Annotated in this window: 39 protein-coding genes and 2 tRNA genes (1 of these 41 cut by a window edge); 18 read left to right on the top strand and 23 right to left on the bottom strand. The window is 62.8% G+C overall.

The features are described from left to right. From AB7E35_RS00900 to AB7E35_RS00865, 8 genes are all read left to right on the top strand, one after another. A partial coding sequence (locus AB7E35_RS00900) for a conjugative transfer ATPase (protein ID WP_428166900.1) occupies window positions 1-1,581 on the top strand: 1,581 nt, incomplete at its 5' end. A 13-nt stretch (window positions 1,582-1,594) separates the two neighbouring features. Then, on the top strand, window positions 1,595-2,377 hold the full coding sequence (locus AB7E35_RS00895; protein ID WP_072294563.1) for a DsbA family protein: 783 nt from the start codon (window positions 1,595-1,597) through the stop codon (window positions 2,375-2,377). Between the two features lie 181 nt (window positions 2,378-2,558). Further along, window positions 2,559-3,053 (top strand): RadC family protein, encoded by a 495-nt coding sequence (radC, locus tag AB7E35_RS00890; protein ID WP_428166899.1) that lies wholly within the window; start codon window positions 2,559-2,561, stop codon window positions 3,051-3,053. Between the two features lie 149 nt (window positions 3,054-3,202). Then, a complete protein-coding gene (locus AB7E35_RS00885) occupies window positions 3,203-3,667 on the top strand; it encodes a TIGR03757 family integrating conjugative element protein (RefSeq protein WP_428166898.1) in 465 nt (154 codons plus the stop codon). Next, window positions 3,667-4,593, top strand: a complete 927-nt coding sequence (locus AB7E35_RS00880; protein WP_218184871.1) for a TIGR03756 family integrating conjugative element protein — start codon at window positions 3,667-3,669, stop codon at window positions 4,591-4,593. The genes AB7E35_RS00885 and AB7E35_RS00880 overlap by 1 nt, the downstream gene beginning before the upstream one ends. A 9-nt stretch (window positions 4,594-4,602) precedes the next feature. Continuing rightward, window positions 4,603-6,000 carry an integrating conjugative element protein gene (locus AB7E35_RS00875; protein ID WP_072294941.1) on the top strand — a complete coding sequence of 466 codons (1,398 nt, stop codon included), beginning with the start codon at window positions 4,603-4,605 and terminating at the stop codon, window positions 5,998-6,000. Then, entirely contained in the window at window positions 5,997-6,368 is a 372-nt protein-coding gene (locus AB7E35_RS00870) for a hypothetical protein (RefSeq protein ID WP_072294940.1), read from the top strand. The genes AB7E35_RS00875 and AB7E35_RS00870 overlap by 4 nt, the downstream gene beginning before the upstream one ends. A gap of 15 nt (window positions 6,369-6,383) precedes the next feature. Beyond that, window positions 6,384-7,904, top strand: coding sequence for a conjugal transfer protein TraG N-terminal domain-containing protein (locus AB7E35_RS00865; protein WP_072294939.1), 1,521 nt, complete (start codon window positions 6,384-6,386; stop codon window positions 7,902-7,904). An 11-nt stretch (window positions 7,905-7,915) separates the two neighbouring features. On the opposite strand, the gene AB7E35_RS00860 is transcribed toward AB7E35_RS00865, so the two are convergent. From AB7E35_RS00860 to AB7E35_RS00850, 3 genes are all read right to left on the bottom strand, one after another. Further along, a complete protein-coding gene (locus AB7E35_RS00860; RefSeq protein WP_428166897.1) occupies window positions 7,916-8,281 on the bottom strand; it encodes a DUF3742 family protein in 366 nt (121 codons plus the stop codon). A gap of 63 nt (window positions 8,282-8,344) precedes the next feature. Beyond that, window positions 8,345-8,977 (bottom strand): RES family NAD+ phosphorylase, encoded by a 633-nt coding sequence (locus AB7E35_RS00855; RefSeq protein WP_072294937.1) that lies wholly within the window; start codon window positions 8,975-8,977, stop codon window positions 8,345-8,347. Window positions 8,978-8,989: 12 nt separating this feature from the next. Beyond that, window positions 8,990-9,616, bottom strand: a complete 627-nt coding sequence (locus tag AB7E35_RS00850) for an integrase (RefSeq protein WP_072294936.1) — start codon at window positions 9,614-9,616, stop codon at window positions 8,990-8,992. Between the two features lie 315 nt (window positions 9,617-9,931). On the opposite strand from AB7E35_RS00850, the gene mobH reads away from it, so the two are divergent. The 3 genes from mobH (at window position 9,932) to AB7E35_RS00835 (ending at window position 13,899) form a co-directional block, all read left to right on the top strand. Further along, window positions 9,932-11,788, top strand: coding sequence for a MobH family relaxase (gene mobH, locus AB7E35_RS00845; protein ID WP_072294935.1), 1,857 nt, complete (start codon window positions 9,932-9,934; stop codon window positions 11,786-11,788). Between the two features lie 315 nt (window positions 11,789-12,103). Next, a complete protein-coding gene (locus AB7E35_RS00840) occupies window positions 12,104-13,552 on the top strand; it encodes an alpha,alpha-trehalose-phosphate synthase (UDP-forming) (RefSeq protein WP_072294934.1) in 1,449 nt (482 codons plus the stop codon). 152 nt (window positions 13,553-13,704) lie between these two features. Then, the gene (locus tag AB7E35_RS00835) at window positions 13,705-13,899 is read left to right on the top strand and encodes a hypothetical protein (protein ID WP_428166896.1); all 195 of its coding nucleotides are present in this window, start codon (window positions 13,705-13,707) and stop codon (window positions 13,897-13,899) included. 9 nt (window positions 13,900-13,908) lie between these two features. On the opposite strand, the gene AB7E35_RS00830 is transcribed toward AB7E35_RS00835, so the two are convergent. The 8 genes from AB7E35_RS00830 to AB7E35_RS00795 form a co-directional block, all read right to left on the bottom strand. Then, window positions 13,909-14,292, bottom strand: a complete 384-nt coding sequence (locus AB7E35_RS00830) for a GNAT family N-acetyltransferase (RefSeq protein WP_193753905.1) — start codon at window positions 14,290-14,292, stop codon at window positions 13,909-13,911. A 106-nt stretch (window positions 14,293-14,398) separates the two neighbouring features. Further along, window positions 14,399-15,115 carry a response regulator gene (locus AB7E35_RS00825; protein WP_072294932.1) on the bottom strand — a complete coding sequence of 239 codons (717 nt, stop codon included), beginning with the start codon at window positions 15,113-15,115 and terminating at the stop codon, window positions 14,399-14,401. A gap of 4 nt (window positions 15,116-15,119) precedes the next feature. Continuing rightward, the gene (locus tag AB7E35_RS00820) at window positions 15,120-17,837 is read right to left on the bottom strand and encodes a sensor histidine kinase KdpD (protein ID WP_320378035.1); all 2,718 of its coding nucleotides are present in this window, start codon (window positions 17,835-17,837) and stop codon (window positions 15,120-15,122) included. Between the two features lie 417 nt (window positions 17,838-18,254). Next, a complete protein-coding gene (locus AB7E35_RS00815) occupies window positions 18,255-18,710 on the bottom strand; it encodes a PTS sugar transporter subunit IIA (RefSeq protein ID WP_072294998.1) in 456 nt (151 codons plus the stop codon). Window positions 18,711-18,723: 13 nt separating this feature from the next. Next, window positions 18,724-19,410 (bottom strand): potassium-transporting ATPase subunit KdpC, encoded by a 687-nt coding sequence (gene kdpC / locus AB7E35_RS00810; RefSeq protein ID WP_083566462.1) that lies wholly within the window; start codon window positions 19,408-19,410, stop codon window positions 18,724-18,726. Window positions 19,411-19,420: 10 nt separating this feature from the next. Next, window positions 19,421-21,445: a potassium-transporting ATPase subunit KdpB gene (gene kdpB / locus AB7E35_RS00805; RefSeq protein ID WP_072294997.1), complete on the bottom strand. Its 2,025-nt coding sequence runs from the start codon at window positions 21,443-21,445 to the stop codon at window positions 19,421-19,423. Between the two features lie 13 nt (window positions 21,446-21,458). Further along, on the bottom strand, window positions 21,459-23,189 hold the full coding sequence (gene kdpA / locus AB7E35_RS00800; RefSeq protein WP_072294996.1) for a potassium-transporting ATPase subunit KdpA: 1,731 nt from the start codon (window positions 23,187-23,189) through the stop codon (window positions 21,459-21,461). 55 nt (window positions 23,190-23,244) lie between these two features. Further along, the gene (locus tag AB7E35_RS00795) at window positions 23,245-23,952 is read right to left on the bottom strand and encodes a TorF family putative porin (protein WP_320378036.1); all 708 of its coding nucleotides are present in this window, start codon (window positions 23,950-23,952) and stop codon (window positions 23,245-23,247) included. Window positions 23,953-24,459: 507 nt separating this feature from the next. Here AB7E35_RS00795 and AB7E35_RS00790 point away from each other — a divergent pair. From AB7E35_RS00790 to AB7E35_RS00780, 3 genes are all read left to right on the top strand, one after another. Then, complete coding sequence (locus tag AB7E35_RS00790; protein WP_072293018.1) at window positions 24,460-24,990, top strand: GNAT family N-acetyltransferase; 531 nt, start codon at window positions 24,460-24,462, stop codon at window positions 24,988-24,990. A gap of 78 nt (window positions 24,991-25,068) precedes the next feature. Next, on the top strand, window positions 25,069-26,703 hold the full coding sequence (locus AB7E35_RS00785; RefSeq protein ID WP_083566149.1) for a RimK family protein: 1,635 nt from the start codon (window positions 25,069-25,071) through the stop codon (window positions 26,701-26,703). A gap of 235 nt (window positions 26,704-26,938) precedes the next feature. Further along, window positions 26,939-27,835 (top strand): LysR family transcriptional regulator, encoded by an 897-nt coding sequence (locus AB7E35_RS00780; protein WP_072293020.1) that lies wholly within the window; start codon window positions 26,939-26,941, stop codon window positions 27,833-27,835. Between the two features lie 5 nt (window positions 27,836-27,840). Here AB7E35_RS00780 and AB7E35_RS00775 read toward each other — a convergent pair whose 3' ends face one another. Further along, on the bottom strand, window positions 27,841-28,134 hold the full coding sequence (locus AB7E35_RS00775) for a helix-turn-helix domain-containing protein (RefSeq protein ID WP_072293021.1): 294 nt from the start codon (window positions 28,132-28,134) through the stop codon (window positions 27,841-27,843). A 124-nt stretch (window positions 28,135-28,258) separates the two neighbouring features. Here AB7E35_RS00775 and AB7E35_RS00770 point away from each other — a divergent pair, with 124 nt between their 5' ends. Then, the gene (locus tag AB7E35_RS00770; protein ID WP_072293022.1) at window positions 28,259-28,900 is read left to right on the top strand and encodes a substrate-binding domain-containing protein; all 642 of its coding nucleotides are present in this window, start codon (window positions 28,259-28,261) and stop codon (window positions 28,898-28,900) included. 49 nt (window positions 28,901-28,949) lie between these two features. Here the strand turns inward: AB7E35_RS00770 and AB7E35_RS00765 are convergent, their stop codons facing one another. The 9 genes from AB7E35_RS00765 to AB7E35_RS00725 all read right to left on the bottom strand — a co-directional run bounded on the left by AB7E35_RS00765 (window position 28,950) and on the right by AB7E35_RS00725 (window position 41,994). Then, window positions 28,950-30,902: a tyrosine-type recombinase/integrase gene (locus AB7E35_RS00765; protein WP_428166895.1), complete on the bottom strand. Its 1,953-nt coding sequence runs from the start codon at window positions 30,900-30,902 to the stop codon at window positions 28,950-28,952. A 225-nt stretch (window positions 30,903-31,127) separates the two neighbouring features. After that, window positions 31,128-31,203 (bottom strand) — tRNA-Gly (locus tag AB7E35_RS00760). 97 nt (window positions 31,204-31,300) lie between these two features. Next, on the bottom strand, window positions 31,301-33,721 hold the full coding sequence (gene lon, locus AB7E35_RS00755; protein WP_428161816.1) for an endopeptidase La: 2,421 nt from the start codon (window positions 33,719-33,721) through the stop codon (window positions 31,301-31,303). A gap of 132 nt (window positions 33,722-33,853) precedes the next feature. After that, entirely contained in the window at window positions 33,854-35,119 is a 1,266-nt protein-coding gene (gene clpX / locus AB7E35_RS00750) for an ATP-dependent Clp protease ATP-binding subunit ClpX (RefSeq protein WP_428161817.1), read from the bottom strand. 98 nt (window positions 35,120-35,217) lie between these two features. Continuing rightward, window positions 35,218-35,826 carry an ATP-dependent Clp endopeptidase proteolytic subunit ClpP gene (gene clpP, locus AB7E35_RS00745; protein ID WP_428161818.1) on the bottom strand — a complete coding sequence of 203 codons (609 nt, stop codon included), beginning with the start codon at window positions 35,824-35,826 and terminating at the stop codon, window positions 35,218-35,220. Between the two features lie 129 nt (window positions 35,827-35,955). Next, window positions 35,956-37,266, bottom strand: a complete 1,311-nt coding sequence (gene tig / locus AB7E35_RS00740; protein ID WP_428161819.1) for a trigger factor — start codon at window positions 37,264-37,266, stop codon at window positions 35,956-35,958. Between the two features lie 78 nt (window positions 37,267-37,344). Continuing rightward, a tRNA-Leu gene (locus tag AB7E35_RS00735) sits at window positions 37,345-37,431 on the bottom strand. 89 nt (window positions 37,432-37,520) lie between these two features. Then, window positions 37,521-40,679 (bottom strand): efflux RND transporter permease subunit, encoded by a 3,159-nt coding sequence (locus AB7E35_RS00730; RefSeq protein ID WP_428166894.1) that lies wholly within the window; start codon window positions 40,677-40,679, stop codon window positions 37,521-37,523. A gap of 10 nt (window positions 40,680-40,689) precedes the next feature. Continuing rightward, window positions 40,690-41,994, bottom strand: a complete 1,305-nt coding sequence (locus tag AB7E35_RS00725; protein ID WP_428166893.1) for an efflux RND transporter periplasmic adaptor subunit — start codon at window positions 41,992-41,994, stop codon at window positions 40,690-40,692. An 87-nt stretch (window positions 41,995-42,081) separates the two neighbouring features. Between AB7E35_RS00725 and hpnC the strand changes: the two genes are divergently transcribed. Continuing rightward, window positions 42,082-42,975 (top strand): squalene synthase HpnC, encoded by an 894-nt coding sequence (gene hpnC, locus AB7E35_RS00720; protein ID WP_428166892.1) that lies wholly within the window; start codon window positions 42,082-42,084, stop codon window positions 42,973-42,975. Window positions 42,976-43,063: 88 nt separating this feature from the next. On the opposite strand, the gene AB7E35_RS00715 is transcribed toward hpnC, so the two are convergent. Further along, entirely contained in the window at window positions 43,064-44,236 is a 1,173-nt protein-coding gene (locus tag AB7E35_RS00715; protein ID WP_428161823.1) for a glycosyltransferase, read from the bottom strand. Window positions 44,237-44,241: 5 nt separating this feature from the next. Then, window positions 44,242-45,132: a UDP-2,3-diacylglucosamine diphosphatase gene (locus AB7E35_RS00710; RefSeq protein ID WP_428161824.1), complete on the bottom strand. Its 891-nt coding sequence runs from the start codon at window positions 45,130-45,132 to the stop codon at window positions 44,242-44,244. Window positions 45,133-45,279: 147 nt separating this feature from the next. Between AB7E35_RS00710 and hpnD the strand changes: the two genes are divergently transcribed. After that, window positions 45,280-46,119 carry a presqualene diphosphate synthase HpnD gene (gene hpnD / locus AB7E35_RS00705; protein ID WP_428166891.1) on the top strand — a complete coding sequence of 280 codons (840 nt, stop codon included), beginning with the start codon at window positions 45,280-45,282 and terminating at the stop codon, window positions 46,117-46,119. Further along, on the top strand, window positions 46,116-46,453 hold the beginning of the coding sequence (gene hpnE, locus AB7E35_RS00700) for a hydroxysqualene dehydroxylase HpnE (RefSeq protein WP_428161826.1). 967 nt of this gene lie beyond the right edge of the window; only the first 338 of its 1,305 coding nucleotides appear in the window; its start codon is at window positions 46,116-46,118; the stop codon falls past the right edge of the window. Before hpnD ends, hpnE begins: the two co-directional genes overlap by 4 nt.

Genomic DNA, 46,453 nt, shown 5'->3' with positions numbered 1-46,453 from the left:
CTGGACCGGCGCGGCCTGGACCTGGCGAACGTCATGCTCAACGCCGGCTTGCAGCCGGTGCGCGAGGATGACGAGGTGGCACCGCTCAACAGCTACCTGCGCTGGCTGCCGTGCTGCTACAACCCCGACCAGGATCGGCGCAAGTGGTACACCCAATTGATGTTCGCCCAGCACGCGGCGAACCTGTCTCCGGTGTGGGGCCGCGCTCAGGGTACGGGGCACCCCGGCATCACGATGTTCAACCGCGGCGGCGGCCCCATCACCTTCGACCCGCTCAACCGCCTGGACCGGCAGATGAACGCCCACCTGTTCCTGTTCGGCCCCACCGGCTCCGGCAAGAGCGCCACGCTCAACAACCTCTTGAACCAGGTCACGGCCATCTACCGGCCGCGGCTGTTCATCGTGGAAGCCGGCAACAGCTTCGGCCTGTTCAGCGATTTCGCCAAACGTCTGGGCCTGACCGTGAACCGGGTCAAGCTGGCCCCCGGCTCGGGTATCAGCCTCGCGCCATTCGCAGACGCGCGCCGGCTGATCGAGACGCCCAGCGACGTGCAAACGCTCGACGCCGATGCGCTGGACGAAGACCTGTCGCCGGACACCTCGGCGATGGAAGCCGACGAGCAGCGCGACGTGCTGGGCGAACTGGAGATCACGGCCCGGCTGATGATCACCGGCGGCGAGGACAAGGAGGAAGCCCGGATGACACGGGCCGACCGCTCGCTGATCCGCCAGTGCATCCTCGACGCCGCCGAGCATTGCGTGGCCGAGAAGCGCACGGTGCTTACGCGCGACGTGCGCAACGCACTGCGCACCCGCGGCCAGGACTCGACGCTGCCCGAGATGCGCCGCGTTCGGTTGCTGGAGATGGCGGACGCGATGGACATGTTCTGCCAAGGCACGGACGGCGAGATGTTCGACCGCGATGGCACGCCGTGGCCCGAGGCCGACATCACCCTGGTCGATCTGGCTACATACGCCCGCGAGGGCTACAACGCCCAGCTCTCCATCGCCTACATCAGCCTGATCAGCACGGTGAACAACATCGCCGAGCGCGACCAATACCTGGGACGCCCGATCATCAACGTCACTGACGAAGGGCACATCATCACGAAAAACCCACTGCTCGCGCCCTACATAGTCAAGATCACGAAGATGTGGCGCAAGCTCGGTGCATGGTTCTGGCTCGCGACACAGAACATCGACGATCTGCCACGCGCCGCAGAGCCGATGCTCAACATGATCGAGTGGTGGATCTGCCTGTCGATGCCGCCGGACGAGGTGGAGAAGATCGCCAGGTTCCGCGAACTCTCGCCCGCACAGAAAGCGCTGATGCTGTCGGCGCGCAAAGAAGCGGGCAAGTTCACCGAGGGCGTCATCCTCTCCAAAAGCATGGAAGTGCTGTTCCGTGCCGTGCCGCCGAGTCTGTACCTCGCACTCGCGCAGACCGAGCCCGAGGAGAAGGCCGAGCGCTACCAGCTCATGCAGCAGTACGGCTGCACCGAACTGGAAGCGGCCTTCAAGGTGGCCGAGAAGATCGACCAGGCGCGCGGCATCGATTCGCCAGCCCTGGAACTGCCGTAAGCCGGAGAACGCCATGGAACCGAAACGTCCTTCCATTCCGATGCAGGTTCAGGCGTTCCGCCGCCGCAATCGGCGGCTGCGCTGGCCCTGGGTGTTGGCTGCTGTGCTGGTCGGTCTGCTGATCTGGCTAGTGTTCCGGCCGCCCGGCGAATCCCCGCCGCAGTCGCCCGCTCCGGTCAGCATGACGCAGCCTTCGGGGCCGCCCTGGCAGATGGGCAACCCCGAGGGCCGATTCACGCTGACGTTCTATGCCGACCTGGAATGCCCGTTCTGCCGGGAGTACTTCCCGCAGCTCAAGCGGTGGGTCGGCAACAACACCGACGTCGCACTGCAATGGCATCACCAGCCGCTGGCCGCGCATGAGCCTGCCGCGTCGGCTGAGGCACGTCTGGCCGAATGCGTCGCCGAAGCGGGCGGACATGCCGCGTTCTGGCAAGCCGTCGAATGGGTCTATGCCCATACGCGCAGTGACGGCCAAGGCTTGCCCGATGGGTTGCGCTACCCCGAATCCACGCCAGCCATCGAGCAGTGCATGGCGAGCGAGCGTGCCGACGTGCTCATCCGCGCCCAGGCTGCGGAAGCCACCAAGAGCGGCGTGACCGCCACGCCATCGCTGCGACTGCTCAATCACCAGACAGGCCAGGCCATCCTGCTACAGGGGCCGATCGAGGGCGATGCCTTGCTGTCGGCCATGGACATGCTGGCGGCCGAAGATACGGCCAGCGACGCGGCGGCTTCGCCCGCCACCCCCACATCCGAAATGCCTGCCGACGTTGTCGGCGACATGCCCAGGTAGCCCTCGGTCTTGGAGGCTACGGCGCAGCTTGCCGCGCTGACCGCTACCCGTTGGCTTCGCATCCTGGCTGCGAACAATCACCTCTGCGCGGTGGTGGATGCACCTTGTTCCGCTGTTTCCATCCCCAGGAGGGCTTGCCCTCCCAGGGTGGCGTCCTCCGTTCACATTCTGGAGGTTCGCCATGTCTCTCATCGTCAACGACTCCTGCGTGGAGCCACGTTTTGCTCCAGCGTCCCAATCTGATGATTGGATTATCCGGCAAGCCATCGCGTTGCTGGAGCAACGTGTTTTCAAGGCCGGGCCGATTCTTGACCGGCCACAGGCCGTGAAGGACTACCTGCGCCTGAAACTCGTCGCAGAAGCGAACGAAGTGTTCGCCATCGTGTTCATGAACACTCAGAACCGGGTGTTGGCCTACGAGCCGATGTTCAAAGGCACGCTCGATTCGACAGCGGTTTATCCGCGTGTTGTCGTGCAGCGGGCATTGGAGCTGAATGCCGGCGCGGTGATTTTTTCGCACCAGCATCCCTCGGGATGCACTGAGCCGTCGAGCGCGGATCGCGTTTTGACCGACCGACTGAAGGCTGCGTTGGCGCTCATCGACGTGCGAGTGTTGGACCACATCATCGTCGGCCAAGGCACGCCGTACTCGTTCGCGGAATCCGGTCTGCTGTAGCGACGACATCGGCTTCTTGATCCACCCTCCGCTTTTTCATGGGCGCGAGACAAGCAAGTATGCGGGCAGTGCGCGATGCGCATTGTTTGTTGGGGCCGCATCGGCTTCGCGTTTGACTACTGCCCTGATCAACTTCAAGGGCACGCGACATGCCAGCATCTCTTTCCAGGTTCGCGTCGGGCTGGCGAACCCTCGGCCTGGCCGTTGCGCTGCCGGCAGCCCTGGCCGTTTTCAGCCCGGCCACCTTCGCCGCCGACGTGGTGGTCGTCACCGACAGCCGCCACCCGGTCAAGACCATGGGTGGAGAGCGGCTGATCGAGCTGGACGAAGCCCACAGGATTGAAGCGGAGCTTTCAGCGGCACTGCCCACCAACCCCGAACAGGCCACGGCCATCGTCAAGCACCGGCTCTCCAGCGGCGGTGCCGACATCCAACGCCGCATCGCCTCCGCCTACCAGGGCGTCACAGACGCATGGAGCCTGGGCATCACCAGCCTCCCGGCCGTCGTGGTGGACCAGCGCTACGTGGTCTATGGCGAGCCGGATGTGGCTCGCGCTGTCGCGCGCATCGAGCAGCACCGGAGGACCCAGCCGTTACCCGACCATTCGACCTGATGCGCCGTCTGCGTGCTGGCGTGGCTTCGTTGCTGCTGCTCAGCGCCACGGGCAGCTACGCCCTCAACACTGCCACCATCGTCGGCTCGGTAGCGTCACCCGACTGCCTCGAATACCGCGTCGTTGGCATCTGCTACTGGCTCTACTGCACATGGACCGGCTGTACGGTTCGCACATCGATCAAGGTGCGCCACTACATCCCCGATGCGGTGGTGTCGTCGTACTCGAATACCGGCGAAAACCCCTGGGTCGAAGTCCGGGCAATGAGCACGCCCAACCCGTCCGCCCAAGCGGGCGGCGACGGGACGACGAACGAGGACCACGAAAACAACCTCGCCAAGTTCAAAAACTCGGACGTTATCGGCCACCCCGGCGTCGAGGTGTTCAACCAGTTCGTCTCGTCGTCGGGTTACTTCTGCGAGGGCGCGGGCACGGCGTTCATGCCGTACTTGCTCAGCACCTTGGACACGCTGGCCTGGCGCTACAACTTGCCCGAGATGGCCTACCCGGAAGCGCTGATTCCGGGCCGGCGTGAGGTCGGCGCACGCACCACGATGAACCTGTGGGGCAACGTGTATCCCCGCGGCGGCTTCCTGCACCAGACCGACGACTTCAAGGCCGGTGCAGTGGTGGCCCAGCGTGCGGGCGATGTCGTCACGCGCCGCGGGCAGATCCACGTCTATCAGCCGTTGCTTGCCAACTCCCGCGACGGCTACTGGCCGGCCGGCGCGCTGATGGAGGGCGATGCCTCCACCGGCAAGTGGCAAGAACTCACACCCGTCCTGTCGTCGTCCTGCACGGTCTTTCCGCGCAGCGGCTTCCTTACCCAGGCGCAGCAAGGCGACTACGCATGGGCGCTGTGGCGGCCGTATGCCTGCTGCGAACGCCGGGGCCAGGTGTTCCTGGGCAGCGTCGATTTCCTCTGAGGTAGTGCCATGAAGTTCCGTCCTGCATTCAATCCGTTCTCCCGCCGGGCACGTCGCACGGAGATCGTCCTGGCGCTGGCCGGCGCCCTCGCGCTGGGCAGCGGCGTGGCCTGGGGTCAACTGGGATACCAGACAAGCGGCAGCGTCATCGGCGATGACGTCATGTACTCGATCGGTGGCGGCAACGCCGTGTCGATGGGACGTGCGGCTGGCATGCGCTCCCTCGGTGTTGGCGTGGGCTGGAACAGCAACTTGATCTGCGGTGACATGAGCATCCAGACCACCTTGAGGAACCAACTCAACGGCATCACCAACGGTTTCCAGCAAATCATGTCGTCGGTGATCCAGAGCGCCACCAGTGCGGTGGCATCGTTGCCCGCGCTGATCATCCAGCGGGCCGATCCCGGCCTGTACAACCTGCTCACCAATGGCGTGCTGCAGGCCCGGCTGGATTTCGACCGCTCCAAGCTGACGTGCCGTGCCATGGCAGAGAAGATGGCCGAAACGGCGGGCGGCCAGCTCGGCTGGAGTCAGATGGCCGAAGGCCTGGCGCTGCGCGACGCCGTGTCGAGCACGGATGCGGTCTCGGCCATCGAGCAAGCCGAGACGCGCCGCGGCAATGACGGCGTGCCGTGGGTCGGGGGCAGCAACGCGGGGGGCTCCGGCCAGCCCGCGATCAGGGTCGTCGGCGATGTCACCCGCGCCGGCTACAACCTGGTCAACGGCCGCGGCGTGACTGACACGTCTTCGATCGCCCCGGCCAGTTGTGCCAGCCTTTCGTGCCAGACCTGGACCTCGCCGCAGGCCGCCGTCGAGTGGGCTACGCGCGTGCTCGGCGAGAAGGAGCAGCGCACGTGCGATACCTGCACAAAGACCGAAACGACACCCGGCGTCGGGCTCACGCCGCTGATCCAAGAAGAGTACGACGCCAAACTCCAAGCGCTCCAGGATCTCGTCTCCAAGGCGAGGAATACGACGCCGGAGAACCTGCGCGAGGCTGGCAGTGCGTCGCTGCCGATCACACGCGGCGTGATCGAGGCGCTGCGCGACGAGCCTGACCAGCACCTGCTGTCGCAGCGCCTGGCGTCTGAGGTCGCGCTGGCATCCGTGCTGGAGAAGGCGCTGCTGCTGCAGCGCACGCTGCTCACGGGGAAGAAGGAGCCCAACGTCGCGGCCAACGAGCTTGCCGTGGAGGCCGTGAACCACGAGAGCGACACGCTCGACCGCGAGATTCGCAACCTCAAGACCGAACTGGAACTGCGGCGCGAGCTGGCGAACAACTCGCCCATGGCAATCATCCAGCGCCACGGCACGCGCGCGGCCGGCTCGCGCGGCATCTACGAGGGCGATCCGGTGCCGGATCGTCTCGACCAGCTCCAGAAGGGCAATCCGGGGAGTCGGCCATGAGCCCAGCGCGCATGGCCTGGCGGCCGCTGCGCTGGTTGTTCAGCCGGCGCGCGGCGAAGACGCTGCTGTGGCTGGTGCTGATCGTTGCCGCTGCCGTGGGAGCGAACGTCGCGGGCATCTATCTGGTCGGCAGCGTTGCAGGCTGGGAACGGTGGCTGGCGGCCTCCGCAGGGTATTTCTTCATCTGGCGGCTGTGCGTGTACGCGGCAACGGTCTATGGATGGTTCTGGATGCGCCGCCGAGTGCTGGCCCGCGAAGACCAAAGCGGGACAGATGGGCAGGCGCGGCGCCGGCTGATCCGCACCGAGGTCGCCGGCGTCGTCGCCATCGTCGCGCTGGAAACCAGCCTGTTGATGCAGGCCGCTTGAGGGGAGATCGGGGCCATGACGCTCTTCACGACCGACTATCTGGAGTACTACCTCACCCTCGTGTCCTGGATCGTCAACAACGGCATTGGGGCCGTGCTGGTGTCCAGCGGGGTGTTTGCGCTGCCTTTCGTCGCCATCGTCGTGCAGGAGTGGCTGAAGGCCCGTGCGGAAGGCGCTGACGAGGGCAACAAAGGCGTCCTGAGCGCCGCCCGTATCGAGAACCGGGTGTTCGTCGCGATCGTGGTGGTGATGTTCGCGGGCATTCCGTTCATCGACGTGGACCTCAGCACCATCCAGTACGACAGCTCGCGCTCGGCACAATGCCAAGTCAGCGTGCCGCAGCCCACGGAAACCGGCTGGTCGCAGTCTTTCAGCACCATCAACAACCAGTCGGCGAAGGTGCCGGTCTGGTGGGCCTTCATGCACGCGCTCTCGCGCGCCGTCACGAGCGCCTCGGTGGCTGCGATCCCGTGCGGTACGGACCTGCGGCAGATGAGGATGGAGATCGACGCGACGCGCATTGACGACCCGGTACTGGCTCAGGAGGTCGCGGACTTCTCGCGGGATTGCTATGGGCCTGCGCGGGCCAAATTGTTCATGCAGCGCCCGGATCTCGATGAGCAGCAGATGCACGACGTGACCTGGATCGGCTCGCGCTTTTTCACGGACACGGGTGGCTACTACGATAGCTATCGCTCCAGTACGGCGCGCGAGGCCTGGCCCTACGACGACACCCGCGATGCTGGCCTCGCGCAGGTTGCCAATGGTGGCGGCTATCCGACTTGCAGGCAGTGGTGGTCGGACGGCAGCAACGGCCTGCGGGCACGCCTGCTGGGTCAGGTGGACCCGAGCCTGCTGAATCGCCTGGCGGGCTGGGCCGGGTTCCTGAGCCGGGCCGAGGTGGACGATTCGGTGATCCGCGCCATCGCGTCACCGCGGCAGCAGAAACTGAACCAGGGCAGCGTCTATACGGACTACGGCGGCCAGATCGACAAGACCCTGCCGAACATCGTGACGCGGGCCACAGGCGACGTCGGGATGGCAGTCGGCGCGATTGCTGCGTTTCCCGCCATGGATGTCGTGCGCCAATCCCTGCCCATGATCCTCGCCTTGCTGAAGATGGCGCTGGTCATCTGCATCCCGCTCGTGCTGGTTGTGGGCACCTATGACCTGAAGACGGTCGTCACCGTCAGCGTCGTGCAGTTCGCGCTGTTCTTCACGGATTTCTGGTTCCAGCTCGCACGCTGGATCGATTCGACGATTCTGGACGCGCTTTATGGCTGGGGCTTTGGCTGGAATCGGCCGCACACCAACTTTGACCCGCTGGTGGGGTTGAACAACGCCTTCGGCGACATGCTCCTGATGTTCGTCATGGGCACGATGTTCCTGGTTCTGCCGGGATTCTGGCTGGCGAGCCTTACCTGGGTTGGGATTCGGGCCGGGCACGTCATCCAGGGGCTTTCCGATGGCAGCAAGAGCGCCGGCCAAGCTGGCGGCAAGGGTGCCGGGGCGCTCACGGGAGGAAAGCTGAAATAGCGCGAGGCCGGTCAGTCGTCGGTGTACAACTCGTGCGACGTGTCGTTGTACAGGTTGGGATCGTAGCCCGGCGTCTTGCGCAGCTCGGTGAGGTCGGTGAAAGGCCACTCGTCTTCATCCGAAGTATTGGCAGCAGCAGCCCATCCCGCCGCCGCAACGCCCAGCAGCACGAGTGCGAACCAAAACGCAACGTAGAGCAGCACCCCCAGTACAGCCAGCTTGGCTACCCGCACGAGCGCGGTAGCGCCAGCTCGCGGCATGCCCTTGGACACCAACCAGTTCGACGCCCGCCGTTCGCCGCGCGCATAGGCACGCCATCCGCGGCCAAAGGCGCGGCCGAAGCGTTCTGCGGTGCTGGTGCGGGTCGTTGTGTTCATGGTCGTCTCCTGCTGCTGAGGAATGCCTATTCCGGTTTGCTCCACTTCATTCGGTTTGCTGCTTCAGGGTACTTCGTCATCCGGCACCACCGGGCCGGGGTCGGGTTCGACGCCGATACGGTAGGTGGCAACGAAACGCGGCCAGTCCACATGGTCAACCAGGTCGATGTCCTCGATGACGCTGATCCTCGTTCCGGCCCGCTCGAACAGGGCGATGCTCGCGGCGGGATAGTTGTTGCGCGAGGGGTAGAGCACCCCATCGAACAACGGCTGGCCGTCGTTTCCGAGCATCGCATGCACCTGTGCGGACACCTGCTGCGTGTGCGTGTAGTCGCGGCTGGCCAACTGCTCCAGGTTCAGGCCGAAGTAGCCCGCCATGACGCCCGGCGCCGTGAGATCGGCCAGAAGCACATCGTCCATCACGCCTACTGCGCGCACCATCCTGGCCCGGACTTCTTTCAGCGCGATCGAGCGTTGCGTGTCCGCAAGCCACTGGTGCTTGTGAAACACCGACTCCATCAGCGCCGTGGGCAGGTCACGTCCCAGGTAGAGCACGCCGTAGGCCCGCGCCGGATCATCGTAGCGATTCGTGCCGCTGCGGCCATAGTACAGCGGGCTGCCCCGATAGACGACGCGGCTCACATGCTGGAGCAGTTCACCGGCATCGATCAGCAACGGAGGCAGCTCGTGGCTCATGGCGATCTTGCTTCAATGCACCTGGACGCCCAGCACGTTGAACACGACCTCGGCCACGTCATCGATCGTGCCATGCGTCACCGCATCCACCGGCGAGCGGCCGCCCAAGCCTTCGAGCGGTTCGGACAGCGCGCGGTAGATCGTCCAGTGGTCGATGCCCTCGACCTCCTGGAGCACGGTTTGGGTCAACTGCTGCTTCACCGGGTCGAGCTGCCAGTCGGGCAGCTTCTGGCCGCGCGGCCCCACGTTCAGCGCCAGCAGCCGACGGGCGAGGATGTCCTTGTAGATTTGCTGGCGCGACTTGTCCGCCAGCTTGGCGAACTCGGCAGGCGGCAGGTTGTCCGGCTGGTTGAAGGCTTCCAACAGCACGGCGCGGCCTCGCTGGACATCGGTTTCATTCGGTGCCCAGCGCGTGTCGGAGCGCAACGCGGCCGCCTTGCGCTGCAAGGCCTGCACCACCGTTTCACCTTCCAGGTTGGCAGGCAGCGTCACCGCCTCGACGCGCTCGTGGATGAACGCCTGCAACTCGGCCGCGAAAGCCGGGGCATCCCGGATTTCGACGGTATCGGCGAAGCGTCGCACATCCTCCACCGTGACGCGCGGCAGCCGGTCGGCAATGAATTCGATCGCAGTGGGCATGGTCAGCTCCCAGGTAGGTTTGAGACAGGGTTCACTATAGTCTCCTTTGTCGCGTTTGTCAACTTAGTCGCCCGAGTGGGAGCCTACCTGGCGGTGTAGCGTCCCGGCAGCATAGGCCGAGGCCAGCGCCAGGTCGCCGTCCAATCCATTCGTGCGGGTTCCACATTGACGCTGGAGCCGCAGCCCAGGCCCCGCTATACCGAAACGGTTAAAAGCCAAAGGGTCGAAACGGCAAGGGAATGGGGTGCAAGGGGAAAGGCCCTACCTCGAAAAGGCAAAAAGGCCTCCCGCCCGGCCCGCGATCAGGACACCGACATGCTCTCCCTGTTCCAGCGAAAACGCCCTCCAGTCGCTGCAGCACCGTTGCCGGCCCCCGCCACTAACCTCCCGAAAGGGCTGATGTGGCCGGAGTCGGCCGCATCGCTGCTGGGCACCCCGCGCCGGCAGAAGCTGATGGAACACATCTGGCAGCGCACCTCGCTTTCGCGCCAGCAGTTCGCCACTCTCTACCGTGCTCCCCTGGAGCGCTACGCCGAGCTGGTGCAGACCTTTCCTGCTTCCGAAGCACATCACCACGCATACCTGGGCGGCATGCTCGACCATGGTCTGGAAATCGTCGCCTACAGCCTGAAACTGCGGCAGTCCCATCTGCTGCCCATCGGCGCCAGTCCCGAAGACCAGGCCGCGCAGTCCGAAGCCTGGACTGCGGCCGTCGCCTATGCCGCGTTGTTCCACGACATCGGCAAGGTGGCGGTCGATCTGCACGTCGAGCTGGCCGACGGCGGCACCTGGCACCCGTGGCACGGCCCCCTGCGTCAGCCGTACCGCTTTCGCTACCGCGACGATCGCGAGTACCGGCTCCACAGCGCCGCGACAGGCTTGCTCTACCGGCAACTGCTCGATCGCGATCTGCTGGACTGGCTCAGCGGCTATCCGTCCCTGTGGGCGCCGCTGCTCTACGTCCTGGCCGGGCAGTACGAGCACGCCGGGGTGCTGGGCGAGCTGGTCGTGCAGGCCGACCGCGCCTCCGTCGCCCAGGAGCTGGGCGGCGATCCCGCGCGCGCCATGGCCGCGCCCAAGCACTCGCTCCAACGCAAGCTGGTCGACGGGCTGCGCTACCTGCTGAAGGAAGAGCTGAAGCTGAACCAGCCCGAAGCCTCCGATGGCTGGCTCACCGAGGACGCGCTGTGGCTGGTGAGCAAGACGGTATCGGACAAGCTGCGCGCGCACCTGCTGTCCCAGGGTGTCGATGGCATCCCTGCGAACAACACCGCGGTGTTCAATGTGCTCCAGGACCACGGCATGTTGCAGCCGACGCTCGACGGCAAGGCCATCTGGCGCGCGACCGTAACCAGTTCGACCGGCTGGTCCCACTCGTTCACCCTGTTGCGGCTGTCACCTGCGCTGATTTGGGAGCCTGGCGAGCGGCCGGTGCCGTTCGCCGGGACGGTGGCGATCGACACGGCTTCTGCGGACAAAGCGGCCGATACGTCGCTCCCACCCCCCACGGCTGATGCGAAGGCCGCCTCGGCAAGCCAAGAGGCGCTGCCATGGGAAGAAGCTGGAAGCACCGCTTCTATTCATCCGCCCAAGCCTCAGGTCATGTCCGACGTCGTCGAGGACATGCTGGCGATGGTGGGAATGGCCTCTGCGCAGGATGTGGAAACTGCCTCACACGATGCGCCCGACATGCGCCCCGACGTGCCCGAGTCAGCCTCGGTAGCGGCGCTGCCTTCGTCACAAACGCCAGCGCCCGCGCTTTCGGCGACGAAGCCTTCGGGCGAGCACTTCATGGCGTGGCTGCGAAAGGGCATCGCTTCGCGGCGCCTCATCATCAACGACGCGAAGGCGCTGGTGCATTCGGTGAGCGATACCGCGTACTTGGTCAGTCCCGGCGTGTTCCAACGGTATGCGCAGGAACATCCACAGGTAAGTGCGCTGGCCAAACAGGAGGAGCAGTCGGATTGGCAATGGGTGCAAAAGCGATTCGAACGATTGCAACTGCATCGCAAGCAACCCAATGGCCTGAACATCTGGATCTGTGATGTGGCTGGACCAAGGAAGGCGCGCCGCCTCCATGGCTACCTTCTAACAGACCCTCTGCAACTGTTCCAGAACCCGCCGCCGAACAATCCGTATCTTTCTCTTGTTCAAGCGAACCACGACCAGTGAAAGTGGATTCGCCCGGTGCAGCCGCCAACGTTGCTCAGCTCAACTGGGCACACCCGCATGCAACCAGCGCGGAATCTGGAGCGGACTTAGCCTCGGCCCAGACGGCGCAACACCAACAAGATACCGGGGTTGCTCGGCGCCTTGTCTCAGCGTCGAACGTTCCGATCCTGCTCCATGTTTACCGCCTAAACAAGGCGGCTCAGGGAATTTATCGCCAAATTTACGGAGCGCGCTCGTCCTCCAACGTAGCATTTCCACCTGTTGCCTAGTTTTTTTGTGCAGTTCCATCGCTGCAGTTGGGAGCAGAGAGGTCGTATGAGCGGCAGGTTGATTGTGCTTTCAAACCGTCTGGCGGATCTACACACTCCAGATGCAGGTGGACTTTCCGTAGCCTTGGGCAAGCTTCTTCGAGAGCATGGTGGATTATGGCTCGGATGGAGCGGGCTGATCACAGCGGAGACAAATGGAGAAAACCGAGTTGAGCGCTCCATTGATGGGAATGTTGAATATCTCTGCGTCAACTTCAGCCAAAAAGAACACGATGGCTACTACAAAAACTATGCCAATGGTCAGCTGTGGCCGTTGCTGCATCAGCGCGTTGATTTGGCAGAATTCGATGGATCAGGCGAGTTGATTTATCGAGCGGTCAATAAGCGATTCGCCAATACACTTACTTCCATCCTTGACGACGACGATATCGTCTGGGTTCATGACTATTATTTCATCACGTTGGCGGAGGAACTGCGCGCGGCCGGAGTCATGAATCGTATCGGCTTTTTTTTCCATACCCCACTACCGCCCTCTGCAACGCTGGCAGCACTGCCGAATCACGAATCGCTTTTTAGCGCGCTGTTTGCCTATGATTTGGTCGGATTTCAGTCGCACGAAGACAAGGAAAACTTTTTATCCTACGTTCGGACCTATTTTGGAGACCAGGCTGTTGAGGGCTCCGTGGTCACACGGCGCGGGAGAACTTTGGTCGACGTCTTCCCTCTCGGGATAGATGTGGAAAACTTCCGAGCATTCGCGCAATCCCAGGGTTCACAAGAGGCTTTGCAAAGAATTCAGCAGGAGTACTCAAGACGCAAACTCCTCATCGGTATCGACCCCTTGGACTACGCCAAAGGCATTCCTCATCGAGTTCGAGGTTTTGGTGAGTTCTTAAATAAGTTTCCTGAGTTCCGTTCTTGCGCCACCTTGATTCAGGTCGCATTCCCCGCAAGCGACGAAACCAATTCTTGCACCGATATGCAAAGTGAAATTGAATCTTTGTGCGGCGCGCTCAACGGGGACATAGGGGAACTGAATTGGGCGCCTGTTCGCTACATCCACAGGACGCTGAGCCGCGAGGAACTTGCCGGACTCTATCAAGCAGCGCAGGTTGCGCTCGTAACCCCGCTTAGAGACGGCGTGAGTTTGGTGGCAAAAGAGTTTGTCGCGGCACAGAACCCCGATGCCCCCGGGGTTCTGGTTCTCTCGAAGTTTACGGGGGATGCCGAACAAATGCCGGCTGCCCTGGCTGTCAACCCCTACGACAAGGAGTCCATGGCCTATGTCATGCACCGCGCTCTCACCATGCCTCTTGCTGAGCGACAAGAGCGGCACCGAGCGTTGATGGAAACAATTAGTCGGTATGACGCACGCTGGTTGTGCGACCGGTTTCTGCGAGCATTGAGTCGGCCTGACCCAGCCCCGCAGCCGAAGATAAAAAATCTTCTAAGCAAGGTTTTGCGGCACCGCGAAACGGATTCTGGTCGATTCTGATGAGCGCGGCAGCTGCGTTCTTCTGGACTCTTGCCGGGGTGCACGTGCTCCTTGCCATGCGAATCCAAGTGAGGGCTGCGGTGCTTCGATCACAAAACGGGCTCAGGCACGCCAATAGCCAGCGTAAGGATAGTTGGCTATCGACGGCCCTTATGCTCGCTGCGATTCTATTTGACGAGACATCTTTGGCAGGATGGGCCTACCTCAAAATCAAGGAATTCATGGTTTCCTCGTTTGGCAACATGCCGAACGTGACGGGCGTCATCTATCTGTTGGGCACCATCACCATGGCTTGGCTCATCAAGCGCGCGATACAGCGGTTAAACCTACCGCCCGCCCAGTGGTAAGAATGCCGATCAGCACTCGACGATATGCGACTCACCCAGCTCTTTTGTCATGACAGTGAGCGTCAATCCGGGGATGTAGTTGCACAGATGATGCGTGACTCGATAGCCCCTCGCCAAGTAAATCCGAGCCGTCTTCCTCGATAGCGTTTCAATCTGAGATTCGACGCAACCTCCATCCCTTGCCGCGGATTCGACCGCTTGAAGCAAATTGGAACCGATGCCCTGGCCGCGAAATCGGCTGTCCACCCACAGGTACTCGACGTACAAGCGGTCTTTCTCGATACGGCCGCACACTCCGCCCACGAGCGTATCTTTAATGCGGGCGCTGAGGCCAATGGCCCGCGGCATACCCACGCCTACCGGCGCGCGGTCATGGCGAAGGACTTCATTCACGATGTGCTGCCGCTCATCGACCGACAACGATTTCGAATACTCTATATGCATAACTTCATGCGCGACACACGAATGACTGGATGGCTCTGTTGCCAACTCAACGCATTCAGATCCGCTCCTTACCGACGAACCTCAATCCGACACCCGGCTCTGTCACGATGTATGTTGGCGCCGATGCGTCGTCCCCCAGCTTGTTTCGCAACTTCCCCACGAGAATCCGCAGGTAGTGCGCATCTTCCTCGTGGGTCGGGCCCCACACCTCTTTCAAAAGCTGAGGCTGTGGCACCAGACGGCCTGCTTGCTCGACCAGGAGGGCCAGCAACGCGAACTCCTTACGGGTGAGGGTGACGACCTGCCCCTGGAGCTTTACCTCGCGCTGGGAAAGGTCGATGTGCAGATTCCCGTCATCGTAGATGGGCCCTGTCTCGCTACGCAGTCCACTCACCCTGAGAAACGCGCGAATGCGTGCCATGAGTTCCTCGATCCCGAAGGGCTTGGTCACATAGTCATTGGCACCGGCGTCGAGCAACGCGACTTTCCCCTCCTCGTCCGAGCGAACGGTCAGGACGATGACCGGGACCCGTGACCACCGACGCAGCTCTTTGAGAACATCCTCGCCATCGCGATCTGGAAGTCCGAGGTCCAGCACCACGATGTCAGCCCCTTTCCCCGCGAGCATGCTCAAGCCTTCCTGGCCAGTCGCAGCCAGCAACGTGAGATAGCCTTGCGATCGAAGACTGATGTCGATGAATTTGCGAATATGCGGCTCGTCGTCGATCACAAGAACGCGCGGCGCGGGCGCGGAATCGATAGCTGCACTCATGGTCTCATTCCTCGCTCGGCTGCTCGCCCATGGGCAACGTCAGCCGAATCAATGTGCCTCGTCCCTGCGGACCGGGCAACGCTTCTACTTTTCCCATATGGGCACCCACGATGCCCTGCACAATCGTCAGGCCAAGGCCCGTCCCCTGTTTTCCGCGATCACCGCGCTCCATGCTGTAGAACATGTCGAAGATCCTGCGTCGCTCGTCCTCCGGGATACCTGGCCCGCGGTCCGAAATGTCGATGCGCACTGCGTTGCCATCAGCTGGCCTGGCTTGAACACTGATCGGTTCGCCCGGTGGGGAAAACTTGGCGGCGTTCTCCATGACATTGAAGATGGCCTGTTCGATCAATGCCGGATGAACATGGATCAGGCCGATTTCGGGATCGATGTCGCTCTCCACCTTCACTGTCGGCTCATAGCGCTGCAGACGCCGCGAGGCAGAACCGATCAACTCATCCACGCCAATCCAGTCGCGCGACAGGGTGAGGCCCTGCTGGCCCAGCCGGGTCATGTCCAGCAGGTTTTGAATGTAGCGATCCAGTCGCTCACCCTCGACGCTGATGGTTTCCAGCAGACTTTGGCGATCTTCTGAACTCATATCCTTGCCATAACGGGACAGGCTATCGGCCGCACCGATCATGGAAGAGAGTGGTGAGCGCAAGTCGTGGGACACCGACGACAGCAAGGCCGAGCGCAACCGCTCCGTCTCGCCCGTCACTCGGGCCACCTCAAGTTCCGAGACCAGCCGGGCGCGCAGCGCTGCCTGACCGATGTCTTCCGTCATGCTTTCGGCCAGACGCCGCTGCTCGAATGAGAGCCGCCCCATCGCCGAAGGAAATCGCAATCCCACGACGCCGATGGTGTCCTGATCGGAACGGATCGGCAGGAACCACCAAGCGGAATTGGTCAGGGTGTCCGTATAACGGCCACTGGCCTGGCCATGCTGCTGAGACCAGTCGGCAGCGACCATATCTTTCTCTGACAGTTCGCCTTGGACTGCGGTTGGACCAGATTCGCCATTGATACGCAGCCAAGCCTGGGCGTTCAAACTCGACTGGAGCACGGAGGAACTGGCGGAGATGACCTGCCCAAGATCGGCCGCCTTGGACAATTGCCGGGCCATATTCTGCATGGCCGTCGCATGAGTGTTCGCGGCGCGCAACGAGATCACCTGCATTCTCAACCGCGAAGCCAATCGTCCGGCGATCAAGGCGGCGGTCATGAAGAGCAGCACGGTGGCCACACCTCGCTGCGCGCTGATGAACAATGTAAAGCGCGGTTCGATGAACAGAAAGTCATACGCAACGAAGCACAGTACCGCGGTGATGACCGCTGCGACCATGCGCGTCCTCGAAGCCACCAGCAAGACGGCGACCAGGAACACCGTGGAAAGATCCTCCAGCCCTACGAAGCGCTCTGCGATGAACGCCGCAATCACGGCCCCGACGGTGGCCAGCAGGATCAGCCCAGGTTCGCCCTTGGCCAAACGCTCCCCCCTCAAATCGTAGAGTCCCCGGGATTTCTGCCTCGCTTGCGGCGTGCTGACAATGGTGAGTTCGTAGCGAGCCCCCCTTTGCAGCAGCTGTTGAGTCAGCGTTCGATTGAAAATTCTCGCGATGGGGCGCTCGCGCGTGCGACCGATCACAATGGACCGAGCACCTCGCGCAGCTGCGGCATCCAGCAGCCCCTGCGTGATGTCCGTGTTTCGCAGCAACTCTGTCTCCCCACCCAGGCTTCGAGCCAGAGCAAAGGCCTTGTCGAGTTCCATCTGGCGCTGCTGCTCGGAGCGTGCCATCGAATTGAACTGTGATGAAGCCCGGTCGAGGTCCTCGGCATGAAGCGCAGCTTCAGCCGAATGACCCGTGTCCACCGACACCACAGACCAAGGCGCGCCGCGGCGCTCAGCGATCCGCGCGCCGGCGCGCACCAGATACTCCGATTGGCCTTTACCATCGATGGCAATGAGCACATGACGCTGGATGCCAACGCCGGACAGACCGCGAGCTGTTTGCTTTTCACGCAGATCGGCATCCACGTGTTCAGCAACGGTCTGCATGGCCAGTTCGCGAAGCGCTGTGAGGTTGGAAGGCGAGAAGAATCCCTGAAGCGCCTGCATCGCCTGCTCAGGGAGATAAACCTTGCCTTGGTTGAGACGTTCGATCAGCTCCTGTGCTGGGAGGTCAACCAGCCGGATGTCCCGCAGGCGCTCGAATACCGAATCCGGAACTGTTTCGCTGACGCGAATTCCAGTGATCTGATGCACCACGTCATTCAAACTCTCCAGGTGCTGAATGTTGACCGTGGTATAGACGTCGATGCCCGCGTCCAGGAGTTCCTCGACATCCTGCCAGCGACGTTCATGGCGACTGCCGGGCGCATTGCGATGCGCCAATTCGTCCACAAGGGCGATGGCGGGCTTGCGCGCCAGGAGACCATCGAGGTCCATCTCTTCGAGCGTTCGCCCCTGATACTCGACCTTTTTTCGTGCCAGATGGGGCAAGCCATCCGCCATTGCCTGCGTCTCACCGCGGCCATGTGTCTCAACGATACCGATGAGCACGTCAACGCCCTGGCGATGCAGGTCTCGCGCACGCGCCAGCATGGCGTAGGTCTTCCCTACACCAGGGGCAGCGCCCAGGAAAACAGTCAGTCTGCCGGCAGCCTGGCGCCGTAGTTCTCCAACGAGGGCGTCAGCTTTTTCTGTATTCTCAGACCCCATGGCTACCTTTTCAATTCACTGTGCATTCAGAACGGTAAGTCGGAAGTTCGCGGTGTGCAAGCAAGGCCGCGATTTAAGGCTGGTGCCATGCGCGGGCGGCCAAAGCAGCCGAGGGCATCGGCTGAAACAGCAGGATCACTTCCCGCCTGTGACCCCGTCCCAGTAACAGCGCGAAATCCAAGGCGCGAACTCCGCTGATGACAATCCGCATGGGTTGCCGAAATCCAGCACAGAACATGCGGACCACCGCCCGACCCACGGTGTTGGCGGGAAAGAACGATTGGAACAAGCGCCCGCCAGGCCTGCTGTTCGTCGTGACGGCAATGCGATCGACCTCGCAGGCGATGCCCACGCACATCACCGATGATCCCTCATACCCTGAGCCATCATCGGTATGGGCTCCTTGCTGTGCTCTTCTCAATGTGGCCAGTTCGCAATGACTTCCATGACTTGACCCGGTTCCTCGCATGTGTGCAGCGCCTTTCTGAACGCCTTCTCCGAAAAAAGTGAAGCGACGTGAGCAAGCACGTCCAGATGCTCCTGCGTCGCGGGCGCAGGCACCATCAGCGCCACGATGTCCGAAACCGGCTCACCGTCGGGACTGTCGAACACGAGCGCCGGAGCCAACCTGAGGTAGAGCAGACGAATCCGCTCCAGCTCGTTCACACGGGCATGCGGAATCGCTACGCCACAACCAAGTGCCGTTGATCCAGCCGCTTCACGGCGATGGAGTGCCGATGCAACCGACTCCGCCGATATCCCATGAAGGGCCTGCATGTGCTGACCGATGGCCTCGAAGACTTCGCGCTTGCTCGCGGCCTTGAGGCCCAACAGGATGTCTCTTTCATCCAGGTGCTTGCTCAACGTGCTCATGCGCCTCCCGTTCTTATCGTTGAGGAACCGCCGATTCGCTCTGTGCCCCCGCCGCAGGGGTGGCCGGGGCCGCCTTGTGCGCATCCAGAGCGAGATTGAGCTTCAGTACGTTGACCCGTGCCTGCCCCAGCACACCGAGTTGTTTGTTCTCCGTGTATTGGACGACGAGCCCTTCGACAATGCTCGGCTCCAGGCCGCGCGCACGAGCCACCCGCGCGACCTGGACCGAGGCACCTTCGGGGCTGACGTGCGGGTCGATGCCTCCTCCAGACTGGGTGATCAGGTCGTTCGGCACCGCGGATGGCTCGATGCCCTCACGCTGGGCGACGGCCGCGCGCGTTTCTTCCAGGCGCTTGCGCATGTCTGGGTTGGTCCGCGCCTGGTTGCTGCCAGCCAGTGACATCGTGTTGTAGCTGGCGGCAGAGGGGCGTGGCTGGAAGTACCGCTCGCTGACGAAGGGCTGGGCTACCAGTTCGGAGCCAATCACCTTGCCATCGAGTTCGACGATGCTGCCGTTGGCGGTTGAGGGAAACAGCGCCTGCCCGATGCCAACGCCGGCGAGCGAGTAGAGAAAGCCGAAGCCAGCCAGGGAGAGAACCGTCAACCCGATAGCGCCACGCCAGACCCCACGGTCTGCTACCGGTGTGTCATCAGGACGGCCCTTGTGTGCCCGAGAAGTGAGAGAAGTTGTCATGGTCATGGGAAGTTCCTCAGACGTTGAACAAGGCCGACAGAATCACGTCGATGAGCTTGATCGCGATGAATGGAAGCACCACGCCACCCACGCCGTAGATCAGCATGTTGTTGCGCAGCAGATGGGTGGCGCTGGCCGGCTTGAAGCGAACACCACGCAATGCCAGCGGAATCAGCGCGGGAATGATGAGCGCGTTGAAGATCAGCGCCGACAGCACGGCACTGGTCGGGCTCGTCAGGTTCATCACGTTGAGCGCCGCCATCGACGGAATGGCCGCAGCGAACAGCGCCGGCAGGATGGCGAAGTACTTCGACACGTCATTGGCCAGCGAGAACGTCGTCAGCGCACCGCGTGTGATGAGCTGCTGCTTGCCGATCTCGACCACCGCGAGCAACTTGGCCGGGTCGGAGTCCAGATCGACCATGTTGCCGGCTTCCTTGGCGGCCTGCGTGCCGGAGTTCATGGCCAGACCCACGTCGGCCTGGGCCAGCGCCGGTGCGTCGTTGGTGCCATCACCCACCATCGCCACGAGGCGTCCGCCAGCCTGCTCCGCGCGGATACGGGCGAGTTTGTCTTCCGGCTTTGCCTCGGCGATGTAGTCGTCCACGCCGGCATCGGCGGCGATGTTGGCTGCGGTCAGTTTGTTGTCGCCGGTGATCATGACGGTCTTTACCCCCATCTCGCGCAGGCGGGCAAAGCGTTCCTTGATGCCGCGCTTGATGACGTCTGACAGTTCGATGACGCCGAGCACGTGCCTGCCGTCGCTCACCACCAGAGGCGTTGCCCCCTTGCGAGCGACATCATTGACACGCGCTTCGAGTTCGGCCGGAACGTGGCCGTCCAGCGACTTGACATGCTTGATGATGGCGTCGATGGCCCCCTTGCGGATCACACGCTCACCCGGCAGGTCCACACCTGACATCCGGGTTTGCGCGGTAAAGGCCACGAAGTGCGCCTGTTCCGGATCGACGAGCTTCTCACCCTTCTCGCGAGCGAGCTTGACGATCGACTTGCCTTCCGGCGTGGGATCGGCCAGCGAGGCCAGCAGAGCGGCCTGACGCAGCTGGGTGCCGTCCACACCTGCAAGCGCATGGAACGCCGTGGCCTGACGATCGCCGTAGGTGATCGTGCCCGTCTTGTCCAGGAGCAACACGTCCACATCGCCTGCCACCTCCACGGCTTTACCGGACTTGGCCAGCACGTTGGCCTTGAGCGCGCGGTTCATGCCTGCGATGCCAATGGCAGGCAACAGGCCGCCAATGGTCGTGGGGATGAGGCAGACCAGCAGCGCCACCAGCAGCACCACGTTGATCTCGACGCCGACGAAACCGCCGATAAAGGGCAGCGTGACGACCACGATCAAGAAGGTCAGGGTCAGGACGGCGAGCACGATGCCCAGGGCGATTTCGTTGGGCGTTTTTTGCCGATTGGAGCCTTCGACCAGCGAGATCATGCGGTCCAGGAAGCTGTGGCCCGGCTCTGCCGTGACGCGCACGACGATGCGGTCGGACAGCACCTTGGTGCCGCCGATCACGCCGGAGCGGTCAGTGCCGGCTTCACGCAGCACCGGCGCCGATTCGCCGGTCACGGCCGCCTCGTTGATGGTCGCCACGCCTTCGACGATTTCACCGTCGGCTGGCACCAGTTGGCCTTCCTCCACGACCACCAGATCGTCGGGCCGAAGCTCGGTAGCAGGCACCGTGGTTTCCTTGCCCGCCTTGTCGAGCCGACGGGCGACCAAATCCTTGCGCGCACGGCGCAAAGAGGCCGCCTGACCGCGCCCACGCGCCTCGGCGACGGCTTCGGCGAAGTTCGCGAACAGAACGGTCACCAGCAGGATCAGCGTCACGGACCAGCCGAAGCCGGCGGTCGTCCATCCTGCGAGGGTAGCAATGGCCGTCAAGACCGTACCGAGCCAGACGACGGCCATCACGGGATTCTTCACGGCGTGCTGGGGCGCCAGCTTCTTGAATGAATCGATGAGCGCAGGCTTGAAGCTGTGGCCTTCGGTCACCGGGGCGTTTGCATGTGTGGTACTCATTTTCAGATTCCCTTTACCGAGCCAGCAGTTCGGTCAGCAGCAAATGGTCAGCCACAGGGCCAAGGACCAGCACTGGCATGAACTGCAACAGCGTGAGGATGATGACGATGCCAATCAGCGTCAGAGCGAATGTCGGCGTCTCGACGTGCAAGGTGCCGGAGCCTTCCGGTGCGCGCCGCTTGGATGCCAGCATCGCGGAGATGGCCAGCGGGATCACCAGCGAGGGGAAGCGCCCCAGGGCCAGCACGATCGCGCAGCTCACGTTCCACCACACCGTGGCGTCACCCAGGCCCTCGAAGCCCGATCCGTTGTTGGCGAAAGCCGAGACGTATTCGTAGAAGACTTGGCTGATTCCGTGAAAGCCGGGATTCGAGTTCCCTGTAATACTGGGGATAGCCAGCGTGATCGCGGTAAAGCCAAGGATCACGAGCGGCTGCAGCAGCACCAGAATCGCCAGCAGTTTGACTTCCGGCCCCTCGATCTTTCGGCCAAACAATTCCGGCGTGCGGCCGGTCATCAGGCCGGCCAGGAAGACCGCCAACATCAGGTAGACCAGGAACTGCATCAGGCCGCAGCCCACACCGCCCCAGATGGCGTTGATCAGCATGTTGATCATCGACATCATGCCGGTGAGCGGCGCCGAGGAATCCAGCATCAAATTGACCGAGCCATTGTTGATCTGCGTTGTGGTGGATGCCCACAAGGCCGATGCTTCAGCACCCAGCCGAACCTCCTTGCCTTCCATCAGCGCGACATCCAGCGTGGTCGCGGAATTGTTCTCCGACCACAGGCTGATGCCAGCCGTCAGCACCGACATGGTGAGCATCGTGCCGAGGACCATCGCGCCGAACTTGCGCCGGCCCGTGAACGGCGCCACCATGAAAATGATCGAGACCGGGATAAGGGCAATCGCAAACACTTCGAGGAAGTTGCTCAGCGGTGTCGGGTTCTCCAGCGGAACCGTGCTGTTGGGGCCGTACCAGCCACCGCCGTTGCTGCCCAATTGCTTGATGGCCACCATCGGGGAGACCGGGCCCAGCGGGATCTTTTGTTCCTTGAACTCGGCCGTGGCCTCCACTGGACTTGCGACGGGGCCGGCGGCCAGCGTCGCTGGAACGCCTTGCCAGGTCAGGAGCGCCGACAATACCAGGCACAGCGGAAGCACGAAGCGCAGCGTTGCCCGCGTCACGTCGGCCCAGTAGTTGCCGACATCAACGACGACCTTGGCATCTGTCGCTTTGACTTGGGCGGAATCCTGCGACATGGCCTGCCGGCCACCGAACAAACCGCGCAGCGTGGCCGCCACCATCGCCAAGCCCATGACAGGCGTGACGACCTGCAGGCCGACGATGCCGGTCATCTGCGACAGGTAGGACAGTTGTGCTTGGCCCGAGTAGTGCTGCTGGTTGGTGTTCGTGAGGAACGAAACCATGGTGTGCAGGGCCAGGTCCCAGCTCATGTTCGGCACGCCGTCCGGGTTGAGCGGAAGCCAGGCCTGCGTCATGAAGATCACCCACACCACAATTGCGAGTAGCAGGTTGGACAGCAGGAATGCGCCCGCATACCCACGCCAGCTCATGCCGACATGAGGGCGGGTGCCAAGCGCTGCATAAATGGGGCGCTCGATCCATGAGAACAGCGCATCGCTGCGCATGGGGGCGCCACGCATGACCGCGGCAAGATAGCGCCCCAAAGGCCAGCCCACAACGAGGAGCAGGGAAAGTAGGAGAAGTGGCTCAACCATGATTTGATACTCCGTGGATGCCAGCGAGGCGTGAGGTCAAAGACATGGGGAACTCCTAGAAGGACGCCTGCAGCGCAAATTCCGCGCGCGAGCCAGCCATGCCGGGGAACAACTGCTTGGTCGCCGAGTCGGTGCCATGCAAGGTCAGGCGAGCCTCGAAGGGCGCCTTGAACGCCCAGACGACGCCAATGGAGCCGTGGGTGTAGCTCTTCGCATAGGTGCTATCGAGGAAGTAGCGCGCCAGGGTTCCCTCGACCCGCCATGTGTCGTTGATCGGGTAGCGCGCACCTACGAGTGCATAGGTGCCGGTGGTCTTGCTTGCCATGGCGTTCGTGGAATGCCCCACGGCGACCCAGTAGTTGTCGCGCCAGGTCACGGCGGCATTGACCTCGTTCCAGTTCAGGTTCACATCGGAGCCCGGGTACTGGTAGCGCAGGTAGTAGACGTCGAGCGCCCAGTCCTGGGCGACTTTGCCGCTCCAGCCCAGCGCAATGTCGAACTCACTCGACGCGCCGTTGTCGGGCTTGAACTTGACGTTCGAACCCCACACCGAGGCATAGAGACCGGACTCGTGGGCGTACTTGAACGACCCTTGAATGGCGGGCTTCTCGCGGGTCTGGGAAGACCCTCGCCACACGTAGTCGGAAGTCAAGGCCACGCTGCCAGTGACTTGTGCGGTTGCTACAGACGGCAGCGTAGCAACCATGACACCGCCGCATACCGCAGCGACGCCCGCCAGGGACTTGAAGATTTGAGCGCGCATGTTCTTTTTCGCAATCGAATGGCGAAATTGCCATGCAGCAGTATTCGCCTAAGTCCTTGGTCGCGTCATAACTTCTGCGTAAATTTGATGAGGGGTGCCGCTTGAGAAGCCCTGCGGCAGGGAGTCAGTGTTACGGGAACGCCTCGCGGCACCGCCTACAGGGCGAGACTTTATGCCGAATTTACGACGCTCTTGACCGCCGCGGCGTATGGTTTAGGTGACTATCAAGGACCATCGGACGCCCCCCCAGTGCCTCAATTCCTCCAGGACATTACCTTTGTAGCCGTCGTCGTCGTCGGGTTCATCGCGTTCTTCCGCTTGGCCAACCGCGTCGAGAAATGGCGCGCGAACCGATCAGCGCCCAAGCATTTGGAATCTCATCGTGTTGAATGAGTTTCTACACTTCATGCTGGCTATTCTCGCCATTGTGGTTCCGCTGCTTCTTGCATGGGTGCTCATTGAGTACCCCACGCGCCGCAAGCGAAGTTCGAGTTCTTCACAAAGCAGATGACAAAAACCCGCATTAGGCTGGCCGACCACCAGGATATCGAGCAGCTCATAGAGCTTGAAGAACAATCGTTCGCTTTTGATCGAATATCGCGAAGAAGCTGGCGCGCCCTATCAAAGAGTGCCTCGGCCATTGTACTGGTGGCAGAGGCAGGCGCCATGGTCGTAGGTAGTGCGGTAATTCTCATGCGCAAGCGATCTCAGATTGCTCGCCTTTATTCGATTGCCGTCAAGAGCGGCTGCCAACGCTCCGGAATCGGCCACCTTCTCACAAATGAAGTTTCCCGCGCAGCAACGGCGCACGGTTGCACCGAAGTGCGTCTGGAAAGTCGCATTGACAATGTGCGCGCGCACGCGCTATTTCGCGCACTAGGCTACACGCCATTTGGTGCTCCAATCCGCAATTACTACGCCGATGGCGCGAGTGCCATCCGTTTTCGCAAGCAGTTGCGTCCTGATATCGCCACGAAAGCGGCCGTCAGGAAAGCGGACAATTCAAACATCGACTGGAACCAGGCGCCGCCTGGTTAGGCCACGCAGTTCGAGCGCCCCCCATTCCGGCCATGATCGATGGCCGGAGCAACGATTCTTTTGCATTTAGAGCTCCCAATGAATTCGGACCATCTGATCATCGTCGAGAAACCAAGCGATTTTCGCTGGAGCGACCCAGACATGGAGGTCGTCACGGCAGAACACTTCCTTGCGGATGGCCCGCGAATACGAAGCCGGCCGCGCAAGATCATCAATTTGTGCCGTAGCTACAGTTACCTGAGTGTCGGGTACTACTGTTCGCTGCTCGCGGAGGCTCGCGGAGATCGAGTGACTCCGAGCGTCGAAACCATCCTGGATCTCGCACGCCGCAAGCCGCAGGCAAGCATGCTGCCGACGCTGAACTCCCTTGTCGGCCCGCTGAAAGAGGTTCCTCGATCAGTCCGCAGCCTCACCCTGCACGTGTTCTTCGGAGAAATAGAGGACCCGCAGCTTGCCAATCTTGCCCGCAAGAGCTTCGAAATGTTCCAGTGCCCGCTATTGGAGATTGAAGTGGAGCGCGCAGCCAAGTCGGAAGTGTGGGAGGTCGCGGCCATACAACCGCTCAAGCCTGCGGACATCAGTGCGGAACAGGATGGCGTCTTTACGCGAGGCCTCGCCAAGTTCACCCGAAGGACCTGGAATCCAGCTCCGCGACCCCGCACGTACCGCATGGCGGTCGCCATACTGCATGACCCGAAAGATCCTCTGCCTCCATCGAACCTGAAAACACTGAGCAAGATTGTCGATATTGGAGAAGAGCTTGATATTTCCGTCGAATTGATCGAAAAGAAAGATTTTTCTCGCTTGACCCAATTCGATGCCTTGTTCATCCGGGAAACGACTGCAGTATCTGATCACACGTTCCAGTTTGCACGCAAGGCAGAAATGGCCAATATGCCTGTGATTGACGATCCAACGTCGATCTTGCGATGCACCAACAAGGCGTATCTTGCAGAACTTCTGAAAGGCCACGACGTGCCGACACCTCAGACGTTCTTGTTGAGCAAGCACAGTCTGAACACGGCGGCCAGATTGCTGCCTTATCCGGTGGTGCTGAAGGTGCCTGATGGCGCCTTTAGTCTCAGCGTCAAAAAGGCGGAGGACGCGACGCAATTGGTTGAGATCGCGCGTGAAATGCTCAAGGAATCCGACGTCATTCTGGCACAGGAGTTCATGTATACACCCTTCGATTGGCGGATCGGTGTTTTGGATGGCAAGCCGTTATTCGCGGCGCGCTACCACATGTGCAAAGACCATTGGCAGATCATCAAGCACGCCGCCAACGGCAATTTCCAGGAGGGGCGCGTTGAATCCGTCCCGTTGTCGGACGTGCCCTTATCGATACTGGAGCTGGCGAGTAAATCGGCAAATCTAATCGGCGATGGACTCTACGGCATTGACATCAAATCCAACGGAGAACAGTCGTTTGTTATTGAGGTCAATGACAATCCAAACATCGATATTGGCATGGAAGATGCCCACGAGGGCGATGAAGTATATCGAAAAATATTGCTTCATCTGCTTTATCGCTTTGAACTGCGGCACAACATTTCTACGAATAATGGTGCTGGCAATCTCACACAGAGTTCACACCACGCCGAGTCGAAATCCGTGATCAGCGTTCATTCATCCTTACATGGCAACCCGGATGCCAAGAACGCTTTGAAAATTGGAAAAAAAGTGGATGGAGAGAAACTTTCCGTCTCGCCTTGAATAGCAGCGTCGCCAGCTCATTTTTCAAGTGATTGCTGGACTTTGCGTTTGCAGTAAGCTGCGGGGCCTCTTGCCGTGGCCTCTTCGCGCTTGCGGTCCGACAGATGCAGCGAAGAACTCAATGCAGGCAGCATGCTGTTCTTGCAGATGACCTGCACTCATCACTTGGCTCGAAGTTACCAAGGCCGTCTGAAGATATGTGGCCCGATGTGCTTGAGATTAGGAAATAAGGTACATGGAACTACGCCATCTTCGTTGCTTTGTCGCATTGGCCGAGGAATTGCACTTCACACGCGCTGCTGAGCGCCTACATATCGAGCAGCCGCCATTGTCGCGAGCGATCAAAGAGCTGGAAGACGAACTGGGGGTTGTGCTCTTTGATCGGGATCGCAGAGGTACGCGCCTGACAGCAGCCGGAGCTGCATTCTTGCAAGACACTCGCCGACTATTCACGGTCTTGGAACAAGCGCAAGAGAATGCCAGGGCCATCGCAGCAGGTAGGCGGGGCAGCCTGCGCATCGCCGTATCCGATGGAGCTCTCGATCCCCGACTGTCAGCATTCTTGGCTCGCTGCCGTGTGGAAGAGCCGGAAATGGAGATACGTATGTGCGAAGTGCCCTTGGCCGAACAGTTGCGCGGGCTTCGGTCGGGCGACTTTACGATCGGTCTCGCGCACACCGATGAAGTCAGCGATGGCATTGTCGCCGTGCCAATCTGGCGAGATCCAATTGTGATCGCTTTGCCCGCACTACATGAGTTGCTTGCCCATAAGGAGATTCCACTTCATAAACTGGGAGGCCACCCACTTGTGTTGTGTGACCCGCGGATATGCGAGGGCTACTGCCGCGAGCTGACTCGACTCCTGGGGCCAGTGGGGAATCAGAATGTCGTTGAACACGTGTCCTCACTGGACATGATGCTGACTCTGGTGGGAGCAGGTTACGGCGTCGGCTTTATCTCTGCAAACAAGATTCCGGTCAGCCAACGTCAGGATGTAGTGATCCGCCCCCTGGCGGTGAAATCAGCAGTAATCACTACTTACCTACTACGATCAGCAAGTAGTGACTTGAGTGCTTCATTGGAGCGTTTTATTTCCCGACTGCGTGAGGGTTTCGACGATCGACTGAAATAATTTTCTCACGAATCAGCGCTTAAACTCAGATTGTGTTCGGTTGCGGCCATAAGCTCGGCCGCACTTATTCCGAGTGCTATAGAAATTTTCAGTATGAGCGGAAGCGTAGGTACATGTTCTCCACGTTCAATTTTTCCCATATGCGAGCGTGCAATGCCTGCCCTAGAAGCGAACTCATCCTGTGCGACGCCTTGCGCGACGCGAGCCGCGCGCACGGCCTGTCCGAATGCCAATGCTGGCTTGGAGTCATACGTGGTTGTGCCAGACGGACGTCCAGGCTGAATAGTGGTCTTCTGCATCGGCAGAAGGGTCGATCAAACTGCGAAAATTAACCACGTTAAGTTTGGAGACGTTAAACTTCTCTCTTTCCCGTCATGCTAGCTCGCACCTCGACCTGCCTAGCCTCTCTTCTGCGCGGCGCTTATGCACAGCATCACCAGCCGATCATCCCGCCTCCGGCTTGCCATCGCGCCGGGTGTGCCGTCGTTTCAGCTCTCCAAGTTGCTGGCCCTACAGCGCGCAGAAGAGCCAAACGTCAGGCTCACGTTTTCTGCGGTAACAGGTGACGAATTGGTCGCGGGTATTCAGGACGGTCGCTACGACGCAGGAATGTCGCTTCAGGGGGCCAGCGACCCAGGCCTCAAGACGCAACCTTTGTGGGCCGAGAGCATGGCTGTCGCCGTGCCGCTGCGGTTCCATTTACTCGACCGGGCAAAGCTCACCGTCGCCGGTCTTCAAGACTACCCGATCTATCGCTGGCAGGCCGAGGACTGTCCTCTGCTGGATGGAAGGCTGGCCTCCCTCATGCCGTTGGACGAGGAGAACATCCAGCGGGTGACTTCATTCGAGATGCTGGCGCTATGGGTTGCGGCCGGCTATGGCATCGGGGTATCTGCGCAAACGCGCATCGAGCGTGCCCACGGCTGGGGTATCACCATGCGACCGCTCGCCGACGGCCCCTATGAAATCGTGACCTACCTGCAGCGACGCCACGCGCAAACCGACTCCGCTTCGGAGCGGTTCGAGCGCAGAGCGATGCAAGTCGCCGGGGCCGAAGCCACGTAATAACATCCCTACGGCCGGAGCTATGACCCCGGCCGTAGTTTGAAGGGGGTTAGGCCCCCTCAAGTACTGCCGCGCTGTCCACCAGCCGACGGACGCTCAGCCGCACATCCTCGGGAATGGGCCGCAAGGCAACGGCCTCGGGCCCATCCTCGTGGCGCTGGTAGTCACCCATGATGACGCGGATGATCGCGGGCACGTTGGTCGGCGTGACCGCATCGATAGCCGCACGATCACCCAGGTCGGGGTGAGGCTCGGTCAGCATGCGGTACAGCTCCCACGAATCCGCGTGCAGGCATTGGTTCATGAGCACTTGGGCCAGCTTGTGCTTGAGCGGTACCAGTTGCCAGTCGGGAACCCGCTGCCCCCGGTTGCCCAGGCTGATCGACAGGAGCTTGCCCGCCTTCAGCTCGCGGTTGATCTGGTCCTTGGACTTGCCGGCCAGCTTGCCGAACAGAGGAACCGGCAGATTGTTCGGCGACTCGTAGACGGCCAGCATTTCCTCGCGCTCGCGCTGGATCGCTGAGACTTCCGGCTCCGGGGCATGCATCGGAGGCGGCGGCACCTGCGACAGCCGCTGGAACGTGATTCCGCCGCTGTTGGGGGTCACGACGATGGGCGTGGCCACCACCGGCGGCACGCCGGGGACAGCGGGCTCGGCCGCCGTGGGGGCGGCACCCACCGCACCCAGCGCTTCCTCCACTTCAGCCATCGCCGGCACGCCGTCGATGCGGATGGTCAGGTGCGCACTCGCGGCTTCCACTTCGCCCTGTTCGAGCAGGTCGAGGCGATCGGCCCAGTCCTGCATCATCCGGCGGCGGGGCTCCACGTACTTGGCGTGGTTGTAGGCCGAGCTGACCTTGTTCGGATCGGAGTGCGAAAGCTGTGCGTCCACCCAAATCTTCGGGTAGCCGATCTCGTTGAGCGCCGTCGAGATGGTGCCGCGGATGCCATGGCCGGTCAGGCGCCCCTCATACCCCATGAGTTGCACGGCCTTGTTGAGGGTGTTCTCGCTGATGCGCCTCTTGAGTTCGCTGCGGTGCGACAGCAGGTACTTCTGCGCCGGCCGCATCACGCCCAGGAGATAGCGCACGATCTCGATGGCCTGCAGGGACAAGGGCACGATGTAGGGCGGCACGTCCTGCGGCCGCTTGCCGGCCTTGCGCATTTCGTCCTGGAGCTGCTTGACGACCTGCGGCGGGATGATCCACAAGCCGCGGTCGAGGTCGAATTGCTCAGGTTCGGCCAGCCGCAACTCGCCCGTGCGCACCCCCGTCAGGAACAGCAGACGGACGCCAAGCTGGGTCTGCCAGCCACGGGGGTTGTAGAGCCGGAGCTTCTGAAGGAACTCTGGCAGTTCGGGAAGGTGCAGGTAGGGGTTGTGCGCCACCGGAGGCTTGGGTTCAGCTACCACGTCCAGGTCCGCAGCCGGGTTGACGTCCAGTCCCTCTGCAATGACCAGGGCATAGCGAAACATCTGGTTGAACCAGGTGCGCACCTTCTCGGCGGTGGTGAACGCCTTGCGCTTCTCGATCGCCGCCACGACGCCCACAAGCTGGGGCCGGCGAATGTCGTAGATCGACATCTTCCCTAGGGTGGGCAGCACGTCCTTGTTGAAGATGCGCAGGATCTGCGACAGCGTGCTCTGGCGGCCTTCCTTGAGTTCCTTGCGGCGATGCTCGACCCAGGCATCAAAAACAATCTTGAAGGTGTATTCGCCCGCCAGCTTGGCTGCGTGCCGACGCTGGTCGCGTTCGATTTGAGGATCGACCCCCCGGGCGAGCAGGGCCTGGGCCTTGTCCCGCTCCGCGCGGGCCTCGCGCAGGCTGAGGGCGGGATAGCCGCCGAGGGACAAGCGCTTCTGCTTGCCCAGCCAGTAGTAGCGGAAAATCCACGACTTGCCGCCTGCGGCAGAGACCATCAGGCCCAGGCAGTCGTTGTCGGAGAGGGTGTAGCGCTTGCCGGTGGTCCTTGCCTGCCGGACGGTCAGATCAGAGAGTGCCATTTCGAGGCTCCTAAGTTATGACTTAGGCCTATGCTCGTCATGGTTCCCGCTCAGCCCCAGCAACTATCCGGCAGCCGTCCCAACCGCATTCTTGTGCCTCAATTGGTCACTCAAAAACGCTGGCTGTGGGTGGATTTCCGTGGCGCTCGCTGGAATGAAAAAAGGGGCCGAAGCCCCTCTTTTCAACGACTTACAGACGTCAGTGGAAGTCTGTAGATCATAACTTGGAGCGGGAAATCGGTCTCGAACCGACGACCTCAACCTTGGCAAGGTTGCGCTCTACCAACTGAGCTATTCCCGCGTTTATCGAAGCCTTGCATTATATAACGCTTAGCGCCGATGAACTGAATTGTAGCGTAGTTTTTTGATGCGCCAAGAGAAACCACGCAACTTTTCCATCAATGTTTCACAGAACCGCGCGCCACCTCATCGCCCGCGGCGACTGGCACTGACGCTGCCACTTCCTCGTCGGTCAGCGCAATGGGTTTGCGCTCCAGCGCCACTTCCAGCACCTTGTCGATCCACTTCACCGGCACGATCTCCAGGCCGCTCTTGACGTTTTCGGGGATCTCCTGCAGATCCTTCATGTTCTCCTGCGGGATCAGCACCGTCTTGATGCCCCCACGCAGGGCAGCCAGCAGCTTTTCCTTCAGACCACCAATCTCGGTGACCTCGCCACGCAGGGTGATCTCACCGGTCATGGCCACATCGGCCCGCACGGGAATGCCCGTCAGCGCGGAGACAATGGCCGTGGTCATGGCAATACCGGCGCTCGGTCCGTCCTTGGGTGTCGCCCCATCCGGCACGTGGATGTGCATGTCACGTTTTTCAAACGCGTCATCGCGAATGCCCAGGGCGCGTGCGCGGCTGCGCACCACGGTGCGCGCTGCCTCTACCGACTCTTTCATCACGTCGCCCAGCGAACCGGTGCGCGTGATGTTGCCCTTGCCGGGCATGGTCGCCACTTCAATGGTGAGCAGGTCACCGCCCACCTCGGTCCATGCCAAACCGACCACCTGACCAATCTGGTTTTGCTGCTCGGCACGGCCGTAACTGAATTTGCGCACGCCCAGGTAGTCGGCCAGGTTGTCTGCAGACACCACCACCTGCGACCGCACCTGCTTGAGCTGCAATGCTTTGACCACCTTGCGGCAAATTTTGGACAGCTCGCGCTCGAGCGAGCGCACGCCCGCCTCACGCGTGTAGTAGCGCACGATGTCCCGCACCGCAGAATCGGCCACCTGCAGTTCCTCGTCCTTCAGACCGTTGTTGCCCATCTGTTTGGGCAACAGGTACCGGGTGGCGATGTTGACCTTTTCGTCCTCGGTATAGCCGGAGAGGCGGATCACCTCCATGCGGTCGAGCAAGGCCGGCGGAATGTTCATCGAATTGGACGTGGCCACGAACATCACGTCGGACAGGTCGAAGTCCACCTCGACGTAGTGATCGCCGAACTTGTGGTTCTGCTCGGGATCGAGCACCTCCAGCAGCGCGCTGGATGGGTCGCCCCGAAAATCCATACCCAATTTGTCGATCTCATCGAGCAAAAACAGCGGATTGCGCGTGCCCGCCTTGTTCAGGCTTTGCAGCACCTTGCCCGGCATGGCGCCAATGTAGGTGCGGCGGTGGCCGCGAATCTCGGCCTCGTCGCGCATGCCTCCCAGGGCCATGCGCACGTACTTGCGGCCCGTAGCCTTGGCAATCGACTGCCCCAACGACGTCTTGCCCACGCCCGGCGGGCCCACCAGGCACAGAATCGGCGCCTTCACCTTGTCCACGCGCTGCTGCACCGCGAGGTATTCGAGGATGCGATCCTTGACCTTCTCGAGGCCGTAGTGGTCTTCGTTGAGCACCTGTTCGGCGTGCGCCAGGTTGTGGTTGACCTTGGTTTTCTTGCTCCACGGCAAACCGGTGAGCACATCGATGTAATTGCGCACGACTGTGGCTTCGGCCGACATGGGCGACATCAGCTTGAGCTTCTTGAACTCGGCCTCCGCCTTCTTGCGCGCCTCGACGGGCATCTTGGCGGCCTTGATCTTCTTCTCGATCTCTTCGATGTCGGCGCCCTCTTCGCCTTCGCCCAGCTCCTTCTGGATAGCCTTGACCTGCTCGTTCAGATAGAAGTCGCGCTGGTTCTTTTCCATCTGGCGCTTCACACGGCCGCGGATGCGCTTGTCCACGTTGAGGATGTCCACCTCGCGGTCGAGCTGCTCAAAAAGGTTCTCAAGCCGCTGCTTGATGTCCGCCAGGTCAAGCACAAGCTGCTTGCTCTCCAGCTTCAGCGGCAGATGTGCGGCAATGGTGTCGGCCAGGCGACCCGGATCATCGATGCTGGAGATCGAGGTCAGTATTTCTGGCGGGATCTTCTTGTTCAGCTTGACGTACTGGTCAAACTGCTGCATCACGGCGCGGCGCAGGGCCTCGATTTCGCTCGGCCTGGCATCTTCGCCTGCGGGCTGCACAGGGGTCACCGTCGCAGTGAAATGCGACTCTTCGTCATGCACCGCCGCCACTTGGGCTCGCTGCTGGCCTTCCACCAGCACTTTGACCGTGCCGTCAGGCAGCTTGAGCATCTGCAGGATGGTGGAAACGCACCCCACCTCGAACATGTCGGAGACCTGGGGTTCGTCTTTGGCAGCCGCCTTCTGGGCGACCAGCATGATGCGGCGGTCGGCATCCATGGCCATTTCGAGGGCCTTGATACTCTTGGGACGCCCCACAAACAAGGGAATCACCATGTGTGGAAAGACCACCACATCGCGCAATGGCAATAGTGGCAGATCCAGTGGCGTGGCGGGCAAGGGCGTATGTCCGGACATGGGCAATCCTCAGGTAAGTCCATGGAATATTGTCCACGGACATTGATTTTCAACCCTGCGACACATCCGCAAAGGGTTGACGGCAGGCCGACGCGACAGCAAGTCACCACACATCAGGTGACCCGGCCGCTCTCAGGCAGATTTGGCCGCCTCGTGATAGACCAGCAAGGGGGCCTTGTTTTCTTCAATGGTGACCTCGTCCACCACCACCTTGTCCACATTGGAGACATTGGGCAGGTCAAACATGGTGCCAATCAACGCCTGCTCCAGGATGGAACGCAGCCCCCGCGCACCGGTCTTGCGCGCAATCGCCTTGCGGGCAATGGCCCGCAGCGCCGCGGGCCGGATCTCCAGGTCCACGCCCTCCATGGCAAGCAGTTTGCCGTACTGTTTCACCAGCGCGTTCTTGGGCTCGGTGAGGATTTGCACCAGCGCTTCCTCGCTCAGTTCGGCCAGCGCCGTCACCACGGGCAGGCGGCCCACCAGTTCGGGAATCAAACCGAACTTGATCAGGTCTTCCGGCTCGATGTCCTGAAAAACTTCTGTCAGAGACCGCTGCTGCTTGCTGCGCACGGCGGCACCAAAGCCGATGCCCGAGGCCTCGGTGCGGTTCTCGATGACTTTTTCCAGCCCCGCGAACGCACCACCGCAAATGAACAGAATGTTGGTCGTGTCGATCTGCAGAAAGTCCTGATTCGGGTGCTTGCGCCCGCCCTGCGGCGGCACGCTGGCCATGGTGCCTTCGATGAGCTTGAGCAGCGCCTGCTGCACTCCCTCGCCCGACACGTCGCGTGTGATGCTGGGGTTGTCGGACTTGCGCGAGATTTTGTCGATCTCGTCGATGTACACAATGCCGCGCTGCGCGCGCTCCACGTCGTAGTTGCAGCTTTGCAGCAGCTTCTGGACGATGTTCTCCACATCCTCACCCACGTAACCGGCTTCGGTCAGCGTGGTGGCGTCTGCCATCACGAAGGGCACATCAAGCATGCGCGCCAGCGTTTGCGCAAGCAAGGTTTTGCCCGAACCCGTCGGGCCGATGAGCAGGATGTTGCTCTTGGACAGCTCGACATCGTCCTTGCCCGCCTTGTCCTTGTGACGCAGGCGCTTGTAGTGGTTGTACACCGCTACCGCCAGGGTGCGCTTGGCCGTTTCCTGACCAATCACATAGTTGTCGAGATTCGTCTTGATCTCGACTGGCGTGGGCAGATCGCCGCGGCCGTCGCGGGCAGCCTCGCCCGCGGGCAGTTCATCGCGAATGATCTCATTGCACAGGTCAATGCACTCGTCGCAAATAAAGACTGACGGACCGGCGATCAGCTTCTTCACTTCATGCTGGCTTTTGCCGCAAAAAGAGCAGTAAAGGGTTTTTTCGCTGGAGGAGCCTTTTTTATCGGCCATGGGAGCAGTGCCTTATGACAGGGATGTTGTCAAGATAATAACGAAACAAAAAAGGGCGCTCCCCGTGAGGGAAACGCCACGCCCGGCAAGCCACAAGCTCAGGAACGCTTGGAAACCACCTGATCGACGATGCCGTAGTCCTTGGCCTCGTCAGCGGTCATGAAATAGTCGCGCTCGGTGTCCGCCTTCACTTTCTCGACCGGCTGGCCGGTGCGCTCGGCCAGGATGCGGTTCATCTGCTCCTTGGTGCGCAGAATGTCGCGTGCGTGGATCTCGATGTCAGTCGCCTGCCCACGCGCACCGCCCAGCACCTGGTGGATCATGATCTTGGAGTTGGGCAACGAAAACCGCTTGCCCTTGGCGCCCGCTGCCAGCAAGAAGGCGCCCATGCTGGCGGCAAAGCCGCAGCACAGCGTGGACACGTCGGGCTTGATGAACTGCATGGTGTCGTAGATCGCCATGCCTGCCGTCACGCTGCCGCCGGGGGAGTTGATGTAGAACGAGATGTCCTTGTCGGGGTTCTCGCTCTCCAGAAACAGCAGCTGCGCGACCACCAGATTGGCCGTCTGGTCATTGACCTCGCCCACCAGGAAGATCACGCGCTCTTTCAACAGGCGCGAATAAATGTCGTAGGACCGCTCTCCGCGGCCCGATTGCTCGATGACCATGGGGATCATGCCCAAGGCCTGCGTTTCCAATGCGCTCATACGTTTCTCCAGTCAGGCGGATACTGTACCCAGAAAATGAACTGGGGCTTGTGCCGTAAAGCACAAGCCCCGCAAGGCCCACCCGCCTCACCCTTACCCGGGGCTTGAGGCACGGGGAGGGCAAGCAGATCAGGCCTGACCCATCAGTTCGTCGAAAGACACCGCCTTCTCGGTCACCTTGGCCTGGCTCAGCACGAAGTCGGTCACATTGTTCTCGACAACTACGGCTTCCACCTCGGCCAGGCGGTTGCGGTCGCTGAAGTACCAGCGCACCACATCCTCAGGCTTTTCGTAGCTGGCGGCCAGCTCGTCGATGTGGGATTTCAGTTGCTCTGGCTTGGCATGCAGGTTATTGGCGCGCACCAGCTCGGCCACCACCAACCCCAGACGCACACGGCGCTCGGCCTGGGGGCGGAACACATCTTCGGGAATCTCGGCCTTGTCGGCATCCTTGATGCCGCGCTGCTTCAGTTCGGCGCGTGCGCCTTCCAGCAGGCGGGCGATCTCGGCCTGCACGCTGGCGTTGGGCAGATCCAGCTCTGCCTTGGACAACAACGCGTCCATCGCCGCCTGCTTGTTGCGCGCCAGCAGACGGAACTTGACTTCGCGTTCCAGGTTTTTCTTGATGTCGGCACGCAGGCCTTCCACGGTGCCGTCGGCAATGCCCAGCGACTTGGCCAGCTGCTCATTGAGCTCGGGCAGATGGGCTGCCTCGATCTTCTTCACGGTGACCATGAAGTCGGCCGTCTTGCCGGCGACGTCCTTGCCGTGATAGTCCTCGGGGAAGGCCAGCGGGAAGGTCTTGCTCTCGCCCGACTTCATACCGCGCACGGCATCTTCAAACTCCTTGAGCATCTGGCCTTCGCCCACCAGAAACTGGAAGTCCTCCGCCTTGCCGCCCTGGAATGGCTCACCGTCGATCTTGCCTTCAAAGTCCACCGTGACGCGATCGCCGTCTTCGGCGGGCGCGCCCTGTGCGCGCTGGGCGAAGGTGCGGCGCTGCTTGCGCAGGATTTCGACGGTCTTGTCGATGGCGCCGTCTGTCACTTCGGCAGACAGCTTTTCCACCTCGGCGGCGGTCAGATCGCCCAGCTTGATTTCAGGGAACACCTCGAACACGGCATCAAAAGTGACCTGACCTTCCGGCGCGCCCTCTTTCTCGGTGATGCGCGGCTGGCCTGCCACTCGCAGGTTGGCCTCGTTGGCGGCCTGGGCAAAGGCCTCGCCGACCTTGTCGTTCAGCACCTCGTACTGCACCGAATAGCCATAGCGCTGGGCCACCACGCTCATGGGGACCTTGCCGGGGCGAAAGCCATCCATCTTCACGGTACGTGCCAGACGCTTGAGGCGCGAGTCCACTTCGGTCTGGATGGTGGTCAGGGGCAGGCTCAGCGTGATCTTGCGCTCGAGCTTTTCAAGGGTTTCAACAGTTACGGCCATGGTTGTTCCTAGGGTCTGGGTGTGGACCTTGCACGCTTGCAGTGCAAGCCTGCACCACGCTCCGCCAAAGTCTCACGTTGGTGCGCGGGGGGGGACTCGAACCCCCACACCATTGCTGGCGTCAGGACCTAAACCTGGTGCGTCTACCAATTTCGCCACCCGCGCTTCTCTCATGCCACCCGGGTGACTGGCACAGCTGGCCACCCCGGTGAAATTAGGTAAAGCGGCGGATTTTAACCACTTGCACCCAACCCTCAAGCGCCATCGCCTTCAAGCGCCTGCGGATCGGGCCTGCGCACCCTGAACCACGCTGCATACATCGCGGGCAGTGCCAGCAGCGTGAGCACCGTGGCCACGACCAGGCCGCCCATGATGGCCACGGCCATCGGCCCCCAAAACACGCTGCGAGAGAGTGGAATCATGGCCAGCACCGCCGCCGCCGCCGTGAGCACGATGGGCCGCAGGCGCCACACCGCTGCCGCCACGATGGCGTCCCACGCCGGCACGCCGGCCGCGCGGTTGAGCTCGATCTGGTCAATCAGGATCACCGAGTTGCGCTGGATCATGCCCATGAGAGCGATCACCCCCAGCAGCGCTACAAAGCCGAAGGGCCGGTTCAATAGCAGCAGCGCCGCAGCCACCCCCGCAATCCCCAGCGGGCCGGTCAGGAACACCAATGCCGATCGGCTGAAGCTATGGAGCTGCAGCATGAGCAGCGTGAACACGATGAACAGCATGACGGGAACGCCCGCCACGATGGAGGCAGAGCCCTTGCTGCTTTCTTCCACCGCGCCCGCGACCTCGATGCGCACGCCGTTTTCGCCGGCCTCCTGCCAGCGTGCCTCCAGCGCACGCAGCTGCGGCAACAGTTGCGCCGTGACGGTGGCGCCTTGCAACCCCTCCACCAGATCACCCTGCACGGTGATGGCGTAGTTGCGATTCCAGCGCCACATGACGCCCGGCTCCCAGGTAAACACGAGTCTGGCGATCTGGGTGAGCGGAATGGAGCGGCCCGAAGCCGTGGGCAGGTAGGCGTTGCCGATGTCGGAGATCGCCTCGCGCTCGTCCTGCGCCTGGCGCAGCACGATCTCGATGAGCCTGTCGCCCTCGCGGTACTGCCCCACCGTGGTGCCGCTGAACATGATGCGGGACGCCTGCGCGATGGACTGGCTGGTCACCCCCAGCGCGCGCGCCTTGTCCTGGTCCACCTCCAGGCGGATCACCTTCACCGCTTCGTTCCAGTTGTCGTTCACGCCAATCAGGTTGGCGTTGCCGCGCATCAGCGCCTTCACCTCGTCGGCGCGCTCGCGCAGCGCGGCCGGGTCGCTGCCCACCACGCGAAACTGCACCGGGTAGGGCACGGGGGGGCCGTTGGGCAGCAGCTTGACGCGCCCACGCGCCTCGGGAACCTCCTCGGCCAGCACGCGATGCAGGCGCAGGCGAAGTGACTCGCGCTCTGGCAGGCTCTTGGCCAGCACGATGAACTGCGATACGTTGGGCTGGGGGAACACTTGGTCCAGCGGCAGGTAAAAGCGCGGCGTGCCCGAGCCCACCCAGGCGGCCACGCTGGCCACCTCATCCTGCTCCATCAGGCGTTGCTCCAGCCGACGCACCACGGCCTCATTGGCGGCAAAGGATGTGCCCTCGGGGAACCACAGTTCCACCATGATTTCCGGCCGGCTGGAGTCCGGAAAGAACTGCTGCTGCACGCGTCCCAGGCCCGCCAGCCCCAGCGTGAAGATGACGGCAGTAGCGCCGATGGTGATCCAGCGGTGCGCCACACACCAGTCCACCATCTGCCGAAAGCGGTGGTAGAACGGCGTGTCGAACAGCTCGGGCGGCGGCGCGTCAGGCGCATGACTGGCGTGGGGCTTCACCTTCAACAGCAGTGTGCCCAGGTAGGGCACGAAGTACACCGACACGATCCACGACAGCACCAGAGCGATCACCGTCACCGCAAAAATCGCGAAGGTGTACTCACCCGTGACCGATCTGGCGATACCGATGGGCAAGAAACCCGCCGCCGTGATGAGCGTGCCCGTCAGCATGGGCTTGGCCGTCACGTCATACGCAAACGTGGCGGCGCGCACCTTGTCGTAGCCCTCCTCCATCTTGCGCACCATCATCTCGACGGCAATGATGGCGTCGTCCACCAGCAGGCCCAACGCGATGATCAGCGAGCCCAGCGACACCTTGTGCAGCCCGATGCCCAGGTAGTGCATGGCCAGGAAGGTAACCGCCAGCACCAGCGGAATGGTGATCGCCACCACCAGCCCCGGGCGGTAGTCCACGTGCCAGCCAAAACGACCCCCCTTGTGCAGCCCCAGCGAGATGAAGCTCACGGCCAGCACGATCACCACGGCCTCGATCAGCACCTGGATGAACTCGCCCACCGACTCGGCCACGGCTGCGGGCTGGTCCTGCACCTGGTGCAGCTGCACGCCGGCCGGCAGCCGTGCCTGGATGTCGGCCGCCGCGGTACGCAGCGCCTTGCCCAGACGGATGATGTCGCCGCCCTTGGCCATGGAGATGCCCAGGCCGATGACCTCGTGCCCCTGGAAGCGCACCTTCACCCCCGGCGGTTCCACATAGCCCCTGCGCACCTCGGCAATGTCGCCCAGACGCAGCTGCGCGCCTGAGCCTCCGCGGATCGGCATCGCGCGCAACTGCTCCACGCTGGTGAACTGGCCATCCACGCGCACCTGCACCATGTCCTGCGGCGACTGGATCACGCCCGCGCTCTCCACCGCGTTCTGCGCGCCCAGTTGCTGCAGCACGGCGTTGAAGTCCAGCCCCAGCTGCGCCAGGCGCTTTTGCGAGACCTCGACCCAGACGCGCTCCTCCTGCACGCCAAACTGCTCGACCTTGGCCACGTCCTTCACGCGCAGCAGCTGCTGGCGCACGTCGTCGGCAAAGTCCTTGAGCTCGGCGTAGCTGAAGCCTTCGCCCTGCAACGCATAGATCACGCCAAACACATCGCCAAACTCGTCGTTGAAAAACGGCCCCTGAATGTTGCCCGGCAGCTGACTGCGCATGTCGCCTACCTTCTTGCGCACCTGGTACCAGACGTTGGCCACCTCTGCGGGCCTGGACGAGTCCTTGATTTCAAAGATGATCTGCGACTCACCCGGCTTGCTGTAGCTGCGAATCTTGTCGGCATAGGGCACCTTCTGCAGGGTGCGCTCGATCTTGTCGGTCACCTGCTCGGCCACCTGCTGCGCCGTGGCGCCGGGCCAGTAGGTGCGCACCACCATCGCGCGAAAGGTGAACGGCGGGTCTTCGTCCTGCCCCAGCTGAAAGTACGCGGCAAAGCCCAGCAGCATCAGCACCACCATCAGGTAACGCGTAAGCGCCGCATGCTCCAGCGCCCAGCGCGACAGATTGAAGCCCGGCTTGGGCTGCGTCTGCTGCATGGCGGCCCCTTTAGCGCGCAGCGGCGGGTGGCGCTGGCGCTTTCATATTGATAGCTGGTAGCGCTGGATTCATAAGGGATTCAGGCACTTTTGGCTTATATGCCGTCACCCGCTGCCCCGGCGACAGCACATGCACGCCCGTGGCCACCACTTGCATGCCGGGGCTCAGGCCGGCGGCAATCACGGCCTGGTTGCCGTCGGCCGCGGCGATCTGCACCGGCTGCGGGCGCACGGTGCCGCCCGCGTCTGCCAAGCCTGCCGCGCCTGCCTTGTGGGGCTCAAACACCCACACCACCGTCTGCCCGCCCTCCTGCCCCAGGGCGCTCGTGGGCAGCTTGATGGCCTGCGCGCCTTCTGCGGCCGGCGCCAGCGCCTGCGGCGCCGCATACACCGTGGCGCCCAGCGGCGGCAGGTCGGGGCCATCCACCGCCACCTTGACGACAAAAGTGCGCGTCACCGGGTCGGCACTGGCCGCCACCTCACGCACGCGGCCCTGCAGCAGCGCACCGGCCGACCAGGCGCGCACCTGTACCGGCTGGCCCACGCGCAGCTGGCCCACCTTGTCCTCGGGCACCGCAAATACCGCATCGCGTGGGCCGTCGCACGCAACGCGCACCACCGGCGCGCCAGCGGCCACCACCTGGCCGGGCTCGGCATCCACGCCGGTCACCACGCCCGCCGCATCGGCCACCAGGCGGGTGTAGTCAGCCTGATTGCCCTGGGCGGCCAGCTGCGCACGCGCCTGATCCAGCGACGCCTGCGCTGCCTTCAGCTGGGCCTGGCGGCGATCCAGCTCGGCGCTGCTGATGAAGTTCTCGGCCCGCAGCCGGGAATAGCGCTCAAAGTCTGCCGCCGCCAGGTCGCGCTGCGTGCTGGCAGCAGCGACCTGGGCGCGCGCGGCCTGCGTGGCCAGCTCGTAGTCGCGCGGATCCAGCTGGGCCAGCACCTGGCCGGCCAGCACGTGCTGGCCCACCTCGGCCTGGCGCTGCACGATCTTGCCGCCCACGCGAAACCCCAGGCGCGACTCGATGCGCGCGCGCACCTCGCCCGCGTATTCCGGATGCATCTGCAGCGGCGCCACGCCCACCGCGAGCAGCTTGACGGCGCGCACCGGCTCGGGCACGGGCTCACTGCGCGAGCAACCGGCCAGCACCACGGCAGCCAGCACCCACATGGCCGGCGCCGCCAGCGCCGCGTCCCGGCGCGCACGCTGCCCCCCCCGAAAGCCCGGCAAGCACAAAAAAACCCCGTTGCGGGGCTGTCGTAGATGCGGCCACGGCAAGGCCGGTACGCGCGGTGCAGCGGGTGTGCTCATGAAAAAGTCCGGGGGCAATTACTGACTGGCTGGTTAGTAACAATCTATGAGCAGCCCGCCGGCCTTGTCAAGCACGACAATGGCGGAGTGAAACATCCTGAATCCCCCGGGCGCAAGGCGCCCCAGCCTGCAAGCGCTGCGGCAGTGGCGGCGCCGGTCACGCACTACGAGAACTTTCCTGTGGCATCGCTTTTGTGCCCGCCGCAACTGCGCCAGCCCATTGCTGCCATTTACGCCTTTGCCCGCACCGCCGACGACCTGGCAGACGAAGGCGAGGCCACGGCCAGCGCCCGGCTGGCCGACCTGGCCGCCTACCGAGCCGAACTGGCGGCGGTGGCCGCCGGCGCCGCGCCCCAGCAGCGCTGGGCGGCGGTTTTCGGCCCGTTGCAAGTGCAGCTGCAGCGCCACGGCCTGCCCACGCATTTGCTGGACGATCTGCTGGACGCCTTCATGCAGGACGTGGCCATGACCCAGGGCGGCGCCACCTACCCAGACCGCGCTGCGCTACTGCAGTACTGCCGCCGCTCGGCCAACCCCGTGGGGCGGCTGCTGCTGCACCTGTACCAAGTGCACGACGACCTGGCGCTGCGCCAGAGCGACGCCATTTGCAGCGCGCTGCAGCTCATCAACTTCTGGCAGGACCTGAGCGTGGATTTGCCGCGTGCACGCCATTACGTCACCGATGCCGACTGCGCCGCCTTTGGCGTGGCCCGCACCGACCTGGCCGCGCAGCGCCGATCGGCCGCCAGCGACCGGCTGGTGCTGGACTGCGCCGCCTGGGCGCGCGCGCTGATGTTGCAAGGCAGCCCGCTGGTGCACCGCCTGCCCGGCCGTGCGGGCTGGGAACTGCGCCTGGTGGTGCAGGGCGGCCTGCGCATCCTCGACAAGGTGCAGGCCCTGGGCGGTGCCAGCTTGCTGCGGCGCCCCCGCATCACGCCGTGGGATGGCCCGCGCATGCTGTGGCGGGCCGCAGTGATGTAGTGATGTGGTGACGTAGCGCAAGGGCCAGTGCGCAGCCTGCGGCAAGGGCACTTGCCCCGCATCAGGGTCACCCGGGGTCATCGACCCCTCACGCTGCCTGGTGCTCGGCCTGCCTGGCCTGCTGGCCGGCGTTGTGCAGTATCTGCGCCAGCACCTGCGGCACTTCGAATGCAGCGCGGTTGTGCATGCGGCGCGTGGCAGCCTGGTAGCGCGGCAGGTCGGCCAGCAAGGTCTGCACCGCGGGCGCGATGGCCTTGAAGTGCGGCAGCACCAGGCCCAGGCCGTTGTCGCGCACCCAGTCGGTGCAAAAGCGCTCTTGCGGCATGGTCCAGGCGTTGCGTACCACGATGGGCGGCAGGCCCATGAGCACCGCCTCGCTCAGGCTGCCGCTGCCGGGTTTGCCAATGAAGAAGTCGGCCAGACGCATGATGCGCGCCATCTCGCGCGTGAAGTCCAGCACCACCGTGGGCGCATTGCGCTTCAAGGCGCGCAGGGCTTGCGCCAGCTCGGCATTGCGCCCGCAGGCCAGGATGAGCGGCGTGTCGGTCAGGCGACGGGCGATCGGCAGCATTTCCTTGGAGCCCTCGGAGCCGAACAGCACCAGCCCGACCGGGCTGTGCGCGTCCAGCCCCATGCGCACACGCTCGGCGGCGCGGTCTTGCTGCACATCGGCGTAGAACTGCTCGCCCAAAATCATGCCCGAGGTCTCCCAGATGCGCTGCTGCGGCACACCGGCCGCGCGCGCCTGCTGCACCGAATGCGGCGAGCCACACACCACGATCTGCGAGGTCTGCGGCTCGATCCAGAAGCTGGGCGGGCAATCGGCCAGGTCGGTCATCACGGTGACGAAAGGCGTGCCCGGCAGGGCGCGCTCCAGCGCGTCGGACATGGATCGGTTGAAGTTGGGCACCAGCGACACCACCATCGCTGGGCGGTGATGCTCGCCCCAGTGGTGGCGCAGCGCCTGCACCATGCGTTCGTGGCTCAGGCGGATCATGCCCTGCAGCAGGCGCAACTCATGCGTCAGCCCCAGCGTCCAGCCCCGCGCCAGGCGCTTGTTGTAAAGCTCCTCGGGGTCCATGCCAGTCCACTGCCGAAAACGGGCCTGGGGGTCAAACACTTCAAAGAGATTGGTGCGGCAGACGCGCCAGGGCAGCCCGGCGCGGGCAATGGCAGCCTCCAGCGCCAGCGCGGACGCGCGGTGACCGCCCCCCGCATTGAAATAAATCAACTCAACCAGCACAGGGGCTTCAGGGGACATGGACATCAAATCGTGGTGACAGGGACTTCCTGCGGGGTCTTGGCGCTGGTTTTGCGTTGCACGGGCATGTGCTCGGCCCAGTGAAGGATCTCCAGCCGACCGTCGGCATGCTCAGCCAGCGCGCTGAGGCTTTCCACCCAGTCGCCGTCGTTGGCATACAGAATGCCGTCGATTTCGCGCAACTCGGCATGGTGAATATGGCCGCACACCACGCCCTGCAAGCCACGCTTGCGGGCCTCGCGGGCAACGGCGCTCTCGAAGTCGCCGACATAGTTCACGGCGCGCTTGACCTTGAGCTTGAGATATTTGGACAGCGACCAGTACGGCAGGCCCAGGCGCGCGCGCAGCGTGTTCAGGTGCCGGTTGAGCTTGAGCGTGAACTCATACAGGTTGTCGCCCACGTAGGCCAGCCATTTGGCGCACTGGATCACGCCGTCAAACAGGTCGCCGTGGATGATCCACAGCTTGCGGCCGTCCGCCGTTTCGTGCACCCAGTCTTCGGCGACGACGACGCCGCCAAAATTCAGGTTGACGTAGCGGCGCGCAAATTCGTCATGGTTGCCGGGCACGAAGATCACGCGGGTGCCCTTGCGCGCCTTGCGCAGCAGTTTTTGCACCACGTCGTTGTGCGTCTGGGGCCAATACCACTGACGGCGCAGCTGCCAGCCATCGATGATGTCGCCCACCAGAAACAGCGTTTCGCACTCGGTTTGCTTGAGAAAGTCCAGCAGCGCCTTGGCCTGGCAGCCTGGTGTGCCCAGGTGCAGGTCGGAAATCCACAGGGTGCGGTAGCGCAGCGGCGGGCGGGATGGGTCGTGCTCCTCGTCAGCCGAATGGTCTGGCGGCACGGCCTGGGAAGTGGCCCAGGCATTCAGGAAGGCATCGTCGCGCTTCATAGGAGACCTATCGTCCGCAGGAGCTGCGACGACGGCGTGACACTTGCACGGCTTTTTGATGACATTGCCACAGCCTGACGCGGCGCCTGCCTGCCCTGGTGGCACAGTCGCGTGCCGCGCCGTATGCCGTGTGACAATTCGCGGCCCATGAGTCCTGATCAGTACGTCCAGCACAAGGCCGCCGCCTCTGGCAGCAGCTTCTATTACGCCTTTTTGTTCCTGCCACGCGACCGGCGCACGGCCATCACGGCCTTTTACGCCTTTTGCCGCGAGGTGGACGACGTGGTGGACGAAGTCTCCGAAGCCAGCGTGGCCCAGGCCAAGCTGGCCTGGTGGCAGGGCGAGGTGGCCAAGGCCTTCGCCGGCCAGCCCACCCACCCGGTGATGCAGGCACTGATGCCGCACGCCCGCACCTACGGCATCGAGCAGCGTCACCTGCAAGCCGTGATCGAGGGCTGCCAGATGGATCTGGAGCAAACGCGCTACCTGGACTTTGCGGGCCTGTCGCGCTACTGCCATCTGGTGGCCGGCGTGGTGGGCGAGGTGGCGGCGCGCATCTTCGGCCAGACGCAGGAGGCCACCACGCAGTACGCGCACCGGCTGGGCCTGGCGTTTCAGCTCACCAACATCATCCGCGACGTGGGCGAGGACGCCCTGCGCGGGCGCATCTACCTGCCCATTAGCGAACTGCAACAGTTCGACGTGAAAGCGCATGAGATCACCAGGCGCGAATATTCCGACCGCTTCACCGCGCTGATGCGCTTTCAGGCCGAGCGCGCGCACCGCCTCTACGACGAGGCCCTGGCCCTGCTGCCCACGGCCGACCGCCGCGCGCAAAAGCCCGGCCTGATGATGGCCAGCATCTACCGCACGCTGCTGCGCGAGATCGAGGCCGACAACTTCCAGGTGCTGCACCAGCGCACCAGCCTGACGCCACTGCGCAAGTTCTGGCTGGCGTGGAAGGTGCAGGCGCTGGGGCGGATGTGAAGCTTGCCCTCGTCGGCGCCGGCTGGGCCGGAATGGCAGCGGCCGTGCATGCGGCCCAGGCAGGCCACGCGGTCAGCGTGTTCGAGACCAGCCGCACCCTGGGCGGGCGCGCGCGCGCCGTGGCCGCCCAGCGCGCGGACGGCGCATCCCTGCTGCTGGACAACGGCCAGCACATCCTGATTGGCGCCTATGCCGAATGCCTGCGCCTGATGCGCACCGTGGGTGTGGCCCCTGAGTCCGCCCTGCTGCGCCTGCCGCTGGCGCTGGTGTTCCCGGACGGCAGCGGCCTGGCCCTGCCCGATGCGGCCCCGCCCTGGGATGCGCTGGCCGCCAT

Source organism: Diaphorobacter sp. (assembly GCF_050251835.1).
In the GTDB taxonomy this organism is placed as follows: Bacteria; Pseudomonadota; Gammaproteobacteria; order Burkholderiales; family Burkholderiaceae_C; genus JBFXIE01.
This window is presented reverse-complemented; position numbering and strand designations above follow the sequence as displayed.

Excerpts from the sequence above, each read along its gene's own strand:
- AB7E35_RS00895 (WP_072294563.1), top strand. The coding sequence starts at position 1,595 with ATGGAACCGAAACGTCCTTCCATTCCGATGCAGGTTCAGGCGTTCCGC.
- radC (WP_428166899.1), top strand. The coding sequence starts at position 2,559 with ATGTCTCTCATCGTCAACGACTCCTGCGTGGAGCCACGTTTTGCTCCA.
- AB7E35_RS00885 (WP_428166898.1), top strand. The coding sequence starts at position 3,203 with ATGCCAGCATCTCTTTCCAGGTTCGCGTCGGGCTGGCGAACCCTCGGC.
- AB7E35_RS00880 (WP_218184871.1), top strand. The coding sequence starts at position 3,667 with ATGCGCCGTCTGCGTGCTGGCGTGGCTTCGTTGCTGCTGCTCAGCGCC.
- AB7E35_RS00875 (WP_072294941.1), top strand. The coding sequence starts at position 4,603 with ATGAAGTTCCGTCCTGCATTCAATCCGTTCTCCCGCCGGGCACGTCGC.
- AB7E35_RS00870 (WP_072294940.1), top strand. The coding sequence starts at position 5,997 with ATGAGCCCAGCGCGCATGGCCTGGCGGCCGCTGCGCTGGTTGTTCAGC.
- AB7E35_RS00865 (WP_072294939.1), top strand. The coding sequence starts at position 6,384 with ATGACGCTCTTCACGACCGACTATCTGGAGTACTACCTCACCCTCGTG.
- AB7E35_RS00860 (WP_428166897.1), bottom strand. The coding sequence starts at position 8,281 with ATGAACACAACGACCCGCACCAGCACCGCAGAACGCTTCGGCCGCGCC.
- AB7E35_RS00855 (WP_072294937.1), bottom strand. The coding sequence starts at position 8,977 with ATGAGCCACGAGCTGCCTCCGTTGCTGATCGATGCCGGTGAACTGCTC.
- AB7E35_RS00850 (WP_072294936.1), bottom strand. The coding sequence starts at position 9,616 with ATGCCCACTGCGATCGAATTCATTGCCGACCGGCTGCCGCGCGTCACG.
- mobH (WP_072294935.1), top strand. The coding sequence starts at position 9,932 with ATGCTCTCCCTGTTCCAGCGAAAACGCCCTCCAGTCGCTGCAGCACCG.
- AB7E35_RS00840 (WP_072294934.1), top strand. The coding sequence starts at position 12,104 with ATGAGCGGCAGGTTGATTGTGCTTTCAAACCGTCTGGCGGATCTACAC.
- AB7E35_RS00835 (WP_428166896.1), top strand. The coding sequence starts at position 13,705 with ATGCTCGCTGCGATTCTATTTGACGAGACATCTTTGGCAGGATGGGCC.
- AB7E35_RS00825 (WP_072294932.1), bottom strand. The coding sequence starts at position 15,115 with ATGAGTGCAGCTATCGATTCCGCGCCCGCGCCGCGCGTTCTTGTGATC.
- AB7E35_RS00820 (WP_320378035.1), bottom strand. The coding sequence starts at position 17,837 with ATGGGGTCTGAGAATACAGAAAAAGCTGACGCCCTCGTTGGAGAACTA.
- AB7E35_RS00815 (WP_072294998.1), bottom strand. The coding sequence starts at position 18,710 with ATGAGCACGTTGAGCAAGCACCTGGATGAAAGAGACATCCTGTTGGGC.
- kdpC (WP_083566462.1), bottom strand. The coding sequence starts at position 19,410 with ATGACCATGACAACTTCTCTCACTTCTCGGGCACACAAGGGCCGTCCT.
- kdpB (WP_072294997.1), bottom strand. The coding sequence starts at position 21,445 with ATGAGTACCACACATGCAAACGCCCCGGTGACCGAAGGCCACAGCTTC.
- kdpA (WP_072294996.1), bottom strand. The coding sequence starts at position 23,189 with ATGGTTGAGCCACTTCTCCTACTTTCCCTGCTCCTCGTTGTGGGCTGG.
- AB7E35_RS00795 (WP_320378036.1), bottom strand. The coding sequence starts at position 23,952 with ATGCGCGCTCAAATCTTCAAGTCCCTGGCGGGCGTCGCTGCGGTATGC.
- AB7E35_RS00790 (WP_072293018.1), top strand. The coding sequence starts at position 24,460 with ATGACAAAAACCCGCATTAGGCTGGCCGACCACCAGGATATCGAGCAG.
- AB7E35_RS00785 (WP_083566149.1), top strand. The coding sequence starts at position 25,069 with ATGAATTCGGACCATCTGATCATCGTCGAGAAACCAAGCGATTTTCGC.
- AB7E35_RS00780 (WP_072293020.1), top strand. The coding sequence starts at position 26,939 with ATGGAACTACGCCATCTTCGTTGCTTTGTCGCATTGGCCGAGGAATTG.
- AB7E35_RS00775 (WP_072293021.1), bottom strand. The coding sequence starts at position 28,134 with ATGCAGAAGACCACTATTCAGCCTGGACGTCCGTCTGGCACAACCACG.
- AB7E35_RS00770 (WP_072293022.1), top strand. The coding sequence starts at position 28,259 with ATGCACAGCATCACCAGCCGATCATCCCGCCTCCGGCTTGCCATCGCG.
- AB7E35_RS00765 (WP_428166895.1), bottom strand. The coding sequence starts at position 30,902 with ATGGCACTCTCTGATCTGACCGTCCGGCAGGCAAGGACCACCGGCAAG.
- lon (WP_428161816.1), bottom strand. The coding sequence starts at position 33,721 with ATGTCCGGACATACGCCCTTGCCCGCCACGCCACTGGATCTGCCACTA.
- clpX (WP_428161817.1), bottom strand. The coding sequence starts at position 35,119 with ATGGCCGATAAAAAAGGCTCCTCCAGCGAAAAAACCCTTTACTGCTCT.
- clpP (WP_428161818.1), bottom strand. The coding sequence starts at position 35,826 with ATGAGCGCATTGGAAACGCAGGCCTTGGGCATGATCCCCATGGTCATC.
- tig (WP_428161819.1), bottom strand. The coding sequence starts at position 37,266 with ATGGCCGTAACTGTTGAAACCCTTGAAAAGCTCGAGCGCAAGATCACG.
- AB7E35_RS00730 (WP_428166894.1), bottom strand. The coding sequence starts at position 40,679 with ATGCAGCAGACGCAGCCCAAGCCGGGCTTCAATCTGTCGCGCTGGGCG.
- AB7E35_RS00725 (WP_428166893.1), bottom strand. The coding sequence starts at position 41,994 with ATGAGCACACCCGCTGCACCGCGCGTACCGGCCTTGCCGTGGCCGCAT.
- AB7E35_RS00715 (WP_428161823.1), bottom strand. The coding sequence starts at position 44,236 with ATGTCCCCTGAAGCCCCTGTGCTGGTTGAGTTGATTTATTTCAATGCG.
- AB7E35_RS00710 (WP_428161824.1), bottom strand. The coding sequence starts at position 45,132 with ATGAAGCGCGACGATGCCTTCCTGAATGCCTGGGCCACTTCCCAGGCC.
- hpnD (WP_428166891.1), top strand. The coding sequence starts at position 45,280 with ATGAGTCCTGATCAGTACGTCCAGCACAAGGCCGCCGCCTCTGGCAGC.